This window comes from Shewanella kaireitica, assembly GCF_023284045.1.
Classification (GTDB): Bacteria; Pseudomonadota; Gammaproteobacteria; order Enterobacterales; family Shewanellaceae; genus Shewanella; species Shewanella kaireitica.
The window spans coordinates 173,015-226,225 of record NZ_JAKIKQ010000006.1 but is presented as its reverse complement, the minus strand read 5'-3'; the positions used below and the strand labels follow the sequence as shown (position 1 = coordinate 226,225).

The 53,211-nt window shown below is 43.8% G+C and carries 46 protein-coding genes and 1 pseudogene (1 of these 47 running past the window's edge); 21 read left to right on the top strand and 26 right to left on the bottom strand.

Going from position 1 to position 53,211, the window contains the following annotated elements:
* The 5 genes from L2730_RS10790 to hemC all read right to left on the bottom strand — a co-directional run.
* On the bottom strand, positions 1-2,823 hold a 2,823-nt coding region (locus tag L2730_RS10790; RefSeq protein ID WP_248974597.1), incomplete at its 3' end, for a retention module-containing protein.
* A 281-nt stretch (positions 2,824-3,104) separates the two neighbouring features.
* A complete protein-coding gene (locus tag L2730_RS10785) occupies positions 3,105-4,271 on the bottom strand; it encodes a heme biosynthesis HemY N-terminal domain-containing protein (RefSeq protein ID WP_248974596.1) in 1,167 nt (388 codons plus the stop codon).
* Entirely contained in the window at positions 4,271-5,419 is a 1,149-nt protein-coding gene (locus tag L2730_RS10780; RefSeq protein WP_248974595.1) for a uroporphyrinogen-III C-methyltransferase, read from the bottom strand. The genes L2730_RS10785 and L2730_RS10780 overlap by 1 nt, the downstream gene beginning before the upstream one ends.
* Before the next feature lie 66 nt (positions 5,420-5,485).
* A complete protein-coding gene (locus tag L2730_RS10775; protein ID WP_248974594.1) occupies positions 5,486-6,214 on the bottom strand; it encodes a uroporphyrinogen-III synthase in 729 nt (242 codons plus the stop codon).
* 9 nt (positions 6,215-6,223) lie between these two features.
* Complete coding sequence (gene hemC / locus L2730_RS10770) at positions 6,224-7,156, bottom strand: hydroxymethylbilane synthase (RefSeq protein WP_248974593.1); 933 nt, start codon at positions 7,154-7,156, stop codon at positions 6,224-6,226.
* A 217-nt stretch (positions 7,157-7,373) separates the two neighbouring features.
* Here hemC and L2730_RS10765 point away from each other — a divergent pair, with 217 nt between their 5' ends.
* The gene (locus L2730_RS10765) at positions 7,374-9,779 is read left to right on the top strand and encodes a class I adenylate cyclase (protein WP_248974605.1); all 2,406 of its coding nucleotides are present in this window, start codon (positions 7,374-7,376) and stop codon (positions 9,777-9,779) included.
* A gap of 63 nt (positions 9,780-9,842) precedes the next feature.
* Here the strand turns inward: L2730_RS10765 and cyaY are convergent, their stop codons facing one another.
* Positions 9,843-10,175, bottom strand: a complete 333-nt coding sequence (gene cyaY, locus L2730_RS10760; protein WP_248974592.1) for an iron donor protein CyaY — start codon at positions 10,173-10,175, stop codon at positions 9,843-9,845.
* A gap of 444 nt (positions 10,176-10,619) precedes the next feature.
* Between cyaY and L2730_RS10755 the strand changes: the two genes are divergently transcribed.
* The 6 genes from L2730_RS10755 to L2730_RS10730 all read left to right on the top strand — a co-directional run bounded on the left by L2730_RS10755 (position 10,620) and on the right by L2730_RS10730 (position 15,217).
* Positions 10,620-10,796: a hypothetical protein gene (locus tag L2730_RS10755; RefSeq protein WP_020910620.1), complete on the top strand. Its 177-nt coding sequence runs from the start codon at positions 10,620-10,622 to the stop codon at positions 10,794-10,796.
* Positions 10,797-10,801: 5 nt separating this feature from the next.
* Positions 10,802-12,046, top strand: a complete 1,245-nt coding sequence (lysA, locus tag L2730_RS10750; RefSeq protein WP_248974591.1) for a diaminopimelate decarboxylase — start codon at positions 10,802-10,804, stop codon at positions 12,044-12,046.
* Between the two features lie 65 nt (positions 12,047-12,111).
* Positions 12,112-12,939 carry a diaminopimelate epimerase gene (gene dapF / locus L2730_RS10745; protein WP_044555559.1) on the top strand — a complete coding sequence of 276 codons (828 nt, stop codon included), beginning with the start codon at positions 12,112-12,114 and terminating at the stop codon, positions 12,937-12,939.
* Positions 12,936-13,571: a DUF484 family protein gene (locus L2730_RS10740; RefSeq protein ID WP_248974590.1), complete on the top strand. Its 636-nt coding sequence runs from the start codon at positions 12,936-12,938 to the stop codon at positions 13,569-13,571. Before dapF ends, L2730_RS10740 begins: the two co-directional genes overlap by 4 nt.
* Positions 13,572-13,583: 12 nt before the next feature.
* Positions 13,584-14,498 carry a tyrosine recombinase XerC gene (gene xerC / locus L2730_RS10735; protein ID WP_248974589.1) on the top strand — a complete coding sequence of 305 codons (915 nt, stop codon included), beginning with the start codon at positions 13,584-13,586 and terminating at the stop codon, positions 14,496-14,498.
* Entirely contained in the window at positions 14,495-15,217 is a 723-nt protein-coding gene (locus L2730_RS10730; protein ID WP_248974588.1) for an HAD-IA family hydrolase, read from the top strand. Before xerC ends, L2730_RS10730 begins: the two co-directional genes overlap by 4 nt.
* A gap of 10 nt (positions 15,218-15,227) precedes the next feature.
* Here L2730_RS10730 and ric read toward each other — a convergent pair whose 3' ends face one another.
* Together ric and L2730_RS10720 are read right to left on the bottom strand one after the other, a co-directional pair.
* Positions 15,228-15,935 (bottom strand): iron-sulfur cluster repair di-iron protein, encoded by a 708-nt coding sequence (gene ric, locus L2730_RS10725; RefSeq protein ID WP_248974587.1) that lies wholly within the window; start codon positions 15,933-15,935, stop codon positions 15,228-15,230.
* A 110-nt stretch (positions 15,936-16,045) separates the two neighbouring features.
* Positions 16,046-17,134, bottom strand: a complete 1,089-nt coding sequence (locus tag L2730_RS10720; protein ID WP_248974586.1) for a Kelch repeat-containing protein — start codon at positions 17,132-17,134, stop codon at positions 16,046-16,048.
* A gap of 550 nt (positions 17,135-17,684) precedes the next feature.
* On the opposite strand from L2730_RS10720, the gene L2730_RS10715 reads away from it, so the two are divergent.
* From L2730_RS10715 to L2730_RS10695, 5 genes are all read left to right on the top strand, one after another.
* Positions 17,685-18,776 carry a hypothetical protein gene (locus L2730_RS10715; RefSeq protein ID WP_248974585.1) on the top strand — a complete coding sequence of 364 codons (1,092 nt, stop codon included), beginning with the start codon at positions 17,685-17,687 and terminating at the stop codon, positions 18,774-18,776.
* 9 nt (positions 18,777-18,785) lie between these two features.
* Entirely contained in the window at positions 18,786-19,355 is a 570-nt protein-coding gene (locus L2730_RS10710) for a LemA family protein (protein ID WP_248974584.1), read from the top strand.
* Between the two features lie 288 nt (positions 19,356-19,643).
* Positions 19,644-22,328 carry a TonB-dependent receptor gene (locus tag L2730_RS10705; protein WP_248974583.1) on the top strand — a complete coding sequence of 895 codons (2,685 nt, stop codon included), beginning with the start codon at positions 19,644-19,646 and terminating at the stop codon, positions 22,326-22,328.
* Between the two features lie 54 nt (positions 22,329-22,382).
* Positions 22,383-23,114 (top strand): PepSY domain-containing protein, encoded by a 732-nt coding sequence (locus L2730_RS10700; protein ID WP_428848448.1) that lies wholly within the window; start codon positions 22,383-22,385, stop codon positions 23,112-23,114.
* The gene (locus tag L2730_RS10695; protein WP_248974581.1) at positions 23,114-23,890 is read left to right on the top strand and encodes a PepSY domain-containing protein; all 777 of its coding nucleotides are present in this window, start codon (positions 23,114-23,116) and stop codon (positions 23,888-23,890) included. Before L2730_RS10700 ends, L2730_RS10695 begins: the two co-directional genes overlap by 1 nt.
* Before the next feature lie 105 nt (positions 23,891-23,995).
* Here L2730_RS10695 and fis read toward each other — a convergent pair whose 3' ends face one another.
* The 3 genes from fis to prmA all read right to left on the bottom strand — a co-directional run bounded on the left by fis (position 23,996) and on the right by prmA (position 26,320).
* On the bottom strand, positions 23,996-24,301 hold the full coding sequence (gene fis / locus L2730_RS10690) for a DNA-binding transcriptional regulator Fis (protein ID WP_012153658.1): 306 nt from the start codon (positions 24,299-24,301) through the stop codon (positions 23,996-23,998).
* A 17-nt stretch (positions 24,302-24,318) separates the two neighbouring features.
* Positions 24,319-25,287, bottom strand: a complete 969-nt coding sequence (gene dusB, locus L2730_RS10685) for a tRNA dihydrouridine synthase DusB (RefSeq protein ID WP_248974580.1) — start codon at positions 25,285-25,287, stop codon at positions 24,319-24,321.
* Between the two features lie 151 nt (positions 25,288-25,438).
* On the bottom strand, positions 25,439-26,320 hold the full coding sequence (gene prmA, locus L2730_RS10680; RefSeq protein WP_248974579.1) for a 50S ribosomal protein L11 methyltransferase: 882 nt from the start codon (positions 26,318-26,320) through the stop codon (positions 25,439-25,441).
* Between the two features lie 370 nt (positions 26,321-26,690).
* On the opposite strand from prmA, the gene L2730_RS10675 reads away from it, so the two are divergent.
* The 6 genes and pseudogenes from L2730_RS10675 to L2730_RS10650 all read left to right on the top strand — a co-directional run bounded on the left by L2730_RS10675 (position 26,691) and on the right by L2730_RS10650 (position 32,565).
* Positions 26,691-27,395 carry a fumarate reductase cytochrome b subunit gene (locus L2730_RS10675; protein ID WP_248974578.1) on the top strand — a complete coding sequence of 235 codons (705 nt, stop codon included), beginning with the start codon at positions 26,691-26,693 and terminating at the stop codon, positions 27,393-27,395.
* Positions 27,396-27,542: 147 nt separating this feature from the next.
* On the top strand, positions 27,543-28,214 hold the full coding sequence (locus L2730_RS10670; RefSeq protein WP_248974577.1) for a fumarate reductase cytochrome b subunit: 672 nt from the start codon (positions 27,543-27,545) through the stop codon (positions 28,212-28,214).
* Positions 28,215-28,310: 96 nt separating this feature from the next.
* A complete protein-coding gene (locus L2730_RS10665) occupies positions 28,311-30,308 on the top strand; it encodes a fumarate reductase flavoprotein subunit (protein ID WP_248974576.1) in 1,998 nt (665 codons plus the stop codon).
* Positions 30,305-31,048 carry a fumarate reductase iron-sulfur subunit gene (locus L2730_RS10660; RefSeq protein WP_248974575.1) on the top strand — a complete coding sequence of 248 codons (744 nt, stop codon included), beginning with the start codon at positions 30,305-30,307 and terminating at the stop codon, positions 31,046-31,048. The genes L2730_RS10665 and L2730_RS10660 overlap by 4 nt, the downstream gene beginning before the upstream one ends.
* Before the next feature lie 119 nt (positions 31,049-31,167).
* Positions 31,168-32,046, top strand: a pseudogene (locus tag L2730_RS10655) (LysR family transcriptional regulator); the annotation flags it as partial.
* Positions 32,026-32,565 carry a GNAT family N-acetyltransferase gene (locus L2730_RS10650; protein WP_248974604.1) on the top strand — a complete coding sequence of 180 codons (540 nt, stop codon included), beginning with the start codon at positions 32,026-32,028 and terminating at the stop codon, positions 32,563-32,565. The pseudogene L2730_RS10655 and the gene L2730_RS10650, both read left to right, overlap by 21 nt.
* Before the next feature lie 67 nt (positions 32,566-32,632).
* Here L2730_RS10650 and rho read toward each other — a convergent pair whose 3' ends face one another.
* Both rho and trxA read right to left on the bottom strand, forming a co-directional pair.
* Positions 32,633-33,898, bottom strand: coding sequence for a transcription termination factor Rho (rho, locus tag L2730_RS10645; protein ID WP_020910646.1), 1,266 nt, complete (start codon positions 33,896-33,898; stop codon positions 32,633-32,635).
* A gap of 552 nt (positions 33,899-34,450) precedes the next feature.
* The gene (gene trxA, locus L2730_RS10640; RefSeq protein WP_020910647.1) at positions 34,451-34,777 is read right to left on the bottom strand and encodes a thioredoxin TrxA; all 327 of its coding nucleotides are present in this window, start codon (positions 34,775-34,777) and stop codon (positions 34,451-34,453) included.
* A gap of 407 nt (positions 34,778-35,184) precedes the next feature.
* Here trxA and rhlB point away from each other — a divergent pair, with 407 nt between their 5' ends.
* From rhlB to L2730_RS10625, 3 genes are all read left to right on the top strand, one after another.
* Positions 35,185-36,498: an ATP-dependent RNA helicase RhlB gene (gene rhlB / locus L2730_RS10635; protein WP_020910648.1), complete on the top strand. Its 1,314-nt coding sequence runs from the start codon at positions 35,185-35,187 to the stop codon at positions 36,496-36,498.
* Positions 36,499-36,514: 16 nt separating this feature from the next.
* Positions 36,515-37,429 carry a Ppx/GppA phosphatase family protein gene (locus tag L2730_RS10630; RefSeq protein WP_248974574.1) on the top strand — a complete coding sequence of 305 codons (915 nt, stop codon included), beginning with the start codon at positions 36,515-36,517 and terminating at the stop codon, positions 37,427-37,429.
* Positions 37,430-37,803: 374 nt separating this feature from the next.
* A complete protein-coding gene (locus L2730_RS10625) occupies positions 37,804-40,803 on the top strand; it encodes a TonB-dependent receptor (RefSeq protein ID WP_248974573.1) in 3,000 nt (999 codons plus the stop codon).
* Between the two features lie 79 nt (positions 40,804-40,882).
* Here the strand turns inward: L2730_RS10625 and L2730_RS10620 are convergent, their stop codons facing one another.
* The 13 genes from L2730_RS10620 to rraA all read right to left on the bottom strand — a co-directional run.
* Positions 40,883-41,425: a thioredoxin family protein gene (locus L2730_RS10620; protein WP_248974572.1), complete on the bottom strand. Its 543-nt coding sequence runs from the start codon at positions 41,423-41,425 to the stop codon at positions 40,883-40,885.
* Between the two features lie 341 nt (positions 41,426-41,766).
* The gene (gene hemB / locus L2730_RS10615) at positions 41,767-42,777 is read right to left on the bottom strand and encodes a porphobilinogen synthase (RefSeq protein ID WP_044555566.1); all 1,011 of its coding nucleotides are present in this window, start codon (positions 42,775-42,777) and stop codon (positions 41,767-41,769) included.
* A gap of 92 nt (positions 42,778-42,869) precedes the next feature.
* Entirely contained in the window at positions 42,870-44,741 is a 1,872-nt protein-coding gene (locus tag L2730_RS10610) for a sensor domain-containing diguanylate cyclase (RefSeq protein ID WP_248974571.1), read from the bottom strand.
* The gene (locus L2730_RS10605; protein WP_248974570.1) at positions 44,741-45,535 is read right to left on the bottom strand and encodes a TatD family hydrolase; all 795 of its coding nucleotides are present in this window, start codon (positions 45,533-45,535) and stop codon (positions 44,741-44,743) included. Before L2730_RS10605 ends, L2730_RS10610 begins: the two co-directional genes overlap by 1 nt.
* Positions 45,535-46,053 (bottom strand): hypothetical protein, encoded by a 519-nt coding sequence (locus L2730_RS10600; RefSeq protein ID WP_248974569.1) that lies wholly within the window; start codon positions 46,051-46,053, stop codon positions 45,535-45,537. Before L2730_RS10600 ends, L2730_RS10605 begins: the two co-directional genes overlap by 1 nt.
* Before the next feature lie 846 nt (positions 46,054-46,899).
* On the bottom strand, positions 46,900-47,664 hold the full coding sequence (gene tatC / locus L2730_RS10595; RefSeq protein ID WP_248974568.1) for a twin-arginine translocase subunit TatC: 765 nt from the start codon (positions 47,662-47,664) through the stop codon (positions 46,900-46,902).
* A 3-nt stretch (positions 47,665-47,667) separates the two neighbouring features.
* Entirely contained in the window at positions 47,668-48,063 is a 396-nt protein-coding gene (gene tatB, locus L2730_RS10590; protein ID WP_220736836.1) for a Sec-independent protein translocase protein TatB, read from the bottom strand.
* A gap of 6 nt (positions 48,064-48,069) precedes the next feature.
* Positions 48,070-48,309 carry a Sec-independent protein translocase subunit TatA gene (gene tatA / locus L2730_RS10585; protein WP_220736837.1) on the bottom strand — a complete coding sequence of 80 codons (240 nt, stop codon included), beginning with the start codon at positions 48,307-48,309 and terminating at the stop codon, positions 48,070-48,072.
* Between the two features lie 61 nt (positions 48,310-48,370).
* A complete protein-coding gene (gene ubiB / locus L2730_RS10580; RefSeq protein WP_248974567.1) occupies positions 48,371-50,020 on the bottom strand; it encodes a ubiquinone biosynthesis regulatory protein kinase UbiB in 1,650 nt (549 codons plus the stop codon).
* The gene (locus L2730_RS10575; RefSeq protein WP_248974566.1) at positions 50,017-50,640 is read right to left on the bottom strand and encodes a ubiquinone biosynthesis accessory factor UbiJ; all 624 of its coding nucleotides are present in this window, start codon (positions 50,638-50,640) and stop codon (positions 50,017-50,019) included. Before L2730_RS10575 ends, ubiB begins: the two co-directional genes overlap by 4 nt.
* 11 nt (positions 50,641-50,651) lie before the next feature.
* Positions 50,652-51,407: a bifunctional demethylmenaquinone methyltransferase/2-methoxy-6-polyprenyl-1,4-benzoquinol methylase UbiE gene (gene ubiE / locus L2730_RS10570; RefSeq protein ID WP_220736840.1), complete on the bottom strand. Its 756-nt coding sequence runs from the start codon at positions 51,405-51,407 to the stop codon at positions 50,652-50,654.
* A gap of 248 nt (positions 51,408-51,655) precedes the next feature.
* A complete protein-coding gene (locus tag L2730_RS10565; protein ID WP_248974565.1) occupies positions 51,656-52,687 on the bottom strand; it encodes a formimidoylglutamase in 1,032 nt (343 codons plus the stop codon).
* A 200-nt stretch (positions 52,688-52,887) separates the two neighbouring features.
* Positions 52,888-53,211, bottom strand: the 3' portion of a protein-coding gene (gene rraA, locus L2730_RS10560; protein WP_020910666.1) for a ribonuclease E activity regulator RraA. Its footprint extends 162 nt past the window's final position; 324 of the gene's 486 nt are visible here — the last part of the coding sequence; the start codon falls outside the window, past its right edge — the gene reads right to left on this strand; the stop codon is at positions 52,888-52,890.

Genomic DNA, 53,211 nt, shown 5'->3' with positions numbered 1-53,211 from the left:
CCAGCTGGCGCCGTTATCCACATCATCAGCGGTTAAGGTGCCGCCAGTGACTAGGTTGCCAAGCTCCGGATCGTTACCGCCATCCATCACGCCCGCTTCTAATACATCGCCGGTGGCATCTTCAATAGTGGAAGTGATAACAGGTATATCGTTAGTGCCGGTGACTGTCACGGTCACTAATTGCTGACTGAAGGCACCATGCTCATCGGTCACGGTAACCAAGAAGGTCTCATCGTGCATCTCACCTTGGGCGAGGGCGTTGACCAGTGCGTTGTCGGCTAAAGTATAACTCCACACGCCAGTGTCAGCATCAATATCAAAGGTGCCGTAGTCATTAACTTGGGCGACAAAACTCCAGCTCCAGCTGGCGCCGTTATCCACATCATCAGCGGTTAAAGTGCCGCCAGTCATTAAGTTGCCCGGCTCAGGATCGTTACCGCCATCCATCACGCCCGCTTCTAATACATCACCAGTGGCATCTTCAACAGTGGAAGTGATAAGCGGAATGTCATTAGTCCCGGTGACTGTCACGGTGACCAGCTGCTGACTGAAGGCGCCATGCTCATCGGTGACGGTGACCAAGAAGGTCTCATCGTGCATCTCACCTTGGGCGAGGGCGTTAACCAGCGCGTTGTCGGCTAAGGTGTAGCTCCACACGCCGCTGTCAGCATCTATATCAAAGGTACCGTAATCGTTGACCTGGGCGACAAAACTCCAGCTCCAGCTGGCGCCGTTATCGACATCATCGGCGGTTAAAGTGCCGCCCGTCATTAAGTTGCCTGGCTCCGGATCGTTACCGCCATCCATCACGCCAGCCTCTAATACATCACCAGTGGCATCTTGAATGGTAGAAGTAATAACTGGAATATCGTTAGTGCCGGTGACTGTCACGGTCACTAATTGCTGACTGAAGGCACCATGTTCATCAGTGACGGTAACCAAGAAGGTCTCATCGTGCATCTCACCTTGGGCGAGGGCGTTGACCAGCGCGTTATCGGCTAAAGTGTAACTCCACACGCCAGTGTCAGCATCAATATCAAAGCTGCCGTAATCGTTGACTTGGGCGACAAAACTCCAGCTCCAGCTGGCGCCGTTATCCACATCATCGGTGGTTAAGGTGCCGCCAGTCATTAAGTTGCCCGGCTCAGGATCGTTACCGCCATCCATCACGCCCGCTTCAAGTACCTCACCGGTGGCATCTTCAATAGTGGAAGTGATAACAGGTATATCGTTGGTGCCTGAGATGGTCACTGTAACGACTTGATTCGCAGAAAGTCCATATTCATCGGTTACAGTAACATTAAATGTTTCGGTTACTAGATCACCGAAAGCTAAACTATCTGCTAGCTCATTACTGAGAGTGAATGTCCAACTTCCTGTTGATTCATCAAGGGTAAATATTCCATATGGCGTTTCGGCAAGGCTATCTAAACTCCATGTAAGAACTGCACCATCATCAATATCATTGGCAGTTAACAATCCGCCGGTTTCAGCTATACCTACTGTAGCTTCGTTACCGCCGACTAGCACGCCAGCTTCGACTACGTTACCTTGTGCATCTTCAAATGAAGAGGTGATAACGGGAGCATCATTTTCACCTGTAATGGTTATCACTAAAGTCAGAGAGACTTCATCACCATCTGCATCAACTAATAGATAATCAAAAGTATCTGTTATTTGTTCACCTAGAGCTAGCGATTGAACTTCTTCTGTTTGATTATTAAGGATGTAATTGTAACTTCCATCAGCGGCGATAATTAAAGAGCCATAAACACCAGCAATCGTGGTTTCAGCGCCTATATCTGCTGTGCCTGAACCTGAAGATATTTGCGTCACTTGGGCTAAATCAGCACCTAGAGTATCGTTAGCTAATACATTGCCGAATACCCCTGCAAGGTTGTCTTCAGTTATAGCATTGACATCGTCGAGGCCCGTAGGAGCATCATCGACAATATTTGCTGTTACTACCGCAGTGGTACTGTCTCCTTGATTATCAGTAAGTTGTACTACAAATAGTTCTGATAAAATGTCAGATTCACTGTGATCTAATGCGCTATTAAGGGTGTAGCTATAGGTAAGGATGGAGTTTGTAGGATCATAAGCTGTTATCACTAAAGTGCCATATTCACTGGGAATAGTAACTGGGCCGATGAAGTTACCGTCAACAAATACTTGTTCACCATTGATTGTAAGGGCTTGAATTCCCGCTTGTACGGCAACAGAAACACTCTCAGCTTGTGACAGTGCTGCTACTTGAGGCGCAGAGCCTTCAGCCAAGTTTTCTTCATACAGTGTCACGGAGCTTGTCGTAATTGTAGGCTTAGCAAACTGTTCTAAAAAGTTAGGTTGTTCATCTAGGCGAGAAGTTTGTGGCTGAATAAAGCCGTCGGTGCTATGTCCTGCTGCCGCAATTGTTTCGTCACCAGCACGTCCAACAGAAACAAAGCCACCTCCCTCATTACCTGTTGGGCTAGTTTCACCTGCAGCGGTATCTGGCAAGTTCAAGGTTGGATCTTCACCACTTAAGATTTGTGCTTGTAATGCCGCTATTTCAGGATCGATTGTTTCGCTAATTGCTTCAGTGGCTTCAAATCCTGAGCTGGTGACTTCGGCTGTGTCTTGGAAATCAGCTTGGGTGACTATGGTGCCGTCGCTATATTCAAGTTTAAATGTCGCATCTGCTGCAACATTAAATGAGGTGTTCTGGCGTAAAGTATCGCCCACCTTAAGGGGGATCATCTCACCTTGATTGTTTTGACTGCTGATAACGCCAGAAAGCTCAACTATGGTGGCATCCTGTTTTGAAATATATGTACCCATCATAAATTACTCGAACATCTCATCCGTGAGCTAAATGAAGGATCGTTAGTACTTAGTCATTTTTAATTAGTGTACCAACAGTACAAATTTCGTACGTGCTTCAATTGTTGTCAAGTCGGCTAAAGTCAAGGAGGAGAGGTAATATATTTATAGAAGATTGTGAAATGTTTTAAAGATCAGTCTTATCAGCCAGCTAGCTTGTTCGGGAGTTTAGAGGTCATTGTTTAAAGATATAAAAGCCACTATAGAGTGGCTTTTATATACATAATGGATATAAAAATAAGTTACAGCTTAGCGGCATTTCTTCTGGTTTGAAGTGCTCTGTTTAATTCACCTTGGTGCTCTTGTACGTCAGCAAGGGCATGCAAGTTATTGATATCATCCTGGAGATAACAAGCCTTTTGCCACCATATTTTAGCATTGTGATAGTCATGATTCTGGTGATACAACTTAGCTAAACAGATCTGATAATCAACATTGTCTTCAAAGTTAGCTTCGAGTGCTAATAGCTGCTTTTTAGCTTCAACATCCGACGGGGTGAGAACTTGAGATAATGCTTCAAAAATGGCTTTTGAAGGAGCTGCTTTAAGCTGTTTTTGCAGCAGCTTTATGGATTGCTCTTTTTGGTTATAGCGATTTAAGCCGATAGCATACTCTGCGATATACTCAGCTTGTTTTCGTTCGCTACGTGATAGCCAGTGCCAGCATTTCTCTAGTTCTTGCTCATTTGCACTTGCGGCATTCTTCAGTAAAGCGATATTGGTTTCAAAGGTAAGCTTTTTAAACGCATCATCAGCCATAATCTGTTTTTTGCTGGCAATAGGTAAAATAAGTTTAAGAGCTTGCCAATCTTGCTGTGCTTTATATAGGTCAACAGCGAGCTTTAACACGGGGGCTTTGCTTTTGCTGGTTGGATTGAGCTTATCTAGTTCTTCTCGGGCTAAAGCTAATTCACCCTGTTGCAGCAAATAGCGGGTGCGGGTAGTACTCACCGCTTTTGTGGCTAACGGTTCAAGCTCTGCTTTGGCCAGATATTCATCACGTGCAACAATATTATTCTGATGTTGTGCTGCTCGTGCTGCAGCAAGTAGGTTTAGCGCCGGAATTTCCCCCTTATCAGCGCCTTTAACCATGGCTTTTTCAGCAGCGGCCCAATCCTCTTCTGCGAGCGCTAAAGCCCCCATAAGAGTGTGCTTTCTTGCTGCCTTCTTACGCCATTTTTCTGGAAGTAGTCGACTTCCTAAAATTAGGTTTAACACCCATACAATAACAAACTCAGCCAGTTGTAGCAGACTGTAAAATATAACCAGTGCAATAACGGCAAAGACGATACTGGTCTCTACTTGATAGTCACCAATGGCAAGATAAAGGTAGCCTTTATTACCAGCTAGAAACGGGCTGATGAAGAAGCCCAGTAAAATAATACCTAGATAGACCAGAACGCGAACCATTATTGCGCCCCCTCTGTCATCAAGTTGCCGTAGGTGACTAATTGATTTAATAAGTTAGATGAATCAAATCGTTCAAGCGACGTTGTTTGAATCTTCAAGGTTTCTAATGCATCTAAAGTGGTTAGAGCATCGGTGACCTGTTGATCTTTAAGGTCGAAATATTGATAGATCCATTTTCTCGCCAACTTAACTGAGTTGCGGTAATTCACTTGGTCTTGGCGATATAGTGCGAGTTGAGCTTGTAGCAGCTTATTTCGAGTATTTTCGACAAGGTACCACTGTTGATCGGGTTCTAGTAATGGCGCAGCATCAGTGGTGCGCTTTCTTATAATAACGAAGTCATCAATCAGTGCTTGCCAAGATTTAGCAAGGTTTGACTGCCAATCATCTAGAGAATCACTCACCTGGGTATCTTTTAACTCTTCAGCAGAAAAATGAGTTTCAGCTCGGTTTAATGGCAGAGTTTCTATACCATCAATTAAGGTATCAAGGGTTAATACTGTGCCAGCAATATCGGTATTCTTAATCGAGGCGGTAGCGGCAATATCTTTTGCGAGCGCTTTTCTAAGTGGCATTAGTGAGGGATCACGCATCGACTTTATGCGTTCGTCGGCTGCTTTTAGGAGGCTAGTTGCGGTGCTAGGATCTTTCTCTAACCACAATTTTTGCCCTGCAAGGCGTACTAGGTATTTCGCTTCTTCTGCGCGCCAATGGTTAGGGTTGCGCTGAGCAATTATCGAGACTCTTTCTTGTAGTTGCGTTTGTTCACTTTGAGCGGTTGATAGCGCTAAATCCACAGCAGATTTAAATTGGTTCTGCTGCTGCTCTAAAAAGGCGATACGCTGATTGGGTTTAACAAGTTCAGCCTGTAGCTTCTGCTCTAATGCCAATGATTGCGCTTTTTGCAATTCAAGCTGTTGATATAGATGGTACCCGCCAGCAGCTGTAGTAAAAGCGATTATCAATAGTAAAAAAAGCGTAATAATAACGCCCCATGGTGTCGTTTTATTTGCTGCAGGAAGTTCATTCGCCGCAGGCTGTGCTGCGCTACTTTGCGGTTCAGACTGAGCCTCAATAACGGGCTGTGACGCATTAGTTTGTTCTGGAGTGGGCTCTGTGGAGCTGGCGTCAGTGTGCTTGTTTTCCATTAAACAGTCCTTGAAAGCGATGATGCTGCAGTAAAACGAGTATTTACTAATGCTTAAGTGACTAAACTATAAGGATAGTGCAGTCAGCATCGCATTGGTATTGGCTGCCTTTGCATTGGTTACGGTGATTAGGCCGTACGCAGTAGCTTTATCATATACTCGGGAGCTAGGGACTATAATATGACAAGTTTGCAGCCATGCAAATAGTTCATTTGGAACAGTTTTGACGAGGTTATCGAGTATTTCGCCACTGGTAATGATGATAGTGTCTATACCAAACGATTGCCATTGCTGGCAAATATTACTCATATCTAACTCGGGACATCCTCTTTGATAGACTTCCCAATAAGCTAAATTTGCTTTGCGCTTGGTTAGTTCTATTGCTAAATCCTCTCTGCCACCGACGCCTCGAACAATGACAATATTCTTATCATTGACACTCTTAAGTGAGGGTAAGCTGAGTAAGCCTTCAGTTTGCTGGCAATCATCGGGCGCTTTCTCGGCGCTAATATCAAGGGCTTGTAAGGCTAAATAGGTCGCTTCACCGACGGCATAGTATTTTGCAGATTTTGGCCATCTGGCTTTAATAGCATCGGAAGCAAACTTTACGGCATTGGTACTAATAAAAATGATGATATCAGCATGGGCAAGTGTGCTGCTGACTTGTGTAGATTTGAGATTTGAAGTGGGTGTTACCTGTAACAAAGGCATAGTAAGGTAAGAGACGTTCCTAAAAGATAACGCCTCTTCCATTAACTGATTGCGTCCCTCTGGACGCGTCAGCAATACCTTCATCGAATCAACTTATGCTTTTGCATACACGGCATCAAGGATAGTCTTTGCGCCTTTTGATAGCAGCTCTTCAGCAAGTGCTACACCAAGTTGCTCTGCATCGTTCTTATTGCCAGTGGTTGCAGCTTCAATGACTTGACTCCCATCTGGATTCCCCACTAAACCTCGTAGACTCAATGTGTCACCGTCAATCTCAGCGTAAGCGCCGATCGGCACCTGACATCCACCTTCAAGACGGGTATTCATTGCACGTTCAGCGATAACGCGTTGACGTGTTTCTAAATGCTCAAGTGGTGCTAGTAGTGCTTTTACACGAGCATCATCAGTACGACATTCAATGCCTACAGCGCCTTGGCCGTTTGCTGGTAGTGAGTCTTCTGCTGAGATGAAACTGGTAATTCTCTCTTCAAGCTTTAAGCGCTTAAGACCTGCTGCTGCAAGAATGATGGCATCATAGTTACCTGCATCAAGTTTAGCTAAACGAGTACCTACATTGCCGCGAAGATCTTTGATTTGAAGATCTGGACGAGCCGCTCGGATCTGGCATTGACGACGTAAACTTGAAGTACCAACCACTGCGCCTTGCGGTAGTTCATTAATGCTAGAGAAGTTGTTTGACACAAATGCATCACGTGGATCTTCACGTTCACAAATAACTTCAAGACCTAGGCCTTCAGGGAAATCAACTGGTACGTCTTTCATTGAATGAACGGCAATATCAGCTCTGTCTTCTAACATGGCAACTTCGAGTTCTTTTACGAATAAGCCTTTACCACCAACTTTAGCAAGCGGTGTGTCTAAGATGATGTCACCTTTAGTGCTCATCGGCAGCAATTCAACGGTGAGGCCTTCATGGATTTTTTCCAGTTCAGCTTTCACAAATTCAGCTTGCCACATGGCAAGAGGGCTCTTACGTGTTGCGATACGGATTACATTTTGAGACATGCAGAATATTCCATCTTAGAACTTAGTTGCGCCAATGCTAACATTGCCCGATTGCAGATGTAACATTCTGCTGTTGATTCTTTGAAGTATACCCAATTATATATCACTGAAAAACGTGATCGGAGTCACATTTACTTGCTGCAAAACATTTTGCCGTATACATTAGACATAGCGATATAGACTAAGGAGTTAGCTTAACTTGGTAGAAAAGCTCGATATGCACGAATGTGCAGCTGAAAGATTGGATAGTATTCGATACGCCAGAGCGAGCGCTTTACTGTCGCCCCTTAAACGCTACCTGCTTCGTCTAATCCCTGTTCTATTGCATCATCGTTCAGAAAAGCTACCTGGCTACAATGGGCCGTTTACCCCATGTGGCATATTTGATTTCCATTTAAGCAGCGAAGACTTTGAAGCTTGTGACACCCTAAACCTCAATGTTCCGCCAAATGCTACTAAGTCTAACCCTATGATTGAAGGGGTTTATAGCATGGGAAGTACTGCCAGCTTCGGGCAAAATTCACAGAGTGATATAGATGTTTGGCTTATCCATAGTCCATTAATGAGCAAAAATCAGTGTGAGTTATTATCCCAAAAAGCCACATTATTAACCGAATGGTTTGCCCAGTATGATTTCGAAGTGAATATTTATTTGGTTCATCCAGAACAGTTCATTATGGCTCAAGAGGAGCAAGCACATCTATATAATTGTATGGGGCATGAGCACAGTGGCAGTGCTCAGCACTGGTTGTTATTAGAAGAGTTTTATCGCAGCCATTTTAAGCTTGCAGGCAAAGTCATTGCTTGGTGGCCTGGAGCTAAAACCAAATCTCATTTACTTTCGCTCGGCGATGCGCAAACACTACCGGCTAGTGAGTATTTTGGTGCGTCTTTATGGCAGCTGTATAAAGGGGTCGAAAAGCCTCATAAAGCCTTGTTAAAAGTGTTACTCCTAGAAGCGTACGCAAGCGAATACCCTAATACGCAACTGGTTAGTGAACGCATCTGGCAGCGTACCTTGGAAGGTGATTTCTCAGCAGGCAATGACGCTTATTACTTATTGTATGAGTCAATTGAAAAGTATCTGTTAAAGCTAGGTGATGCGAGAAGATTGGAGATCACCCGTCGCTGCTTTTATCTAAAATGCGGCGTAAGGCTCAGTTTGCCGGAACAAGCGAAAGACTGGCGCTACTATAAGATCCATCAGTTGGTTGAAGATTGGGGATGGGCAGCCAGCCTAGTTGAAACCCTCGATAATTGTGAACATTGGCATTGTGGGCAGCTGCAATGGTTCAATGAGCAACTTAATGAACTCATGTTGGGTAGCTATCAAACCTTGCTGCATTTTGCTTCAGCGCATAGATTGAGTGAAAGTCTCAGAATATCTGAGTTGGGCTTACTGACCCGAAAATTGCACACTTACTTTAGTGAGGATGAGCATCAGATAATGACGCTCAACCAACTCTGGAGTCGCTCGCTAACAGAACCTCACTTGTCGATTATTTATAGTGAACAAGATAAAAACTATTATCTGTATCGATGCGCCCCTCATCCAAGAAACTTTCTACAACATAGTGCGGTTTATCACTCAAAAAGTAAGGCTAAACTATTGGTCTGGGCCTCACTGAATGGCGTATCTGTTGAGGGGACGCGCTGGTATGAAGTTAAGAAAAGTAAGCGTAGAGCGACTTTTTTAACAACGGCGGCTGATCGGTTAGTTGGCTTGATTGATATTGGTTCGATGAAAGTCTCAAAGTTAGCACTCTGTCAGCCTTGGCACTTTAAGAAGCTGGTGTTCCTGCTTAACTTTAATAGCGATCCAACAGAGCAATGGGTTGGCCAAGAGATAATGGCTGATTATCTAAACAGTAATGTATTCTCTATGGGAAAAAGCTGCATTAATATGTTGGGCTCTATCGATGTTATCAGCCTAAACAGCTGGGGTGAGTGGCATTGTCATCATTTTGAAGGGCAAAAAGCATTATTAGATACATTGATGTTTGTCACGCCAGGCATGAGAAGAGCGTCACAAGATGTGTCTATGGAAGTCATTAGCTGTGCTAGTAAGTTACGTTCACAAACTGAGCGTAGCGTTAAAAATTTACTCGATAGAACAGTACGTTTAGGTCGTAATGCCCAAGAGTCGTCAACATTGGTTTATCCGCTTAAAGTGGGGAACACGCGTTATGGTATTTTCTTTAACAATAGAGGCATGCATTTCGAAAACTTGAGTGATGCTAAGTCTTTTTACCAGCAGCTATCAAAAAGAAAACTAGTTGAAATACCAAGACCAGAGCTTGGTAATGAGCCGTTTTCAAAGATCCCTTCAGTGATCCAAGATTATGCCGCGAGAGGGGCTATTCAGTATTTCTTGCGTCAAAGAAGTGAAGGGTTAGATGTGTTTATCTTAGATGAAAACAATGCTCTCAATCATTATGTCCAAGAAGAGGTCGATATTGAAGGGCTAGTGAGTCAGGTTAGTCATCATCATGCTTTTAATGATTCTATATTGGATCGAGAGCAATTTAATATGCCGCAGTTTTTTAAATTGGAACGCTTGAATGGCAAACTGGTAGCGCTGCCGTTCGGTGTCTCGAAAGAGGCCTATGAAGTAGAGTTTTAAGTTGAAGTTTTGGCATAAAAAAGAGGAGCATCTGCACTCCTCTTTTTATCAACAACTGGATAGTTATTTAATATCTAGTTTTAAACCACTTTGCTTGAAAATAGATTCAATGACAAATGGCATAAACTCGTTGTCATTGCGTTGGTCTAACCATTTTCCGTCAATGTAAGCGAAATGGTAGCCGCCGAACTGAGTGGCTAACCAAATCTCATGCATCGGTTCTTGTTTGTTGATAACGATCTTGGAAGTACCGTTGAATTCCAATTGTAAAACATTACCTGAACCATCCACATCGACGTCTGCATCTTGCTCGTCAATGAGTACTTCAATCGCACTATCAATTGCTTGAAACATCTCATCTGCTAGTTGATGAAATTCGAAATCTGTCATAGCCATGCGAGTAATTCCTCAGATTTTTAAGATTGCCGCGTTAATGAAGTTAATACTACCAATCCAGCTTGAGTTTACCAATCACAATAATTTTAAGGTTATTGACTGTTGTGATTGTAAATCACTATCAATCCTAATTATATAGTTGTTTTATATGTATTTATTTAAATTACTGCTTAATAGGGTGATGTGTTAATGATGTGGTGAAATATAGATAAATAGCACGCTGACGACGATTAACTCGCCAAATTATTGTTTATTCGCCATAAACCTTAGTAAAACACATATTACTTAGCACTAAATAAGTGTTAGAAACAGTGGATATAAATGCGATATAGGGTTGACTGCTAATAGCCTAGTCTGCAACCATCAAGGTATCTATTTTTTGCCACACAGCAAGACATTGACTGATGTTACCTCAGTTCAAGTTATTGCACTAAAGGGTCATCGATGTTGAAAAAAATGAGACTGTTTTTGTTGCTTGGGCTTGGTAGCCTAGTACTTTTAGGTTGTGGGCAAAAAAGTGCACTATTTAGAGCACCTCCGCAAGACGTTAATCAAGCAGCGACGGATGCAAAGTCGCCTGACGCAGAGCCGAAGCAAAGCGAAGAAAGTAAGAAGGATTAAAGACGTTGGATCATTTTATATATCAAGCAGAAGAACTCTACGCCGAACAATGCCAGGTTGCTGAATTAGCTAAGCAACATGGCACGCCTCTTTACGTCTATTCTCGAGCGACATTAGAGCGTCATTGGCATGCTTTTGATAATGCAGTCGCTAATCATCCACATCTCATTTGTTATGCGGTTAAGGCAAACTCTAATATTGCAGTATTAAATGTGCTTGCACGTTTGGGGAGTGGCTTTGATATTGTCTCTGGCGGCGAGCTTGCTAGAGTGATTGAAGCCGGTGGCGATCCCGCTAAAGTGGTGTTTTCTGGCGTAGGTAAAACCGTTGCTGAAATGGAGATGGCGTTAGATATCGGTATTTACTGCTTTAATGTTGAGTCTGCAGCAGAGTTGGAACAACTAAGTATTGTTGCACAGCGGATGAATAAAGTGGCTCCAGTGTCGTTGCGTATCAACCCAGATGTTGATGCTGGCACACACCCATATATCTCTACCGGCCTTAAAGAGAATAAATTTGGTATTGCGATGGAAGAAGCTGAAGCTATTTTCCTGCGTGCTAAAGAGTTAGCTGGCATCGAAATTAAAGGCGTAGATTGTCATATTGGCTCTCAGCTTACTGAGATAAAACCGTTTTTAGATGCAATGGACAGAATGCTAGCCTTAATCGATCGTTTAGCTGATCTTGATATTGAAATTAAGCACTTTGATGTCGGTGGTGGGCTAGGTGTGACTTATGATGATGAGTTACCGCCACAACCAGATGTTTATGCTGCTGCTCTACTGGAGCGTTTAGGTGGTCGAGATCTTAAACTGATTTTTGAACCAGGCAGAGCAATTGCCGCGAATGCTGGTATCTTTGTCACTCAAGTGCTGTACCTTAAAGAGAATAGTGATAAGCGCTTTGCTTTAGTTGACGGCGCAATGAATGATTTGATTCGACCTTCTCTTTACAGAGCGTGGCAAAAGATTATCCCTGCGATCGATCGTGGTGGTGAGACCTTGAACTATGATGTTGTTGGCCCAGTTTGTGAAACGGGCGACTTTTTAGGTAAGGATCGCCAGTTAAACATAGCAGCAGGTGACTATTTGGCTATTCGCTCATCGGGCGCCTATGGTTTTACTATGGCTTCAAATTACAATTCGCGTCCACGAGCAGCGGAATTGATGGTTGATGGCGACAATGCTTACGTGATCAGAGAAAGAGAAAAACTTGCCCAACTGTGGCAAGGTGAGCAGCTACTGCCGTAAACTCAATAAATAGAATGTAGCGTGGTAGGTACTATCCGCTACTGTTACCTTAAAGGAAGTCCATCTTGATTCAATTCACGAAGATGCACGGTTTGGGCAATGACTTCATGGTTGTTGATGGGGTCACACAGAATGTGTTCTTCTCTCCCGATCAGATCAAGCGCTTAGCCGATAGAAATTTTGGCATTGGGTTCGATCAATTATTGTTGGTGGAGCCTCCGTACGATCCTGATCTCGATTTTCACTACCGCATTTTTAATGCCGACGGCAGCGAAGTCGAACAGTGCGGTAATGGTGCGCGCTGTTTTGCACGCTTTGTCCGTAATAAAGGCCTGACCCAAAAACATAAAATCCGAGTCAGTACTTCATCAGGTAAGATAACACTAAGGCTAGAGCGTGATGGCAAAGTGACGGTCAACATGGGTGTGCCTATGCTTGAGCCGTCGAAGATCCCATTCAATGCTAAGAAAGTTGAGAAAACCTACTTACTCATGGCGTCTACTGGAACCTATCTTTGTGGTGCGGTATCTATGGGAAATCCACACTGTGTGATTGATGTCGACGATGTAGCTAATACCGATGTCGATACCATTGGTAGCGAATTGACCCAACATGAGCGTTTTCCCAAAGGGGTGAATGTTGGTTTTATGCAGGTGGTCAATCCTGGCTATATAAAACTACGAGTCTATGAACGCGGTGCTGCTGAGACATTAGCTTGTGGAACTGGCGCTTGCGCGGCGGTAGTTGTAGGTATTCTGCAAGGCAAACTAGAAAGAAACGTGCGAGTGGATCTACCTGGCGGCACCCTGATGATCAATTGGGATGGTGAAGGCAAGCCACTGTGGATGACCGGACCTGCTGAACACGTTTATGATGGACAAATTCCCCAATGACAGATAGCAGCATGAAACAGCAACCTCCTTTTGATGAAATATTGATTAGAGAGTATCTGCTCGATAACCCAGATTTTTTTAGCCGTTATCCAGAGTTATTATTGGCAATGCGGATCCCTCATGCAGAGCGCGGTGCGGTTTCGTTAGTTGAGCGTCAGCAAGAGTCGCTGCGTCAACGGGTGTCTCAGCTTGAAGAGGAGATCACTTCTTTATTGTCTATGGCATCTCGTAATGAACAGATCTACATGTTTAACAGTGCATTGTCGATGCAGATGCTAAAATGTGAAGATATGGGTGAGTTACGCCAAGTTTTATCAAGTGGTCTAAAAGAACAATTTCAGTTCAGCCATGTACGGTTAATCACAGTGCATGATATCGACAGTGAACTGTCGCAGATTTGGAGAAAGCGTTTAGATTCTGGTTACTATTTTGGTCGCTTAACCAATGAAGAGTCAAAACGTCTGTTTGGATCTGAAGTAGGCTCAGTGGCGTTATCGCGTTTATCGCAAGAGTGTGGTCAAGTGATCTTTGCTATCGCCAGCTCAGATCCGATGCATTTTCACCCTGACATGGACCACCTGTTACTTTCGCAGCTCAAACAGTTACTGGATCATCAGTTGCCCAAAATTTAATAGCGAGGCTTTATGGTTGACAATGTATCTTCGGGCACGTCACCTTGGCTTATCGATTTTGAACGATACTTAACAACTGAAAGGCAGGTTTCTGCTTACACAGTGAGAAACTATCTGTTTGAGTTAAAGCGAGTAGAAGCGGTATTTTCAGCTAATGATGATTGGCTTGCACTTAAGCACGAGTCGCTGCAAGCCATTATTGCTAAATTACACCGTAAAGGGCTGAGTCCACGGTCTCTGTCTCTTACGTTGTCATCAATTAAACAGTTTTTTGATTTTTTACTCCGAGAACAGCAAATCTCCGTTAATCCAGCACTTAACCTCAGTGCGCCTAAACAAGCTAAGCCGCTACCTAAGAATATGGATGTGGACTCGGTGACCCATCTGTTAGAAATCGATGCGAACGATCCGCTAAGTTATCGAGATAAAGCAATAATGGAGCTGTTTTACTCATCAGGGCTACGATTGGCAGAGCTTGCTGCGTTAAATGTCACTGATATTAAATTCTCCCAAGCGCAAGTTAAAGTCATGGGCAAAGGCAGCAAAGAGCGTATCGTACCGATTGGAAAATTAGCACTGACTGCAATCTCTCAGTGGCTTGATATTAAAAGAGATATCCCTTGTGAAGATGATGCACTGTTTGTCACCGCCAAAGGCCGACGTTTGGCGCATCGCAGTATTCAAGCCAGACTGGCTAAATGGGGGCAAGAGCAAGCGCTGAGCGTAAAGGTGCACCCCCATAAACTGCGGCACTCATTTGCGACCCATATGCTTGAATCAAGCGCAGATCTGCGCGCGGTGCAAGAGCTATTGGGTCACGCAAACCTATCGACAACGCAAGTCTATACCAGCTTGGACTTCCAACATTTAGCTAAGGTATACGACGGCGCGCACCCCAGAGCCAAAAAGCGAGGTAGTAAATCATGAAGCTGTTTATTCGGCCAGAGGCCTTTAGCGTTATCAGCTTCGATCTAGATGATACCTTATACGACAACCGACCTATTATTCGTCAAGCAGAGGCGGCATCACAGCAATTTCTGAATCATCATTACCCCAAATCTCAAGCGTGGAAAATCGGCGACTGGCATCGATTAAAGTTAACGTTGATAAAGCAGCGCCCGCAACTACGCCATGACCCTAGCCTAGCTCGGCAAGTAATGTTGGAATGTGGTTTAGTTAAATTGGGTTACGACGCAAGGACGGCCAAATTAGGTACGATAGCTGTGTTTGACCATTTTGCCATGCATCGAAGTCACTTTTCAGTATCACAGCAGGTACTTGAGTTACTCGGGACACTTAAGCAGCAATATCGGTTAATTGGCATCACCAACGGCAATGTCGATTATCAGCGCATTGGTTTAGGTGATCTACTTGAATTCGTTTTACATCCCGGTAAAGGGACTAGACAAAAGCCCGCAGCAGATATGTTTGCGCAAGCAGCTAAGCGGCTCAATATTCCACTAGAGCACATACTGCATGTTGGCGATAGCGCCATGAACGATGTGGTTGGGGCAAGGCAAGCGGGTTGCCAGGCTGTGTGGCTCAACCCTGGCTTTGGTGTAACAAAAGAGGCTGCTTTAACTCAACAGCTGCCTCATATTGAAATTAATAATATCCAAGAGTTAGTTAAGCTTAAGTCATTTTAGTGAAAGTGACTTAAGCAGTTAATGCTAATGCTTTTGGAAACAATATGTTGTTCTCAATGTAGATATGTTGTTTTAGATCTGCATCGAATTCTGCGAGGCTGGCATAACAAACGCGCCAAGTGGTGCAAGCATGCTCTGGCGGTTGAAAGCCGTTGGTGAGCTCGCTAATCTTCTCCATAATCTGCAACGCGTCATCATGTTCATACTGCATCGCATTGATTGGGTTGCTGATGTGACCAAAGCAAGTTTGGCTTTCAACTTGATTGTGCAGGCCTAAAATGGCCGGAAACAGGATCTGTTCCTCTTTCATCAAATGTGGCATTAAGTCATCGACTAGCGCTGCAATCCAGCCTGCTAACGGCTTTATTTCGCCATGGTTTTCACCGTGAGCACGTACCATTTTCTGGCTGTATTCTACTAACAGCGGTGCTTTTTCTCTGACAAAGGTGTGGTGAGTGGCTTCGATGTAGTTAAGCAAGTCAGGCAATGTTAACTCCGTAAGCCCATCGTTTGTAACCGTGTTGCCATCAAGTGCTAATAGTGTATTAAGTAATGCTTCTTCATCGGCATTAAAACGTGAAATAGCACGATCTAGTGTAATACCGCCACCACAACAAAAGTCGATACCATATTGACTGAAAATATGAGCGCTGCGAAAGTCATTGGCGACTAACTCTCCGACTCGAGTATTAAGTAGCACTTCTTTTGATTGAGACATGGTGGCACTCCAACAAATTAATATAACAAGTATATTATTTGCATCTTTTTATTTTCTCAATCATTACTTGAGTAAAATGCTCAGGTAATCACACTTTGGCGGTCAAAACCTTACTTTAGAGGTACGCTCAATACGCTGTTACTTACCTGTTGTTGTTTAAGCATGCCGCCAATGCGAAGTGCCTGGTTTTTATAAATAATAAGGCTGCGATGATCCATAGATGAGGTTTTCACAATCTCTGCAGGAAGCCATTGATGTGAGGCCAAGTCAAAGCGGTGTATTAGATCGGATGCTGAACTTGGCTGGCCGTTATAGCCGATACCATCATAGTTGTATGGGTTATTGCTGCCACCAATGAAAATGATTTGCTTGGTAAGCTCATTTCCCGCAGCTGCCATTCGATAATGGGCTACGGCATCGGGTTGTGGCAAATTACCTGCCACCTGCTGTGAGTAATGGGGTAATAGCTGCCAGTCGATACGTAGGTGATTATCTGCTTTTATTTTGCCATATACACATATCGGCGAAGCGCTAAATGTTCTTGATTTATTGAGTTGAGCTGTAACTGTTACGCCGTCACACATGACCAATTCATTACCCACAATGCCGCCAGCCTGGCCAAATACTGCAGGTATAGGTAGCGGGCTAGCTTGGGCCCAAGTATCAGTTTGGGTGTCATACACCTGCACTAAATTGACATTGCCATGTTGATGCCAGCCACTTAGTAGATAGATATATCGGTGTTGATAAACCAGTGCGCTGGTGTCATCAACAGCTACCGGCATATCGGCGATGCGAGTATAGCTTTTATCCTTAATTGAGAAGCGGTAGTTATCGGCAGTCGATAGCTCTTGATGATCACTAGAAACAGTAAAGCCACCAAAAAGGTAAGCATCACTTTTAATGCCAACAGCTATAGCAGCCAAGCGTCCACTTATTTCATTTATGTGTGGTACGGCAGGTAATGGTTGCCATTGAGCTGCTGGATGGCTTATCTCTAGTGACCATGCTTTGTTATGAATCGCCTTATAATCTTTGTTTTGCCCCATCCCCATAAAGCTCAGCAGGTAATCCTTTGAATCGTTGCTGACTATTGCCACTGCATTATTCGTGACCGGCTCTGGCAAGTCTGCTAGCGGTTTAGCTGTCGCAGTTGTTGCGTAAGCAAACAATAGTAAAAAGATAATGATATTGGGCATGATTAGGCTCACTAAATTGTTTGAGTCATTAGGGGCTGTTGATCTTTCGAGCTTAGTTTTGTTCGGTTCTTTACCGTAAGGAATAATGCTTCTAGTACAAGGCTTGAGCGATGAAGCTTAGCTGACTAAGTGAAAAGCTCATAACACATGCTAGTCATAAAAGAATAGATGCATTGAATTGACCCCAAAGGGCCGCGTTTCTTGGCTATCTTTACTGTGTTATAGACTATTTGTGGAGAATAACTAAACGGCATAGCCTCCGCCTTGTCAAAATAGCCAATAAACTGCGGCAAAAACAACCGTGAAAGATCAACAGCTCCTAATGTAACAAAATATCATAGTGGGTCAAAGTTAATCGGTACCGAACAGTTTTTATGCAAGTTTTTGGTATTAATCACTATTTTTAGGCCTAGTAAAATTACCAGTTTTTATTCTTTGTGCTGAGTATTGTTAAGGAGAAGATTAAATTAACCATTTTTATCAATATAATGTAGAACGTTAAATTTCTTATATTTATGGCGAATAACAATTCTCATTTTTAGGTTTATGAATGGCATTTAAAGATAATAAAATTAGTAAGTGGTTAGAAGGTAATAAATTTAGTCAGTGGTTAAAAGATGATAAATATCATCGCCGCGTTGCTTACATGGATGAGGTGCTGGAAAGGGTCGAAAAATCTGAGTCCGTCGATGAATTAACCGAGTTAGTGGACGAATACCAAGAAAAAAAAGGAGACCTTTTTTATAGTTTCCTTTGTAGTCGTTCGGTAAATGTTTTGCATAGCTTAATAGTATTAGTATTTGCTAGTTACATTGGTTGGATGTATTTAACTTTATTGAATTCGAGATATACATATGGCTCTAGTTCCAGTAATGGTTTTATCGTTACTGTGGCAACTCTTGCACTAATGTATCTGCTAGTTAAGCTTGTTGCTAACTTAAAGAAAACCAAAAAAGACAAATTTGTAAACTACATTAAAAGGCAAACCAAAGCTGTTTATAACAAGGTGCTGTTGCTGCGCCATGGCGCACAAGTGAAATCATTAAGTAGCTCAGCATTTTACGATTTTCAGCGTGGCAATTATAGTAACCATGTTGCTGCTTATCGAATTGAGCTAGGTGATGAATTTGAAGGGGTGAATGCCTTTGCAATTGTTCGCTCTGAGCATACTGAACAAATTAAACGTACCGAAGGGTTTGGCAAGAATAAAAGAGTCTACTACGAGTACAAGACATTCTGGCGTTATGGTGTTGTCATGAGTGGATGCAATCGTCATAAAGGAGTCAAAATTTCTAATTCAGGCAGTGTTGTTAAGTCTGCTGGTTATGAAACTTTTAAACCTTCGCTAATTTCTTTTGATAAAAAATTCTACAGTGAAGGCGAAACTCAAATAGCGGTTGCACAATTTTTAACGCCGAAGATGATGTTGAATATTGAGGCATTATCACAGCAGTATAGTAATTTAACTATTGAAGCGGATAAGGATGGTCATCTGTTAGTTTCACAGGTTGATGTTGATATTTTACCTCCTTTGGAAGGTTATATTACATTCGATAACTTCACAGAAGAATTGCTCGAAAAAACCTCACTTGAAATCTTTATGCAATATACCCGTAACGTCCATAGTAAAATATATAATTAGGAACTGATAATGTTTGAACAAGTAATCGCTGGTACCATTATAGTGTCTGTCATTGGTACCATCATCGCGCTATATAATAGTATTGTTTCTGAGCATAAATCAGTACAGCAATCTTGGGATGATGTGATTGTTATTGAAAGACAACGCATGCGCATTTTGCCTGAATTGGAAAAAGTGCTTAATGAACACAAGCTGTTTGAATCTGATGTGTTTAAGAAAATTGCTGCCTTAAGAAATAGTGTCGAGCAGCTTGATGGCAAAGAGATTGAACCTAGCCGCTGCAGCGAAGTGAGCAATGTCTCAGAGCAGTTGATGCAGAGCTTGAGGTTTGTTTCTGAAAGCTACCCTGAATTAAAGGCATCAGAGTCGTTCAGCAAGAACATGGCAGAGATTGTTAATCAAGAAGAGCATGTAGGAGCGGCATTGCGGGTGTTTAACCAAAACGTCGCGATATTCAATACCCGGATTGAAAGTTTCCCAAGCAATATGGTTAATGGCGTATTGAATAAGAAAAAGCCAGTCGACAACTTTGTTGATCAGTCAGCATCAGGTTCTTTTGATTATTCACCTAATCTATAGCGCTCCGAGCCGATATTTTTCGAAAAAAAGCCCTTCAAGGGCTTTTTTTTCGTTGTGGCCTCAGCATATTGCGAGCGGCTTGAATATCCATATTTGGATGCTTTTTTGAACAGCTGTAAGTCGACATAAATCTTTGATTTGTATGCTGTGTCACAGCAAGGTGTGACACAGTGTCGCAGTTAGTTGGGTTTTAATTGTTATCTATCATCAATCATTTATAAATCGCTGCATAATCAAAACAAATTTGTCATAGGACTGTTTATGTATCGCTGTGCATTGGGGAGTGCAATGACACTTTCTTTGGGCCTTCAGCCCCATTTTCATGTTTATAGTGCTGATTCAAATCTCGAACTGCCGTCCCTCGCAGCTTCCATGGCTAAGCCCACTGAGCAAGCTGAGAAGATGGAGCACATAGCGATAACTGGCAGTCGTATCTTTCGCGAAGAGATGACTTCGAGCGCGCCGATAACCGTTTTTACCGCAGAGGATATTGAGAAAATTGGTGCAACCTCGGTGGATGTGTTGTTGCAACGCATGTCTGCTTCAGCCGGGTTTGCTGGCAACCAAACTAATGCCTATTGGACCGAAGGGGGTTACGGCTCAACCCAAGTGAATTTAAGAGGCTTGGGGGTTAACCGAACTCTGGTGTTGTTAAATGGTCGCCGCATGGTTAATAGCGGCACTGGTGCCAACTCTTCCGTTGATTTAAATACCATTCCGGTGAGTGTTATTGAACGGATAGAAGTGCTTAAAGATGGGGCTTCAGCGGTTTATGGCGCCGATGCCGTTGCGGGTGTGGTTAATATCATCACTAAGCAACAAATTGACGGCATTGAGTTACAGGCACGCACAGGGATCACCGAGCGAGGAGATGGTGAGCAGTACCAATTCGACGTTGCGATGGGTCATGTTGGTGATCGCGGCAGTGCTTACCTTGCCATGAGTTATGACAAGACCCAAGCGGTTGATATGTTAAGCCGCGCCGCTTGCCCGCTTGCAGAGCAAGATGGTGAACTGGTGTGCAGCGGCAGTTCTGCACTCCCTGGCGGCAGAGGGCACTTTTTAGATGAAAACGGCAGCCCTATTGGTGATGAGGTTAAACTTCTGCCTGATGGCTCGTCTCCTTATGGTGGTGAGCGCGATAATTATTACCAGTACTTTAATGCGGTGCAGCCAAATGAGCGCTTTAATCTATTTGCATATGGTGAGTATGACCTGACCGATAGTACTCAGTTATTTACTGAAGCTATGTATACCCACAGAACCTCACAATTACCTGCAACGCCGCAAACCGTCTCCGGCATCGTTATCCCTGCGTGGCATGAGTCAAACCCAACAGAGCAAGACTTTTTGCTCAACAGTCGTAGATTGGCGGAAGCGCCGCGAGAGTTTGATATTCGTTCTGATACCTGGCGCTTGGTGACAGGGCTAAAAGGCGAGTTGGAAAATAGTTGGCAGTGGGATGTAGCGGTCAATTACGGCAGTAATCGAGGCTCTTATGAGGTCAGCAATGTGATCAACAATGCTAGATTGGCAGAAACAACTGACTACAGCTTATGTAGTAGCGATCCCAATATCCCCTGTGCTGATATGTGGGGTGAAAACTCACTCACCGCAGAAATGTTAGATTACTTCCTATTTGACATGAAAGACAATGGTGGCAACGAGCAGTTCAGCGTTACCGCCAATGTCACCGGTGATTTATGGGAGTTACCTGCTGGCACAATGAGCTTCGCCTCCGGTGTGGAGCACCGTAAAGAGAAAGGCTGGAATGATCCCGACCCGCTTAAAATAAGCGGTGAAGCCAATACCGCGCAACAAGATCCTATTGACGGCAGCTACACTGCAGATGAAGTTTACTTGGAAGCGCTTATCCCTCTATTAAGTGATTTACCTTTTGCTAAGCAGCTCGATTTAACCGCCGCTTTACGTTACTCCTATTTCGATACCTTTGGTGGCGATACTAACTACAAGCTTGGTTTGCAATGGACCGTCAATGATGAGTTGATGCTCCGCGCGACGCAATCAACAGCCTTTAGAGTGCCGAATATTCCAGAACTATTTGGCGGTATCGATCAGGGCTATATGAACACGACTGATCCTTGCAGTGAATGGAGCCAGCTCGACCCAAGCTCTAATCGTTACGCTAACTGCATGGCGGCTGGAGTGCCAGTAGATTACAAACAAGAGGGGACTATCCTGACTGACCGCGGTGGTAATTCAGTCCTGGAGCCTGAGGAAGCTGATACGTTTACCGCCGGACTAGTCTGGAATGTGGCCATGGTCGATGGGCTAAATATCACTCTAGATTACTACAAAATCAGTATTGAAAATGCAATTAACTCGGTCAATGGTTCCAGTAAACTTGCGGCATGTTACGACAGTAACGGCATGTCTCATCCGTTTTGTAGTGACGAACACTTTACTCGAGACCCACTCACGGGAGAGATCTCGTACTTACAAACTCAACTGGGTAATGCGGCCAATGAGCAGGTGTCAGGTGTTGATATGGCGCTATTTTATCAAAAAGAGCTGGGGCGATTCTCAACCAATACCAGCTGGGAAGTGAGCTATTTAGACCAATATGATATTCAAACTTATGCCGGCGCACCGATAGAGTCTCGTGCCGGAACCATTGGTTATGACGGTAGTTATACTAAGTGGCGTTCAAATTTATACTTTGATATCAGTGATGCTAAATGGCGCTATAGCTACAACATTCAATATATCGGTGCGGCGGATGATCAATATGCCAATAAGGGCGATACCGGCGACAGTGTTGATGCGGTGACTTACCATAACTTGCAAGTACGCTATCTATTTAGCGAAGCTGTTGCCTTAACGGCAGGAGTTGATAATCTGTTTGATAAAGCCGCTCCTTATCACCAGAGTTATACCGATGGCAACACCAACACCATGACTTATGACCTAATGGGGCGTCGATACTACCTGGCATTTAAATGGTCTCTATAGTCACTTATAGCGACTGCTATTAACCATCGACATAAACATAATAATAAAGGCTTAGTGCTTACTTTGAGTAGATTGAGATTACTAACCGCTAAATTATCCGCCCATTTTTTACATCGTTGGTTGATGTTGCTTTTGGCATTGCCGATCCTTATCTGGGCGCTCACCGGCAGCTATTTTGTACTCATGGATCTTGGTTATATTCGTAGTGACCATGTAAAGCCTGTAAAGGTCAATTATCTGTCTCTGAGTGAATTCAACTACCCGGTTGCTGATGTTTATCGACGGTATCCACAGGCTGAAACTATCAGCTTAAAAAACCTCGCTAATCGTAACTACTACCAAGTTAGGATTAAGGGCAAAACGTTGCTAATTGATGCCAGTAGTGGGTTGCTGGTTAACCAACTTAGTGAGCAGCAAGCAACAGCCATTGCTCAGCGATTGCAACATCCACAATCAATTGCATCAGATGCAAAGTTACTTAGAGTGACATTAATCACCGAACATCCACCTAGTGAGCTTGCTAAGCGACACTTGCCTGTTTGGAGAGTCGACTTTGATGACAGTGCGAGTAGTACTGTGTATATATCCTCGAGCAGTGGTGAGGTCGTTACCCGCCGACATGATTATTGGCGGTTATTCGATCTATTCTGGAAATGGCACATTATGGATTACGATGATGGTGAGGCGATTGATAACAAGTTATTGCTGACGGCAGCGATGATCTCGATTATTGCTGTGCTTGCTGGACTATTTTTAGTTTGGCAACGCCGACGGAGATACCTGTAATGCAGACTAAGTCGGTTAGACGCTGGGTAAGAGTGGTACATTACTGGCTTGGCGCTATTGTTAGTCTGCAGCTACTGGTATGGTTAGTAACAGGCGTGTACTTCAATCTAACTCCCCATGATGAGCTTAAAGGTATGGTGTATAACCATAGCCATCATATTGAACCCAAAGCGCTTAACATTGATCCTGAGCGCCTGCTCAGTGCTGAGAAAGTACTGAGTCAATTCCCAAACAATACTGTTGAGCAGCTTAAATTACAGATGCTTGCCGAGCAACCGGTTTACCTATTGGATGAGCAGATTCAGCGTTATCAGCATGACTGCCAAGAGCAATCATTACGCCATGCCTATAGCGGGAACCTTTTCGTGATTGATAATCAGATTGCGGCTCAAATAGCGTTGGGCAGTTACATGGGACCAGGGAAGATTATCAGCGTCAATAAGCTCGCAACTGCTAGTGATGTGTGGCCTAAGCAGTGTAATCCGATGTGGCAAGTTAATATGGCTGATAATCTAGAGACTCTGATCTATATTAATGCAGTTAATGGTCAGCTTATTGGCCATAAGAATCAGCAAACCCAACTTGCTGATCTCATGTTTAAGCTGCACTTTATGGATTACCTCAATCAAGGCAGTTTCAACAACCCGTTTAGCTGGTTATTTGCAGTACTTACATTGCTATTGTCATTGTCGGGTCTGTATTGGGTGATTGAAAATATAGCGCTAAAACGCTATAGAGTGCTGTTTAAGCGGGGGAGAAGTGAGACGGCTGGCTAGGTTAGGGGTTAATAGGCTGACTTATATGCTTGGGTATGCAGTAACAAAAACGGGCTTTCCATTGCTGGAAAGCCCGTTTCAATACAACAGCTTAAGACGTTAGTCTTAGTTCATGCCATATTTTTTTAATTTTTTACGCAAAGTACCACGGTTGATACCTAGCATGTTTGCAGCACGAGTTTGGTTGCCGCGAGTGTGTTGCATGATAATATCTAGCAGAGGTGCTTCAACTTCGCTTAACACCATTTCATATACTTCTTCAGCTTCTTGCCCGTCCATCTGAGCGAAAAAGTTTGTTACTGCACGCTTAACCGCATCGCGTAACAATTGTGGCTTGATAGCGCCACTTGCGGTTTCAATTTTGCCAACAGTAAGTGGGTGAACTTCAGTGTGAGTTGTTTGATCAAACATTGGTATTCTGCTCTTTATTAATTTGCTGCAAATTCATCAAAATAGTGTTCCACCATGGAACCTTGTTCTTCAACGGTCTCGAGTCGATTAAATTCGGCTCGAAAAGCGCGTTGTGATTCTTGGTTTAGATACCATCCAACGTGCTTTCTTGCGAAACGAATGCCCTTATAATCACCATACAATGAGTACAGCATTTTAAGATGTTCCAGCATCACTTGACGCTGTTCATTCGTCTCAACGGGCGCTAGCTTATTACCTGTGTCCAGGTAATGTTGGATTTCCCTAAATATCCAAGGCCGTCCTTGAGCGCCCCGTCCTATCATCAAAGCATCCACACCAGTATAATCCAGCACAAAACGTGCTTTCTCTGGCGTTAAAATGTCTCCATTCGCGACGACAGGTATCGAGATCTGTTTTTTAATTGCTTTAATGGTGTCGTACTCGGCTTCGCCTTTGTACATGCATTGTCGCGTTCTACCGTGAACGGCTAACGAGGCAATACCACAATCTTCCGCAATCTGGGCGATATGAACACCATTCCTGTGCTCTGGAACCCAACCCGTTCGAATTTTTAGCGTAACCGGCACATCGACTGCTGCTACTACGGCTTTTAGAATTGCTTCTACTAGCTGTGGATCTTGCAGCAAGGCGGAGCCTGCTAGCTTCTTATTCACTTTTTTCGCCGGACAGCCCATATTGATGTCAATGATCTGAGCGCCTTGCTGTACGTTCACAGCGGCAGCAGTCGCCATTAACTCAGGGTCTGACCCCGCAATTTGAACCGAACGTATCCCGTCTTCACCTGCGTGTGTCATACGCAAGCGGCTTTTATCGGTATCCCAAACATCAGGATTCGATGAAAGCATCTCTGAAACTGCCATGGCTGCGCCATAACGAATACAAAGATTTCTAAAAGGCTGGTCTGTGACGCCTGCCATTGGGGCCACGATCAGCTGATTTTTCAGTCGATAGGGTCCAATCTGCATTTATCAAATCACCTTGCTCGTCAAAGGGGCGCTATAGTACGCCTTTTTCAAGCCTGTGAAAAGGTCAATAAATGACCTGAGGGCAACTTTTTTGCTTGACTTTTGCTAGGTGAGAAGTCTGTCGCGGCGCAGAGTGCGCCGCGCAATACCGTTATTTACGTATCCCTGTCAAGCGGCTCCAGTCGTCTTTGTGAGCAGGCGCGTCCATGTTAAACCATTGGCTGTAGAAGGCTGAAACTTCCTCAGCTTGCTCTTTTAGCAGGCCTGACAGCGCCAGTTGTCCACCAGGCTTTACTTTTTCGGCAATTAAAGGTGCCAGTTCGCGTAGTGGCCCGGCAAGAATATTTGCCACTAAGATGTCGGCGATTAACCCTTCAGGCTGATCTTCTGGCAGGTATAAGGCAAGCTGATCTTCAACGCCATTACGCTCAGCATTTGCTTTAGAGGCTTCAATCGCTTGGTAATCGATATCAACGCCTGTCACCTTCTCTGCGCCGAGCTTTAGTGCTGCAACGGCTAAAATGCCTGAACCACAACCAAAGTCGATAACATCTTTATTGCGGTAATCAAGGCCATCTAACCACTCTAGACATAATGCTGTAGTTGGGTGAGTCCCGGTACCAAATGCTAGGCCCGGATCAAGGATTACGTTAACTGCTGTAGGATCTGGAATTTCACGCCAGCTTGGGCAGATCCACAGACGGTCACCAAACTTAATAGGGTGGAAGTTATCCATCCATTCGCGTTCCCAGTCTTTATCTTCGACCTGCTCAATCTTGTGACTGAAGTTCTCGCCTAAATAAGGCAGTAACTTTAGACGCTCAACCACTGGCACTAAATCATGGTCTGCTTCAAATAGAGCGATGATTACCGTGTGGTTCCACAGTGGTGTTTCACCTAAGGTTGGTTCATAAATAGGTGTGTCTTTACCGTCTTCGAAGGTAATAGAAATTGACCCTTCTTCCATCAGCTGATCGCTAAGTGCATCTGCATGAGGGCCGTCAGTATCAATTCTAAGTTGGATCCAAGGCATGGGAATTCTCGTTTGCTAGGTATATCGGCGTATTGTATACCCAAACCGCTATTAGGTGCAGGAGATGAAGGTAATATTCATGTTATTGCTTGGCTATTAATTGGTTCAATAACAGCGCATTACTATTACAGTTGTAAACTTCTCATCGAGCTTGTTTTGTTTGAAATGGTGGTTCAAGCTACTGAAAAACATTGGTTAAAAGGTATTACCGCTGTTTTTGTTTTACCCCTTTGTTTGTGATCTGCCTCTAATGCTGACCTGAAACAGGGTGAGCTAGGTCACGATTAAAAATGGTGATGCAACGCGATGAGAAACATCTTGCTAAGGTGTAAATCCCACTACTAGGCATAAGATAAACAAGACAACCACCATGTTAGCATCCTACATAAGCGCAAATGGACACCCCGCATCAGCAAAAGCGGACAAAATTCAAAGCATCACTGGCGTGTTGATGGGCTGTTTCCTGTTAGCTCATCTGCATTTCGAATCGAGCATCTTACTGGGTAAAGATGCTTTTTATATCGTGGTTCAGTTTCTAGAGGGTGGTATGTTTAGCTCTACTGGGCACGGCTTTCCAATTGTGACTAAAGTATTTTCAGTCTTTATGCTGCTAGTGGTGATGGCGCATGCTGCAGTGGCTTTACGTCGTTTCCCTGCACAACTTGGGCAGTGGCGGGCACTTAGACGCCATATGTCAGTGATTAATCACAAAGATAGCCATGCGTGGTTTTGGCAGTTAGCGACTGGCTTCGTTTTATTCTTCTTAGTTCCTGTTCATCTTTTTACCATGATAGCTAATCCAGAGATTGGCCCGCACCTTTCTGCTGAACGTGTTTACCATCAAAATGCTTGGTTGTTGTATGCCTTATTGCTGCCCGCTGTTGTTATCCACGCCATGATTGGCCTTTATCGTGTGGCAGTGAAATGGGGTTTAACCACTAAACGTACAGGGCTACGAAAACTAGCGAAAGGCTTGATTATCTATCTGATTATTATTGGGTTGCTTAGCTTGGTGTCCTACTTATTGATTGGCAGTGAACTCAGCTTGCCAGTAGAAGCATACCGTCCGAGTTAATGGCAGTTCGTTATTCCTGTTCGAATAAATTAGCAATCGCTGGTGTAATCGCTTTTTTGTTGATCTACCTCACGACTGAGAAGCTGTTTGTGAGCGACATTGGTACAGTCGTTCAGTAAAGCTTCTAAAGCATGGATAGGTAAGTGAATGGGAATCATAAATCGCAGTAAATTGAGTGGTTGGCTTGATATAAGCCAGAGCGTAAGTGGGGTTGTTCTCGCAATATTCTTGTGGACACACCTGATATTGGTGTCGTCGATATTGCTTGGTGCTGAGGCGATGACATGGGTTGCTAAAACCATGGAGCTGAGTTTCTTAACGGCTGATGGACATGGCTACCCTTGGGTCGTCACTATTATAGCGATGGTTATTGCCGTTATTGCTTTGATACACGTATTGGTGGCGGCTCATAAAATGCCACTGAACTTGCGTCAGCAAAGAGCGCTTAAGCAGCAGCTTAATGTCGTTAGTCACGGTGATACTCGCTTATGGGTTTGGCAAGCTGCGACAGGTGTAGTGATATTTTTACTGCTGCCTGTACATTTGTGGTTGATAGGTGCAGCACCTGAGACCATTGGCCCTTACGGTAGTGCTGACAGGATCTGGCAACAAGGTGTGTGGCTGCTGTACCTGCCACTACTGCTGTGTGTTGAGCTGCATGCGGCGATTGGAATGTACCGCGTCGCTGTAAAGTGGGGCGCCGCTAGAGATCTCAACAGCCGCAGCAGAATGAAAAAAATTAAGAGCATTATTAGCGTTATTTTCATCTTGGTGGGAATAGCCTCTTTATTGGCATTTTTGCCCTATGCAAATGTTTAGTAAAAAACGAATTAGACAGACTCAACAAAGATGATGAGCCAACATATTTAAACGTTGTAACCATAAACTGACTCTGCACCCGCTTAAGGAGCACGTGTGAAACTGATATATACCGATTCGTTAGTGGTCGGCGCTGGACTTGCTGGATTACGAGTAGCTATCGCCTCGAAAGAGCGTGGGCTAGATACTGTGGTGTTGTCACTTATCCCTGCCAAGCGGTCGCATTCGGCAGCGGCGCAAGGTGGCATGCAAGCAAGCCTAGGCAATACCGTGAAAGGCATGGGCGATGATGAAGATGTGCATTTCCAAGACACGGTAAAAGGGTCGGATTGGGGCTGCGATCAAGATGTGGCACGTATGTTTGCCCATTGTGCGCCCAAAGCCGTACGTGAATTGGCAAATTGGGGCGTACCTTGGACTCGTGTGACTAAAGGGCCGCGACAAGTGGTGGTTAACGCAGAAAAGGTCACTATTGAAGAGGCGGAAGCGGCGCACGGCTTGATCAACGCACGTGATTTTGGTGGGACTAAGAAGTGGCGTACCTGCTATACCGCTGATGGTACTGGTCACTCTTTACTTTATGCCGTCGATAACAAAGCTATTTCGATGGATATTCCTGTACACGAGCGTATGGAAGCATTATCGCTGATTCATGACGGCAAGCGCTGTCATGGTGTCGTGGCGCGTTGTTTGGTCACCGGAGAGTTACGTGCTTACGTTGCTAAGTCGACCACCATTGCCACTGGTGGCTATGGTCGGTTATATGAAGTCTCTACTAATGCCATTATCTGTGAAGGAATTGGTCAGGCGCTAGCACTTGAAACCGGTGTCGCCAAACTGGGTAACATGGAAGCGGTACAGTTCCATCCAACCGCTATTGTGCCGGTTGGGATTTTGACTACCGAAGGTTGCCGAGGTGATGGCGGTTTATTACGCGACAAAGATGGCCACCGATTTATGCCTGACTATGAGCCTGAAAAGAAAGAGCTGGCTTCGCGCGATGTTGTCTCCCGTCGAATGACCGAGCATATGCGTAAAGGCAAGGGCGTAGACAGCCCTTATGGGCCGCATCTATGGCTCGATATTACGCTGCTGGGTCGTAAGCATGTTGAAACGAACCTGCGTGAAGTTAAAGAGATCTGTGAGAATTTCTTAGGCATCGACCCTGCTAAAGACTGGATCCCTGTGAGGCCGACTCAGCATTATTCAATGGGTGGTATTCGCACCGATGCTACTGGGCAAAACCCGCAGCTTAAAGGTTTGTTTAGTGTTGGTGAGGCTGCATGTTGGGATATGCATGGCTTTAACCGCCTCGGTGGTAACTCACTGGCTGAAACCGTCGTCGGCGGCATGATTATCGGTAAGTATGTCGCTGATTTCTGTCAGCAGAACACTTTAGAGATAGACACTGGCTTAGCGGAGTCTTTTGTCGCGAAAGTGCAAACTGAGATCGACACCTTAGTCGATGGCGACGGCACTGAAAATCCGTTTGAGCTCAAGCAGCAGATGCAGCGCATCATGATGGATTACGTCGGTATTTTCCGTAATGGCCCTGAGTTAGACAAGGCGGTTAATGAGTTACAAGCACTATTGAAACGTGCCAAAGCACTAGGGCTTAAATGTAAGAAGCGTCACGCTAACCCTGAGCTTGTTGAAGCGCTGCGTGTTAAGCGCATGCTCAAAGTTGCGTTAACTGTTGCAGCTGGCGCTGCTGCTCGCACTGAGAGCCGCGGAGCACACGCTCGTGAAGACTTCCCGCAGCGTAACGATAAAGACTGGCTAAGCCGCACGTTGGCAAGCTGGCCAGATGCACAGGCGTTATCGCCACAACTTGATTACGAACAACTGGATGTGATGAAGATGGAGTTGCCACCTGGATACCGTGGCTATGGTATTAATAATGCGATTGCGCACCCAGATACAGAGAAGCGTGAACATCAGATCACCGAGGTTTTGAGTCAATTAGGCGATGAAGCTGACCGACATGAGCGCCAAGCTGCATTAATGCCGTTTGCAGTCCCTGAATCGTTAGCACCAAAAAATGAGCGTTTGAGTGAAATGACACCGCAGCAAGTTGTAGGAGAGGCCAAATGAGCCAAGAAGCGAAAAAAGGCCGCATGTTAACCTTTAATATATTCCGTTATGACCCTCAAGAGCCGGGTGATAAGCCCAAGATGGTAAAGTATCAGCTCGAAGAAACACCAGGCATGACGGTATTTATTGCGCTTAACCGCTTGCGTGAAGAGCAAGATACCTCATTGCAATTCGATTTTGTCTGTCGTGCGGGGATCTGTGGCAGCTGCGCGATGGTGATTAATGGTTTTCCAACATTAGCCTGTCGTACCTTAACCACTAAATATCCAAAAGGTGACATCATGTTGATGCCACTGCCTGGATTTGAACTGATTGGCGATCTTTCAGTGAACACCGGTAAGTTTATGCGTGAACTTGCAGAGCGTTTAAAGCTTTGGCTACACCCTATCAGTGATGATATCGATGTACATCGCCTAGAAGCACCGATGGATCCCGCTGAAGCCGCCAAGCTCTATGAATTAGAGCGCTGTGTGGAGTGTGGAGTTTGTGTGTCAGCCTGTGCGACAGCGCAGATGCGTGACACATTTGTCGGCGCGGTTGGCATGATGAAACTGGCACGGTTCGAGCTCGATAGCCGAGATGGCCGTGAGCTTGAAGATTTTTACCATGTAATAGGAAATCAAGATGGGGTATTTGGGTGTATGACACTGCTGGGCTGTCAAGACAACTGTCCAAAAGATCTGCCGCATATGCAGCAGATAGCCTATCTAAGACGTAAGATGGCGGTGACATTAGTTTGAGGCTAGTTTTGCTTTAAGAAAGGGCCTGCATAAGCAGGCTTTTTTGTGGATGACGTTTAGCTGGCTATTATCTACAATCAGATGATAATTTTTGCTCGTTTATAGATGGAATATTGATAATGCAGCTAAATGATTTAACTCTTTTTGTGAGAGTTGCCGATTGCGGTAGCTTAACTGCGGCGGCGGTTGAGCTTGATATTTCTACTGCAGTTGCCAGCGCTGGCCTTAAAAGGTTAGAAAAAGAGCTTGGCACCTCACTATTTATCCGCAGCACTCGCAGCCTTAGGTTAACTGCCGCGGGTGAGCGTTACTTGATCCATTGCAGGAGTGCGCTTGCTGATCTTGATATGGGGCAGCGTGCAATTACTTCCAGCCTTGCTGAAATATCAGGCTCTATCAGCCTAGCAGTGCCATCAGATGTGGGCCGTAATGTGGTACTTCCATGGCTGGATGATTTTCTTTCTGAGTATCCAGAACTTAATCTTAGGCTGCATATCGGCGATAACTTATCAGACTTTTATCGCGATAAAATTGATGTTGCATTGCGATCGGGTAAACCTAAAGACTCATCGCTGGTGGCGTTTAAAATTTGTAAGTCTAGCCGCGTGTTATGCGCTTCACCTGAGTACATTGCGCGAGTTGGGGCTGTGACCTCATTAGAGCAATTGCAACAACATAACTGTTTATTCTTTATGTTGGACGAGCGTACCCATGACCAGTGGTTTTTTAGCCGTGATGGCCAGAAACATAAAGTGCGGGTAACTTCTAATCGCACCTGTAACGATGCCGATGTCGCCAGACGCTGGGCAGTAGCAGGTCAAGGTGTAGTCTATAAATCTTGGTTAGATTTAACAGATGATATTGATGCAGGGCGTCTTGTGCCAATGCTCACTGAGTTCGCTGGTGAGGAGGCTGATTTATACCTTGTTTGCCCTGGTCGTGAACATGTTACGCCTGTGGTTCTATTGCTGCGAGACATGCTTAGAGAGCGCTGTAAAGCTTGGCTAGCAAGGACTAAAGATCGCTGTTTAAAAGACGCTTCTGCAAAGCTGCCAGTAAAGGTGATTAGGCCAGCAGAACAGGCTGACTTAATTGCGGTACAAGCTTTAGCTAAAGAGACGATAGATAAGTGCTATCGATCATTTCTCGGTAATGAGGGCGTTGACTGGTTTATCAACGGCGGTGGCAGCGACAAAGAGATTATTGAACATTTTTCTAATATTGTAGTGCTTGAAGTTGACGGCGTTATCGCTGGTTACTGCGCCGCAGAAGAGGGTTTCATCCATATACTGATGATAAGTCCTCAGTGGCAAGGAGTGAGCTTGGGTGCTTACTTATTAGCACAAGTTGAGATAATGCAACAAGCTGAAGGCTATGAGCATTTGCGCCTTGAAACCTTTAAGGGCAATCAGCAAGCGCTTAACTTCTATCAGAAGCAAGGGTGGTCGGTGACTCGAGAAGAGCAAGATGAATCCTTTGGCTTTGTTAGAGTCTATATGCGCAAGATACTTGAATGATTTAAGAAATCGCAGGCATAAAAAAACCGCATTAATGCGGTTTTTTAGTCTATTACTCGCTTAAGATTTAAGTCTTAGCGCGCTTCATCGCAGTGAAAAACTCATCGTTTGTTTTGGTCATTGCCAATTTATCGATAAGGAATTCCATACCCGTCACTTCGTCCATTGGGTTCAAGATTTTACGCAAGATCCACATTTTTTGAAGTTCATCTGGAGTCGTTAGTTTCTCTTCACGGCGAGTACCAGAGCGGTTGAAATCAATCGCTGGGAATACGCGCTTTTCAGCAGCTTTACGAGAAAGGTGTAACTCTTGGTTACCAGTACCTTTAAACTCTTCGTAAATGACTTCGTCCATCTTAGAACCTGTATCAACAAGCGCTGTTGCGATAATGGTTAAGCTGCCGCCATGTTCAATGTTACGAGCTGCACCAAAGAAGCGTTTAGGACGGTGTAGTGCGTTAGCGTCAACACCACCGGTAAGCACTTTACCTGATGAAGGAATAACAGTGTTATAGGCACGCGCTAGACGAGTAATCGAATCGAGCAGAATGACTACGTCTTTCTTATGCTCAACAAGACGCTTAGCTTTTTCGATGACCATCTCTGCGACTTGTACGTGACGACTTGCTGGTTCATCAAAAGTAGAAGCAATCACTTCACCTTTCACCATGCGTTGCATCTCGGTAACTTCTTCTGGACGTTCGTCAATCAGTAGTACCATCAATACAACGTCTGGGTTGTTGTAAGTAATGCTTTGCGCCATGTTTTGCAGTAATAGTGTTTTACCTGCTTTTGGCGGCGCAACAATCAAACCACGTTGACCTTTACCAACAGGTGAACATAAGTCCAAAATACGCGAGGTAATATCTTCGGTTGAACCATTACCGCGCTCCATGCGTAAGCGTTCTTCAGCATGCAGTGGCGTTAAGTTTTCAAAGAGGATTTTATTACGGGAATTTTCAGGACGGTCGAAGTTGACTTCTGTTACTTTCAATAGTGCAAAATAACGTTCACCATCTTTTGGTGGGCGAATTTTGCCGAAGATCGTATCACCGGTGCGCATGTTAAAGCGGCGAATTTGGCTTGGTGATACATAGATATCGTCTGGACCCGCTAAGTAAGACCCATCAGAGCTACGTAGGAAACCAAAACCATCTTGTAGGATCTCTAATACGCCGCCACCAAAAATATCTTCACCGCTTTTGGCGTGGGCTTTTAAGATCGAGAAAATAATGTCCTGCTTGCGAGCACGGGCCATATTTTCGAGCTTCATGTCTTGGGCTAGTTGTACTAAATCTGAAATCGATGTGTCTTTTAATTCTGATAAATTCATCTTGGTGGGTCTTGTTTTTTACGTGACGATGCCATCTTAGATCAATGAGGTTAAATCTTTTTGAAAATCGATCGGATAGCGAGAAGTGGGTTAGTTAGAATCGCTTTGGTTATTAAAGTAGCACTAACTTGGCGGGGCGTCTAGAAATTTAGTCAAACCCGACACATTTTCTTATTAAAGCTGTGTCGGGAGTCACTCTAACTTGCTTTAGTGGCTTATAGCGCCACTAAAGTGTTATACCAATCGGTATAAGTAGTGGGTCTACTTAGAGTGTTTTTTGGCGAACTAATTCAAGGCGGATAATTGCCATAATGGTTGCTCCCTTATGCCTTTATCCAACACCTAAGTAGGAAGCCAAAAGCACTCCTTACTGGCGAATTTTAGCGGCTCTGATGCTGCGTTAATGAGCTAGAACGTAGAATAACTATGTACTTCACTCACTGCAAACCACATGGATGTGGTGAATGTCATTAATGCAGGAGCATTTAATGACCTTGCCTCAAAACCGCTAAACTCTCGCTGAGCGACCAAATCTTTATACCGGTTGCTATATTACAGTTGTCCGTCAATAAATTCTTTAAGTTGAGTCTTTGAAAGGGCGCCAACTTTAGTCGCAGCAAGCTCACCTGCTTTAAATAGCAGTAGAGTTGGGATGCCACGAACACCATATTTAGCTGGTGATACGTTGTTTTGATCAACGTTTAACTTAGCAACAGTGATTTTACCTGCATACTCTTCTGCTACGTCATCTAAGATTGGGGCAATCATTTTACAAGGACCACACCATTCTGCCCAAAAATCAACCAGAACTGGTAGTTCTGAGTTAATTACGTCATTTTCGAAGCTATCGTCGCTTAGGTATACAATCTTGTCGCTCATGTTGTTCTCCAGTTTGGTTGCCATTGCTGGTTTGTTAATGGCTTAACCTGTATATTGGGTCGGTAAAATAGCTTTTCAAGCTAAAAGTTAATCATTTAATAAAGTCGCTAGTCTCGGGTATCGTAAAACGCTTTAGACAAGACGATGATTTATAGGCATAGTGAGCCTAAGTCAACGATGACTAACGCCTAAAAACGTATTTAATTCGCCTTAAGAGAACGCTAAATACACGCTAAAATTTCATCGCATCACCATAAAATAGAGGGAATAGTGATTCCGTCACCGATGCTGCAAATATCGTGAAAAACGTTTCTCTGAGTGTGTACCAATTTTCAGCGATAAAAATAATATCGTTATTTCAAACGATCACGTTTCTTATTGCAACCTTTTACAGGTAAGCCTGCGCTATGAGCGAAACACATTTATCTACAAAAAAGTTTGCCGACTTCCCGTTACATAAAGAAGTTCAACAAGCACTTAACGAAGTTGGTTTTGAGTTTTGTACGCCGATCCAAGCGTTATCATTGCCGATTTTATTAGCGAAAAAAGATATCGCCGGACAAGCACAAACGGGTACGGGTAAGACATTAGCTTTTTTAGTCGCGACATTTAACCACCTGTTGACTGAAGCTGCTCCAACCGAGCGTAAAATCAATCAGCCACGGGCCATTATCATGGCGCCAACACGTGAGCTGGCTATTCAGATTGCTAAAGATGCTAATCTACTAGCTAAGCATACCGGCCTTAAAGTCGGTATTGTTTATGGTGGCGAAGGCTATGAAGCACAACGAAAAGTGCTTGATAAAGGTATCGATATCTTGATTGGCACTACAGGTCGGATCATCGATTACGTTCGCCAAGGTGTTATTGATGTGAGTGCGATTCAAGCGGTAGTGCTTGATGAAGCGGATCGTATGTTTGATTTAGGCTTCATTAAAGACATTCGTTTCTTGTTTAGACGCATGCCTGATGCTAAATCACGTTTGAATATGCTGTTCTCTGCAACGCTTTCAATGAAAGTGCAAGAGTTGGCATATGATCACATGAACGAACCTGAAAAAGTTGAAATCGCGCCGAATGAGAAAACCTCTAAGAATATTAAAGAGGAGATCTTCTATCCATCGATGGAAGAGAAGATGCCGTTGCTATTGTCTTTGCTCGAAGAAGATTGGCCAGAAAAAGCAATTGTTTTCTCAAATACCAAACATAGCTGTGAAAAAGTATGGTCATGGCTTGAGGGAGATGGACATCGAGTTGGCTTGCTAACAGGTGATGTACCACAAAAGAAGCGTTTACGTATTCTTGAGCAATTTACCAGTGGTGACATCGACGTTTTAGTGGCAACGGATGTTGCAGCTCGTGGATTACACATTGCTGACGTATCTCATGTATACAACTATGACCTACCCGATGACTGCGAAGATTATGTACACCGCATCGGTCGTACAGGTCGAGCGGGTCAAAAAGGAGTGTCGGTTAGCTTTGCTTGTGAAGAGTATGCGCTGAACTTACCTGCTATTGAGAGTTATATCCAACACTCAATTCCGGTGACATCCTACGACAGTGAAGCTTTGCTTGATGATATCCCTGCGCCAAAACGTATCCATCGCAAGCCAAGCAGTCACAGCCGCAATTCTCGCGATCGTAGTGGCTCTCGCCCACAAGGCGGCCATCGTGGTAATGCACCACGTCGTCACGACAAGACACGTAGACATTCGTAACAGAGATACGGCGTAAATGACCTCTCCTAGCTATGCAGCCATTACGTTAGGCTCAAATAGTTTTAATATGATGGTGGCTAAAACCGTTAGCCACCATCCTAAAATTGTTGCCAAATACAAGCGTAAGGTGCGTTTGGCTGAAGGGATAGAGGCTGATGGGTCGCTGAACCCGTCAGCAATGACGCGAGGTATTGATTGCCTCGCTATGTTCTCTGAGATGCTCATTAAAGAGGGCGTATCTGCAGATAATGTAGAGATCATCGCTACCGCTACCTTGAGAAAAATTAGCAATGCCGATGATTTCTGTCAGCAAGCTCTCACCGTATTACCTCACCCAATTAGGATTATTTCCGGTATTGAAGAAGCGCAACTTATCTATCAAGGCATGGCGGCAACCACTGAAGGTTCAGGACGACGCTTAGTGATTGATATTGGTGGTGCGAGTACCGAGTTTATTATTGGTGACGGTGATAACATTCTTCTTAAAACTAGTCTTGCGATGGGGTGTGTTACCTTCAACAATCGCTTCTTTAATCAATTTCCTTTTCAGGCTCTCGACTTTGACCAAGTTAAGAATAGCGTCAAAGCAGCGTTAGGGGATTACCAGAAACAACTAACATATCTTGGTTGGCACAGTGTTGTCGGAGCCTCTGGCAGTGTGCAATCGGTTGTTGAACTGCTTAATGCTCGTGGTCTATCAGCGGTTATTAGCCTAGATGTTTTACATACACTTAAGCACGAAATTCTTACTCAGGAATCAGCGTCAATGCTTGCCATCGCTGGAATAAAACCTGAGAGAGCACCCACCTTTGCAGCTGGCGTAGCAATACTGCTAGCACTATTTGAACTGCTTAATATTGAAAAGTTACACCTTTCTGGTGGCGCACTACGTGAAGGCGTTTTGCATCAACTTGCCCAGCGAATTCGTTAATCCTTCCAAGGTGTTATATGGCAAGGGTTATTGCTCTTTAGTATAGAGTAAACGCAGTCCTTATAACTTTATATTGTATATTATTTCAATTTAATCTTTATGCAGTTGATACATTTTTAGCTGTTATAGCGCCTTTTTTACGTAATTTATCCTGACTTTTTACTCATAATTCCTTGGAAATAAGCTCAATTCTCTTTTTATTGCCACATTTAAAACAACTCTAAAATCACGAAAATAAAATAGATTGTATACATTATGTAGTCAATGTTAATGTGTTGTTGCGCTTCCCTGGCTGGCTCTGTCGTTGTTCAACGGCACTCAAAATAATAAAGGGAATTTGCATAATAACTATAGGAATAAAGGGAAATCAGGTTATGAACGGAAGTAGCGCTGCAAAGCGATTTATACCAAGAAAAACACTTGCCGCAATCGCGGTAAGCTCTGTATTAATAATGGCTGCTCCTGCAGCTATGGCGGCGGATACAAGCATTGTTAAAGGTCATGTTATCAACGCTACTGGTGCCGACTTGTCGAACGCAACCATTACTCTTAAGCATAAAGCTAAAGGTCTAGTGTTTACAGTTGAAACAAACGCTAATGGTGATTACTTATTGCGTAACGTTCCTGTTGGTGATTACGACATTACAATCAGCAAAGATGGGTTTGTCCAAAACCAAGAAACTGGCATTCGAGTAAGTATTGGCCAGTCAGTTATTTTAGATGGTCAGTTAACTGAAACTGGCGCTGACGACGTAGAACGTATTTCCGTGACCGGTAGTATGATCCGTCGTGTAGATACCGCATCTTCGACCTCCGGTTTAACTTTTAGTCAAGATGAACTGCAAACTATGCCTGTAAATACGGGCTTTGAAAGTATTGCATTGCTTGCTCCTGGTACTGCTGCTCCAGGTGGTTCTAATTTTAAAGGTGCATCAAGCTTTGGTGGTTCATCAGCAGCTGAAAACGGCTACTACTTCAATGGTTTGAACGTTACAAGTATTCGAACAGGACTTGGTTCTATTCGTCTACCTTGGGAAGCTATTTCACAGACGCAAGTTAAAACAGGCGGCGTAAGCCCTGAATTTGGCGGTGCGTTAGGTGGTATTGTAAATGCCGTTTCAAAGTCAGGTGAAAATGAATTTAAATTTGGTGCTGAAGCGCGATGGGATCCTGCCGCACTAAGGTCATCTCACGATAATATTTATCAGTCCAGTGGTGAAATTGACACTAACACTCAGCAAGATAGTTATGACTTTAAAGAGCTTCAATTGTGGGCAAGTGGCGCGATAATTGAGGACTCATTATTCTTCTATGGTTTATTTGCCCCAAGACGTGAAGACCAAGATTGGGCTGGACAAACAACGAAAACAAATCGTGAACGTGAAGAAGACCGTTGGTTTGCTAAGCTAGATTGGTACATGGCTGAAGATCATTCAATTGGTTTCTCTGCCATGAACAACAAACGTACTTGGACAAAAAAAGTATATAACTATGATTGGGAAACTAATGAAGTAGGTACGCAGAAAGGTGTTGATGCTCCGGGTGAAGATGGCGGTAAGGTTTATAGCTTTAACTACAATGGTTACTTTGGTGAAAATTTTTCTGTTTCAGCTGTTTTAGGTCGCGTTCAGGAAGATGTTGAAAATGTCGTCGCATCTACAGACCCTGGAGTATGGGACGACCGTAATGGCAGTGTAACTCTAAGTGATCATAGTAACTCTTCTATTTCGGAAGAGCATTATCAACGTGACCAAGCTCGAATTGATTTTAACTGGGATCTAGAAAACCACGCGATTCAATTTGGCATTGATTACACTAAAGTTAAAGTTGATTATATTTCGGCACAAAATGGTATTGGTGATGCACAAGGTTGGTGGTCTATTAAGACTGCGGGTGTAGACGATATTTCAGGGCAAGTGGCGGGGGAGGATTATATTCAACGCCGTGTTCGCGAACGCTTTACTGATTCAGATGTCACTTCAACAGCTTTCTATATCAATGATTCTTGGCAGGCAACTGATAACTTAGTTCTAAATTTGGGTTTACGTTATAGCGAATTTGAAAACACAGTTACAGATGGCCGCGCGTATGTGAAGATGGAAGATCAGTTCGCTCCGCGTGTTCAAGCTATCTACGATGTATTTGGTGATGGTGAAGCGAAAGTATTTGCGACTTATGGGCGTTATTTTCAACCTGTATCTGCAAACATGAATATTACACAGGGCTCATCTTCTATTGAGTGGTTTGAATACTCAGAGCTTGATCAAGTAGACTCAGATGGACATCCGGTGCTCACTGCTGATGGTTCTCCTAGTCGTGGGGCAATGCTGAGAGATCGTCGTTACCGTCAAAAAGGCATTACTGAGCCAGGTTTAATCGCTTCATCATCTCTTAAATCGATGTACTCTGATGAGTTCACGTTAGGCTACCAGCAAGAAGTATTTGAAACTATGACTGCGGGCGTACGTGGTATCTACCGTGACCTAGGTCGTAGCGTTGAAGATACTGATGTTGGGCCAGTTTTAGGTAAAAAACTAAAAGAGTTAGGTATTGATGATAATGTAGGGCAGGGTTCTTATTATGTCCTACTGAATCCAGGTGAAGATGTTGGTATCTCCTATGATTTTGATGGTGATGGCACTGTTGATAATGTAAATTTAACTGCAGAAGAGATGGCACTTCCTGAAGCTGAACGTAAGTATGTAGCGATGGAGTTCACCTTAGATGGCGCTGTGACTGACGACTTACGTATTAACTCGTCATACACCTGGTCACACAGTTACGGTAATACCGAAGGTTTAGTTAAAACTGATAATAACCAGGCAGATCCGGGTTGGACTACCTCGTATGATTATGGCGATTTGATGGACCATTCAAATGGCGACCTTCCAAATGATCATACACATGCTTTCAAAGTGAGTGGTGCGTATAACATTACTGAAGATTTGATATTTGGTTTTGTTACTCGTGTGACTTCTGGTCGTCCTCAAAGCTACTTTTCACAGCATCCAACAGGTGTGGATAGTTGTGCGACGGGTAACCCATGGGATGATTGTATAAGCCGTTACTACGACCAGGCGTCTCACTATGATGAGAATGGTAATCCTGCTCCACGCGGTACCGCTGGCACTTTACCTTGGGTTACTAACATCGATTTATCATTGACTTACATGACTGATATTTTTGATGGTGACTTCTTAATCAAAGGCACTGTGTATAACGTACTGGATTCAGATTCTGCAACTAACGTCAATGAAGAAAGAGCCCGTTATGCAGATACTCCGTCAGGCATAGAACTGAACCCTGATTACGGTATGGTGACAGGCCGTCAAGAAGAGCGTTTCTTCTCTGTGGTCGCACGCTACGAGTTCTAAACCTACATTCAAATATCGAGTTTAGGTTCGATCAAAAAAGGCCGCATTAGCGGCCTTTTTTATATTACTTCATTAGATTTTAAGATGCTTTCAAAATAGCCGCTAAATCTTTCTCTAAGGTCACTTCAGGTCTTTCAATAATACGACCAATCTCGCTGTTGTCTTGTTCAACGATAATGGTTGGAATACGGCTGAACTCATAGTTCTTCGCCAATCCTTGTGGATCTAGTTTGGCTCTGTCTACACCAATAAATTTAACCGTAATGTTTGGGTTATTAACTTGCTCCATGATACGGATGAATCGTGGTGTTTCACGGTGACAATCTGGACACCAAGTGCCAATAATAACCGTTATTTCGGTTGGCTCTGTGATAGTTTTAAGCTGTGCAATCGTTGCTTGATCAGCTTTGTATTCGCTATATTCTTGGCTGAACCAATCAAGTACATTCAGTTGTTCATTGCTAACTAATCCGGTTAAGATCACTTCTTGTTTCTCCTCACTGCAAGTGGCCATAAAGCCTTCTTGCTCACCTTCTTCGAATCCGCAACCACTATTAGCCATACTTTGGCTACTAAAAAATAAAACTGTGGTGGCAAGTAATGCTTTAACGTTATTGTGCATGATTATACCTTTCGCGAGAAGAAATGAATTCTGCTTTATTCAATCATGTCTTAACTAAGGGGTGAAGCGCGGAAATGCGGCAGTGTTAGGGGGATCACTGGCTATTTATCTAATTAGTGCAGTGCTTCACACATTAACGGCGGTAAAATCGCTATTTAACGAATTAATTTAACCTTTTTACGCAATTGTGGATCACAATTAATCAGTATAGAAACATTCAAGTTCTAGTGTTTCAAGTGGGTTGATAGCATGCTTGAAGCACAGCTTTGTACTGACAGGGACTGTTTGGGCTGAAATAAAAAAAGCCACTGAATCAGTGGCTTTTTGTATCTTGTTAGGTATTACTTATCTTCTTTAAGCCACTGTGCTGCTCGTTTGGCAAAATAGGTCAAAATGCCATCTGCTCCAGCGCGTTTAAAGCAAAGCAACGACTCCATGACAATGGCTTTTTCAGCTAACCAACCATTTTGAATTGCGGCCATGTGCATCGCGTATTCACCACTTACTTGGTAAGCAAAAGTCGGTACGGCAAGCTCGGTTTTAACGCGGTGGACAATATCAAGATACGGCATACCTGGTTTAACCATCACCATATCAGCGCCTTCTTGAATATCGAGTGCCACTTCGTGCAATGCTTCGTCGCTGTTTGCAGGATCCATTTGGTAGCTATGTTTATTGCCACCTTTAAGGTTCCCCGCAGAGCCTACAGCATCACGGAAAGGGCCGTAGTAGTTTGACGAATATTTGGCTGAGTAAGCCATGATTTGAGTATTCACATGGCCGGCTGCTTCTAGCGCTTCTCGAATAGCACCAATACGTCCATCCATCATATCAGACGGAGCAACAATATCTGCGCCAGCTTCTGCATGGCTAAGTGCTTGCTTAACCAAAATCTCAGTGGTGATATCATTCATGATATAACCGGTTTCATCAATGATGCCGTCTTGCCCATGAGTGGTAAATGGGTCGAGGGCTACATCGGTCATCACGCCTAGATCTGGAAAGGCTTCTTTTAGTGCACGAACAGCACGTTGAGCTAATGCATCTGCATTATATGCCTCTTCTGCCATCAAGGTTTTCTTTTCTGAAGGCGTCACAGGGAAGAGTGCAATCAATGGGATCCCAAGCTCTACTAACTCGGCAGCTTCTTTAAGAAGGAGATCGATAGAAAGGCGTTCAACACCTGGCATAGATGCAACTTGCTCGGTACGATTGTTACCTTCAAGCACAAACATTGGGTAAATTAAGTCATTTACAGTGAGCTGGTTTTCAGACATGAGACGACGGCTAAACTCATGTTTACGCATACGGCGCATTCTACGCTGTGGGTAGGCACTGGTAATAATATTCACATTCGGCTCCAAACTTATGGTGATGTCAATCTTGCTTAAGGCTTAATCTAGCTGAGAGCTTATATGCACTCAATACTTTATCGGCTCTGGAGTTAACTCTGTTCAGGCGTGTATAGCATGACCCTATTACGACCTTCATTCTTTGCGCGATAAAGTGCTTTATCAGCCAGCTCCAATAGCAAGGTTGTATGTTGTTCAGATGAGACGATTTCGACGCTCACTCCAATACTAACCGTTAGTGGGATGGTAACATCGCCCCAACTAATCGGTAACTCAAAAATAGCTTTCCTTATTGACTCAGCAACTTGCAAGGCGCCTTCTTGATTCGTGTTCGGTAATATAATAGCAAACTCTTCACCGCCAAAACGTGATACCAGATCGGTTGGTCGTTTTAATTTTTGCTTTAGTTCATCAGCAATGACTCTTAAAGCTTGATCGCCAGCAAGGTGACCATAGGTGTCATTTATCGATTTAAAGTGGTCGATATCTAACATGAGTATTGCCATTGGTGTTTGCTGGCGCCGACTAATGCGACCTTCAGCAAGAATTCGTTTATCAAAGGAATTTCTATTTTTAACACCAGTTAGGCTATCGATAGTGGTTTGTTCGGTTAATTTTTGGTTGGCCTCATTGAGTTCTCTTAAAGCAATCTCTAGCTCTAAAGTTCGCTCTTGCACCATCTGACCAAGCTGCTCACTACTTCTAGCTTCTATACGTAGTGCCTCTTCTCGGGTCTGCTTTATATTTTCGGCTTGCAGCAAGGCTTCTTTTTGGATTTGCATTTTAGCGAGACGCTCATCGTTATAACGAATAGCGAGTAGCGCAGCCATAAATACAATTTCGAAACTAAGGCCGAGCATAAATGGGGTGTCAGCTTGTATTTTGAGCTCTATATAGCCCAAATACATCAAGCCGGATATAAGCACACCTAACATCATACCTGCCCAGCCAATAGCAAAAAGCTTGGCAAGCTTATAGCCACGAAGGCCTTGTTGCAGTGAGATATACATTAATAATAAGCAGGTGAACATGACTGCACATACATCGATTTTTAGCGCTAAGTCATAGTCGAGAAATAATCCTACAAACAACAGTAAAACTGAAATTGCAGCACCGGCTCGGCAAACCCTTAGCATAGTGCGGCTATGATATTTAAGCTGCATTACCTTTTCCGAAAACAGATAGGCAAATGCCATCGATATGCATAATAGCATTGGTAAAATAAAGGTTTGAACCACAGGCCAATTTGGCCAAATAAAACGAAAGGCGATGCCGTGCAAGGTTGCCACAAACAAAGTCAAAGAGAGCACGTAACCTGCGTAATAAGTATAACTAAATGAGTGCGAGGTAAGGGCGATGAATAAACTGAAAATACCAATGGCCATGAGCACACCAATCTGAAAGCCATAGAGCAATGAATTTTGTTCTGAATTTTGATAATAGGCGTTATTTGACCACAGTGTCATCGGAATGCTTGCGGAACCTGTAGTGGTTATTTTGATGTAAAATGTATGAAAATCATCATTCTTACTGCTAAAAGGATATGAAAAATCATTACTGATTATGGGACGCTGAGAGAAAGGAATGCTGTCGCCCATGATGACTTTATTGACTAATCTGTGCCGGTTAAAGTGATATAACTCAATGAGATCTAGATGTGAGTTAGCGATTGAAATAATTTTGTTGCTGGTAAACGCCCCATTGCTATATAAGCTAAATTTCACCCAAAACTGCTTGTCACCTAACCCGCGAATGATATCTGGAGAAAGTTTGTCCCAATCCGTAGAAGACAAGCGGCTTACTTGACTTATATCGCTGCTTTGGCTCGTCGATGTGATGTAAACCCAGTCAGTTAACGGAAGCTTATCCGCAGTATTAATGTCGATTGTTAATGCATTTTCAGCATTTACAACACTTGAATATATTAGGAACAGAATGAAAGTCGCGCGAGTAATTAGTGACATTAATAGGGTAACCCAAAAAATGAGCGGCTATTTCGATAGGTTTGCTGCGCAAAATCATCAAAAGGTTGCTGCCGAAGGTTAGCCACATACTCCGCGATATAAGGTAAGTATTTAGGCTCATTTTTACTTGATTTAGGCTTGGGCCGCATACTTCTAGGTAGTAAATAGGGACTATCGGTTTCAATTAAAATACGGTTATCAGGGATCAGTGGTACTAGCTCTGCAAGCTCTTGTCCTCGACGCTCATCGCATACCCACCCCGTAATACCTAGATGTAGGTCTTGCTCTAAATAAGCCGCTAAACTTTCGCGGTTTCCGGTAAAGCAATGCAGCAGGGCAGCGGGTAACTGTGAGCGATATTCTTTCACTATCGCCAGAAAGTCTTCATGGGCATCACGCTCATGCATTAATACCGGAAGCTGCAGTTCTACGGCTAATTCAAGCTGCTCAGCAAAAGCTTGTCTCTGTTTAGGTCTGGGTGAGAAGTCACGATTATAATCCAAGCCACATTCGCCAATGGCAACCACACATTGAGCTAAGCTTAGTTGTTTAATTTGATGGCTGCTTTGTGGTGTCCATTCACTGGCGTGGTGAGGGTGAACACCAACGGTGCTATATAACTGGTTGGGGTGCATGTTGCACAATTCTATCGCTTGGGCACTTTCTTCTGTGTGACTTCCTATCACTATCATTGAGGTGACACCGACTTCGTTGGCATCGTCTACAACGCATTGAATTTTTTTCTCTAAAGCGCTGCCAATTAGATTGACAGCTATGTCCATAAACTGTGGCATTACTTGAGACGTTTAACACGAATAGTGGTATTGCGATCTTCCATACCTAGAGTGAAAGAGCCTAGAGCTGCTTTTTTTATAAAGATCTGTTGTTCAGGTTTCAACTTAAAGCGCCGCGAGTCAGTTTGCTTCCAGACTTGACCATTTTTAAACTCAATCTTTAATGCGCCATATGCGTCTTTTTTTATTTTGCTTACAGTTAGATAAATAGTATCTACAGTTTGCTCTTCTTTGCTTTTTTCTAAATTACCAAACTCTTCGACAGCGCTCTTTTGCGTGTTGGCTGTAGTGGTTACAATCGCTGTAGAAGATGCGACAGCAACAGTTTCAGTTGTAGGAGCTGGATTGTTAGAACTTTGAGCTGGCAATGAATTTGCGATGTTGTCATAACAAATAAGGCGATCCAGCTTATCTTGTACTGTCGCGCATTTGGATAGCTGAGATTCAACTGAGGCATGTGCAAAGGTTGATAACAAAATTGAGGCTGTTGTTATCAGTAAAAGCTGGGGCTTAATCATTAAAAATGTCCTTTTATTATTAAGGGTTGTAGCTCTTATCTTAGCGTTACGAGCTTTTTATTTAGGTAGCTATGCATTATCGCTCAAGCTTTGCCCTAAAAGCATTGAATTCGAACAAAAACTAAGCTCGAAAGACCAACAGACCTTAGAAACAGGTTAGATGAAGATTTTATATCAATTCCTTCATAGATGTAATCAATTCAGTATCTGCTTCTAATGTGTTTCGATATGAGTAATAGCAATCACTTTGGAATGACTTATACCAATTGCATTAAAAGTTTGACCATTCAGCGGGAATTCAAAACGCTGTAGGCAAGTATTGGGGCTTGAGCTAATAGTTATTCTCGGCTCTGGCATCCTGCTTCGCTCTCGATAATTGCTCCTGCATTATTCTACCTTCGACCATCCTTGGTCTCGTACCTCCTAAATCTGACCGCCAAGGAGGGCCGGAATGTCTTATTTTGTATGGAACAAAATAGACCATTTAGTCGTATATCCAAATCCCATAGCGAAGCATATAGCGTTTTGCCAATTTTGTTTAACCTCAGCCGCACTACGTGAGCCCTTCAGTCTTTCCACTTCTGCTTTGCATTGGCTTAAAAGGGAATAATCATTTCTTTACCAATGCGCTTTGAATTGAAAAGGCTGAGGGGCTCTGAACTGGTCAAATACTTAATGCAATTGGTATTAATAGAGAGTTAAAAATGGGGACTTCTTCTGATTGGGGGAATCGCTGAGGTGCACTGAATTACAAACAAGGCATAACGCTAAAAACAAAAAAGGTATTGCTTCATCTATGATGAACGACAATACCTTTTATCACATCTTTCGATCTATATCTTTTGGCTACTTACTGCTTTCACTCTCTTCAGTGCTATCGTCTTCGTCCTCTTCGGACTCACCTTTACTGTAAAAGCGTGCTGCGATTAAGCCACCTTCAAATAACACTAGCATTGGAATAGCGAGCATTGTTTGCGAAATAATATCCGGCGGAGTTAATAACATGCCGACGATAAATGCGCCAACCACAATGTAAGGGCGTTTCTTCTTAAGCTCTTCCGGTGTAGTCACACCAGCCCAGCATAAAAGCACTACGGCAACAGGTATTTCAAAGGCTAAACCAAATGCGAAAAACAGTTTTAGAATAAAGCTCAAATAACTGCTGATATCGGTCGCAACTTCAACGCCATCAGGCGCCACACTAGTGAAGAAGCCGAATACAACAGGAAATACGACGTAATAAGCAAATGCGATACCGAGGTAAAACAGTAATGTACTACTTGCAAGCAGTGGTACAACTAAGCGCTTTTCATGCTTATAAAGTCCTGGAGCAACAAACGACCATATTTGAAACAGCACATAGGGAATAGCAATAAAGAATGCCAACACTAAGGTTAGTTTGAATGGTGCAAAAAACGGCGCGGCAACATCCGTTGCAATCATACTGCTCGATTCGGGCAGAGCTTGCATCAATGGAATGGCCATATAATGGTAAATATCATTGGCCCAATAGACCAAACAGATAAACACCAAGAGAACACTACCAATTGCTCGAAGCAGCTTATTACGCAGTTCAAGCAAATGGCTTATTAACGGCTGTTGTTGTGACATGGACTACCCGTTAGGTTTGTCTGACTTTGCGTTCTCTGTCGAAGCTGTCTCGGTAGTCGGGGTCTCTTTGGCGGGTGTTTCTTTTGCCGAAGGAGCATCTTCTACTTGATAAGGACGATTAACAGATTCCGCTGCTTGTTTAAGTTGATCGATTGAATCCTGTAACTCAGGCGCAAGGTTTTTAAGGCCTTGGTTTTCCGCTTTTTTCAAATCAGTATGCAACTGCTCGATTTTAAGCTCTTGCTCTAATTCGTCTTTCACTGAGTTAGCCATCTTCTTCATGGCGCGGATCCAGCCTGAAATTGAGCGCACGGCGACAGGAAGTCTTTCAGGGCCAAGTACTACTAGCCCCAAAACTCCAATCAACAGCAACTCCATAAAGCCGATACCGTCGAACATAGTCGATTACGCCTGTTCTTTGTCCTTAGATTCAGCCTTTTTTTCGGCTGTGTCAGTGCTCTCAGCTGTTTTTTCAGCTGCACTGTCTTCTAGAGCTTTCTTCTCTTCTTCAGAAGACATGGCGTTCTTGAAGCCTTTAACTGCCCCACCTAAATCACCACCTAGAGAGCGTAACTTCTTAGTTCCAAACAATAATACTACAATCAATGCAATAATAAGAAGTTGCCAAATACTAATGCCACCCATGTACGAATCCTCTTAATTTAGATACTGGTTCTATTATGAACCTTTGGTTATTTAGGTCTAGCTAAAATTTGCGATTCTTTGGCCTAGATCGCCATCCGAGCACCCATAAAATGAGGCCAGTGCCGATGCTGCCGTAAGAAGCCCATAGTGTAGCGTCTTGATTTAACAAAATAGTGCCACAGATCACTAAAATAGCGGATGTGATCAAAAGATAGTTACTTTTATGGGCTTTTTGCTGATGTTTTAGATACCGATCGAGCAATTTGTTATGGGTTTTAGCCAAATTACGGCCCATTTTCAAATTGTCGTAGATAAGTTCTGGTAACTCTGGCAGCTGATCCGCCCAATAGGGAAGCTGCTGCTTAATTTTCCCTGCCATGGCTTTAGGGCCAACTTGCTCAGCCATCCAATCTTCTAAGAAAGGTTTAGCGGTTTGCCATAAATCTAACTGGGGGTAGAGCTGACGGCCTAGGCCTTCAATGTAAAGTAAGGTTTTCTCAAGGAGTACTAACTGTGGTTGTACTACCATATCGAATCGACGTGCAGTTCTAAATAGTTCTAACAGTACGTGACCGAATGATATTTCATCCAGAGGCTTGTTAAACATAGGTTCGCAAACGACTTTAACTGCTTGTTCAAAGGCGCTGATATCAGTATCAGCAGAGACCCAGCCCGACTCAATATAGAGCTGGGCAATACGGCGGTAATCGCGGTTAAAGAAAGCAAGAAAGTTTTCGGCTAAGTAGCGCTTATCTTCATCGGTAAGCGTACCCATAATGCCACAGTCTAAACCAATGTAGAAAGGGTCGTTAGGGTGCTCGCGGCTAACAAAGATATTGCCTGGATGCATATCTGCATGGAAAAAGTTATCGCGAAATACTTGAGTGAAAAACAGTTCGACGCCACGCTCTGCGAGTAGTTTTAAGTTCGTGCCTTGAGCTTCTAGTGCAGCTTTATCTGAAACCGGCACGCCGTCGATACGCTCCATGACGATGAGTCGAGTAAAACAGAGCTCTTCATACATGAATGGAATATAAAGCGCGTTAGAATCAAGGAAATTATTGCGCAGCTTTATCGCATTCAGCGCCTCGAGTTTGAGGTTTAACTCGCCCTCAATCGTAGTTCGGTAATCTTCAACGACTTCAGCTGGACGCAGGCGGTTATTAGCGCCAAGTAAGCTTTCTAGAAAGTTGGCAGCTTGCGACATAAGCTGAATGTCAGCATGCACTTTTTGCTCAACGTCAGGGCGCAATACCTTGAGTACCACTTTGGCGCCGTTAGATTTGAGTGTTGCTGTATGCACTTGTGAAATAGATGCTGACGCGAGTGGAGTATCTTCGAAATCATCGAAATAAGTTTCGATTGGAGCATTGAGCTCCTGCTCTATTGATGCGCGAGCAATTGCGGAGTCAAAAGGAGGCACTCTGTCTTGTAACATCGCCAACTCTTCCGCCCACTCGTCGCTGAGCAGATCGCGGCGAGTTGACAGCATTTGGCCAAACTTAATGTAAACAGGCCCAAGCTCTTGCATAGCAAGCTTTAAGCGCTCGCCACCGACTTTATCTTTATGTTTATTTCTAAGCCAAAACAGGCAGCCTCTTAACAACTTAAAATACCAAGGCGTTACCTTTGAAGGGATTAAATCATCGAGACCATAGTGAAGCGTGGTGCGGATGACTTGATAAGCGCGCTTGATACTTTTAACTGTCATTGTTTAGCTTTAGCCCTATTTAGTAGTTGCTCTATCCGTGAGCCCAAAGCATCTACGTCTAGTGCGATATCCTCGATAGTATCACTTAAGTGAATATATTCGAGCTTATGCGGTGCTAGTCGATACTCTTCGGTGGTTAATTGACCCAAATGAGAGCGAGTCTTTTGAAATACTTGGCAGATATCATGTTTAGCTTGCTTTAAGCCTTGGCTAACAAAGTGAGTTGGAGCATCGCCTATATATTGAGAAAGCGGTTCTGCTAGGTCTAACTCGACACTTTGCATGTAGTGGCTAAATGACTGCAGTAAACTCAGGTCACCTTCAAGGCTAAGCTTGTCTTGCTTAATAAGCTCAGTGAGGTTTGCCCCTTCTGTCAGTTGATATAGCGTCGTAATATCGGCATTTACTTTGGTGGTCACATCACCTTCATATTGGCTTAATACTTGGATCTGCTTAGCAAAGAGTAGGTAAAGAGGCCAACTTAGTTGAGTCAGTTGAATACAAAGCACTTTGCCGTGAAGACCACGCAGTGAGCTGTAGTCTTCAGGCGATTGAGCGATTAGCTTGTTTAAGCCAACCTCAATCGCCGCGCAAGTGAGTAGAGACATGTCACGAGACATAGTGAGTCCAATCAGAATTTATAACCTTTATGCAATGCCACGATACCGTCAGTCATATTGGTATAGTTTACTTGCTCAAAACCTGCGGTTTCCATCATCTGCTTCAAGGTCTCTTGATCGGGGTGCATACGGATAGATTCAGCAAGGTATTCGTAACTGTCAGCATCTTGGGTGATCAATGCGCCCATTTTTGGCATCACTTTAAAGCTGTAAAGATCATAAACCTTACGCATAATCTCATGCTTTGGCTTAGAGAACTCAAGGATCAGTAGTTTTCCACCTGGCTTTAATACTCTTAACATTGATGCAATTGCTGCATCTTTGTCAGTCACATTACGTAGGCCAAAAGCGATAGTGATAATATCAAAGTGGTTGTCTGGGAATGGCAGTGCTTCAGCATTTGCTTGCACATAGTTCACATTGCCAACAATACCTTTGTCACGCAGCTTCTCGCGGCCAACTTTAAGCATTGAATCGTTGATATCCGCTAAGGTCACTTGGCCTTTTTCACCGACAATGTGAGAAAATTTGGCAGTCAGATCGCCTGTGCCACCGGCTAAATCGAGTACCTTCATACCTGGACGTGCACCAGCACTTTCGATGGTGAAGCGTTTCCACATACGGTGGATACCAAAAGACATTACGTCATTCATTATGTCGTATTTAGCGGCAACAGAATGGAATACGCCAGCGACCATGTCGGCCTTTTGCTCAGCTTCAACGGTCTTGTAACCGAAGTGAGTGCTTTTTGGAGTTTCCTCTGACATCTATCTATTCCTATACGTTAACTGTTGAATTATGGCGATTGTAAGTCATCAAACCGAATTGCTGAATCTTTCATCTATCACTATGTGATGGATCTATCAATCAGCCACTGGATCTAGCGTAAATAAGCAAAGATGCAGGCAATCGTAAAATTGACTGCGCATTACACCATAATCACGACGAATGTTGAATCGTTATTATTCCAATTGTATTAAGTAATCAGTGTATGACGATCTGCTATTACTGTTCACTACAGAGCATTAATACGTCCGTGGATGTAGCTATAGATCAATTCGCTGATACTTTGTCCTGTTTCGCGGTAACCAGCCTCAACACCTGCAACGTGGCAGCTTGGTGCCGCTTCTGCTAAATGTAGGTATGCACAAGGGCAGTGCTTAGCGACATAGCTAACATAGAACAAGGCGTCGAGCAACGGCACTCCAGCCGCCGTCGAGGCGCTGCTCGGCATATTGGTGATAGCATCTAAATCTAGCTCTATGGCTACGGGTAACTGGCAGTTGTTAAGCTCTTTAGTGATGGATTTTAGTGCGGTATCTAAAGCGAGTTCTCGTCTCACCCAGATCTGCTGAAAAGTATGCCAATCACCACCAAAAGCCTTGAGCTGTTCTAAAGTTGCTTCACTATTTTTGAGTTCGTGAAGACCTAGCACATGATAAAGCCCTAAGGCGCCAGACGCAGCTGCGTAGCTAAATCCATTGCCACTATGACGACCTTCTCTTGGTCTAAAATCAGAGTGTGGGTCAAGGTTCACCGCTGCAATAGGGCGCTTATGACTGGCTTTCGCCGCCATGAGCAATCCATAAGCATTGTTGTGGCCGCCACCAATCACAATGGGCTCAAGTCCGGCTTGCATAACTTGAGATATTACTGCGATGACGCGTTTGTCTAACTGTTCCACATTCTGGCGAAGTTGCTCAGCGTTGCTACCATCAGGCAGCTGTAAGTCAGTGGTTTCTATCTGCCCTAACAGTAAACACTCACTGCCATCTAAGAAACGGTTGGATTGCATATTACAAAACTGCTGCATAGCGCTGTCAAAAGCATCGGACGACCCGCCGCGGCCCAAATTGGCGCGAGGGCCGATGTCTTCACCAATACCAATAATGGCGAAACGGCAAGCTGCAGCTTTAGCTTGAGTTAGCTCCGTCGCAAGATCATTACTTGCTGGAATACGTAAACGTTGACCTAGTTTAGTTTCGCCATCTCTTGGGCTGAGTAAGTTGGCTAACTTAGCGCTTGTGAAAGGGGAGATATACTGCATTTTATTATTCTTATGGTTTAAAGCCTGATGGACGGTAGTGTAATACCAATCGTTGTTGTTTGCCAAAATGGATACTGAATGGCTGGTCCCGTGCTTTCAACTGGGCTTATTGCGGCAACTGCGGTCATTAAAAAAGCCAGCGGCTTAGGCTGGCTTAATAGGCGGAGTAGAAAAGAGCAAAACTCTTTAACAACTCATAGTTAATCAATATCAAGTGGCTCTGGTGACAAAATAATACCGGTGTTATCGGCATAAACATGGTCACCAGGTAAGAAGGTCACGCCGCCAAAGTTGACTGGAATTTCAGGCTCGCCAACAGCATTGCCATCAGCGCCGACAGGAATAGAGGCTAAAGCTTGCACGCCAATGTCTAAATCTTCTAACGCATCAACATCGCGGACAGAACCGTAGATGATGATCCCTTCCCAGTTATTGTCGACTGCAACTTGAGCGATTGAAGAATCGAGCAAGGCACGGCGCAGTGAACCACCACCATCAACCAGTAGTACTTTACCTTCGCCATC

What these genes read in the sequence shown, in the direction of transcription:
- L2730_RS10785 (WP_248974596.1), bottom strand. Translation starts at nt 4,271, where the DNA reads ATGGTTCGCGTTCTGGTCTATCTAGGTATTATTTTACTGGGCTTCTTC.
- L2730_RS10780 (WP_248974595.1), bottom strand. Translation starts at nt 5,419, where the DNA reads ATGGAAAACAAGCACACTGACGCCAGCTCCACAGAGCCCACTCCAGAA.
- L2730_RS10775 (WP_248974594.1), bottom strand. Translation starts at nt 6,214, where the DNA reads ATGAAGGTATTGCTGACGCGTCCAGAGGGACGCAATCAGTTAATGGAA.
- hemC (WP_248974593.1), bottom strand. Translation starts at nt 7,156, where the DNA reads ATGTCTCAAAATGTAATCCGTATCGCAACACGTAAGAGCCCTCTTGCC.
- L2730_RS10765 (WP_248974605.1), top strand. Translation starts at nt 7,374, where the DNA reads ATGCACGAATGTGCAGCTGAAAGATTGGATAGTATTCGATACGCCAGA.
- cyaY (WP_248974592.1), bottom strand. Translation starts at nt 10,175, where the DNA reads ATGGCTATGACAGATTTCGAATTTCATCAACTAGCAGATGAGATGTTT.
- L2730_RS10755 (WP_020910620.1), top strand. Translation starts at nt 10,620, where the DNA reads ATGTTGAAAAAAATGAGACTGTTTTTGTTGCTTGGGCTTGGTAGCCTA.
- L2730_RS10740 (WP_248974590.1), top strand. Translation starts at nt 12,936, where the DNA reads ATGACAGATAGCAGCATGAAACAGCAACCTCCTTTTGATGAAATATTG.
- xerC (WP_248974589.1), top strand. Translation starts at nt 13,584, where the DNA reads ATGGTTGACAATGTATCTTCGGGCACGTCACCTTGGCTTATCGATTTT.
- L2730_RS10730 (WP_248974588.1), top strand. Translation starts at nt 14,495, where the DNA reads ATGAAGCTGTTTATTCGGCCAGAGGCCTTTAGCGTTATCAGCTTCGAT.
- ric (WP_248974587.1), bottom strand. Translation starts at nt 15,935, where the DNA reads ATGTCTCAATCAAAAGAAGTGCTACTTAATACTCGAGTCGGAGAGTTA.
- L2730_RS10720 (WP_248974586.1), bottom strand. Translation starts at nt 17,134, where the DNA reads ATGCCCAATATCATTATCTTTTTACTATTGTTTGCTTACGCAACAACT.
- L2730_RS10715 (WP_248974585.1), top strand. Translation starts at nt 17,685, where the DNA reads ATGGCATTTAAAGATAATAAAATTAGTAAGTGGTTAGAAGGTAATAAA.
- L2730_RS10710 (WP_248974584.1), top strand. Translation starts at nt 18,786, where the DNA reads ATGTTTGAACAAGTAATCGCTGGTACCATTATAGTGTCTGTCATTGGT.
- L2730_RS10705 (WP_248974583.1), top strand. Translation starts at nt 19,644, where the DNA reads ATGACACTTTCTTTGGGCCTTCAGCCCCATTTTCATGTTTATAGTGCT.
- L2730_RS10695 (WP_248974581.1), top strand. Translation starts at nt 23,114, where the DNA reads ATGCAGACTAAGTCGGTTAGACGCTGGGTAAGAGTGGTACATTACTGG.
- fis (WP_012153658.1), bottom strand. Translation starts at nt 24,301, where the DNA reads ATGTTTGATCAAACAACTCACACTGAAGTTCACCCACTTACTGTTGGC.
- dusB (WP_248974580.1), bottom strand. Translation starts at nt 25,287, where the DNA reads ATGCAGATTGGACCCTATCGACTGAAAAATCAGCTGATCGTGGCCCCA.
- prmA (WP_248974579.1), bottom strand. Translation starts at nt 26,320, where the DNA reads ATGCCTTGGATCCAACTTAGAATTGATACTGACGGCCCTCATGCAGAT.
- L2730_RS10675 (WP_248974578.1), top strand. Translation starts at nt 26,691, where the DNA reads ATGTTAGCATCCTACATAAGCGCAAATGGACACCCCGCATCAGCAAAA.
- L2730_RS10670 (WP_248974577.1), top strand. Translation starts at nt 27,543, where the DNA reads ATGGGAATCATAAATCGCAGTAAATTGAGTGGTTGGCTTGATATAAGC.
- L2730_RS10660 (WP_248974575.1), top strand. Translation starts at nt 30,305, where the DNA reads ATGAGCCAAGAAGCGAAAAAAGGCCGCATGTTAACCTTTAATATATTC.
- L2730_RS10650 (WP_248974604.1), top strand. Translation starts at nt 32,026, where the DNA reads ATGCTTAGAGAGCGCTGTAAAGCTTGGCTAGCAAGGACTAAAGATCGC.
- rho (WP_020910646.1), bottom strand. Translation starts at nt 33,898, where the DNA reads ATGAATTTATCAGAATTAAAAGACACATCGATTTCAGATTTAGTACAA.
- trxA (WP_020910647.1), bottom strand. Translation starts at nt 34,777, where the DNA reads ATGAGCGACAAGATTGTATACCTAAGCGACGATAGCTTCGAAAATGAC.
- rhlB (WP_020910648.1), top strand. Translation starts at nt 35,185, where the DNA reads ATGAGCGAAACACATTTATCTACAAAAAAGTTTGCCGACTTCCCGTTA.
- L2730_RS10630 (WP_248974574.1), top strand. Translation starts at nt 36,515, where the DNA reads ATGACCTCTCCTAGCTATGCAGCCATTACGTTAGGCTCAAATAGTTTT.
- L2730_RS10625 (WP_248974573.1), top strand. Translation starts at nt 37,804, where the DNA reads ATGAACGGAAGTAGCGCTGCAAAGCGATTTATACCAAGAAAAACACTT.
- L2730_RS10620 (WP_248974572.1), bottom strand. Translation starts at nt 41,425, where the DNA reads ATGCACAATAACGTTAAAGCATTACTTGCCACCACAGTTTTATTTTTT.
- L2730_RS10610 (WP_248974571.1), bottom strand. Translation starts at nt 44,741, where the DNA reads ATGTCACTAATTACTCGCGCGACTTTCATTCTGTTCCTAATATATTCA.
- L2730_RS10605 (WP_248974570.1), bottom strand. Translation starts at nt 45,535, where the DNA reads ATGCCACAGTTTATGGACATAGCTGTCAATCTAATTGGCAGCGCTTTA.
- L2730_RS10600 (WP_248974569.1), bottom strand. Translation starts at nt 46,053, where the DNA reads ATGATTAAGCCCCAGCTTTTACTGATAACAACAGCCTCAATTTTGTTA.
- tatC (WP_248974568.1), bottom strand. Translation starts at nt 47,664, where the DNA reads ATGTCACAACAACAGCCGTTAATAAGCCATTTGCTTGAACTGCGTAAT.
- tatB (WP_220736836.1), bottom strand. Translation starts at nt 48,063, where the DNA reads ATGTTCGACGGTATCGGCTTTATGGAGTTGCTGTTGATTGGAGTTTTG.
- tatA (WP_220736837.1), bottom strand. Translation starts at nt 48,309, where the DNA reads ATGGGTGGCATTAGTATTTGGCAACTTCTTATTATTGCATTGATTGTA.
- ubiB (WP_248974567.1), bottom strand. Translation starts at nt 50,020, where the DNA reads ATGACAGTTAAAAGTATCAAGCGCGCTTATCAAGTCATCCGCACCACG.
- L2730_RS10575 (WP_248974566.1), bottom strand. Translation starts at nt 50,640, where the DNA reads ATGTCTCGTGACATGTCTCTACTCACTTGCGCGGCGATTGAGGTTGGC.
- ubiE (WP_220736840.1), bottom strand. Translation starts at nt 51,407, where the DNA reads ATGTCAGAGGAAACTCCAAAAAGCACTCACTTCGGTTACAAGACCGTT.
- L2730_RS10565 (WP_248974565.1), bottom strand. Translation starts at nt 52,687, where the DNA reads ATGCAGTATATCTCCCCTTTCACAAGCGCTAAGTTAGCCAACTTACTC.